At 44.3% G+C, this 42143-nt stretch carries 42 protein-coding genes, 2 pseudogenes and 1 other annotated feature; of the genes and pseudogenes, 8 read left to right on the plus strand and 36 right to left on the minus strand.

Annotation, left to right across the window (positions count from 1 at the left end):
• Window positions 1-75 precede the first annotated feature (75 nt).
• The 5 genes from ROSEINA2194_RS12485 to ROSEINA2194_RS12500 form a co-directional block, all read right to left on the minus strand.
• Entirely contained in the window at window positions 76-2505 is a 2430-nt protein-coding gene (locus ROSEINA2194_RS12485; RefSeq protein ID WP_007887603.1) for a histidine kinase N-terminal 7TM domain-containing diguanylate cyclase/phosphohydrolase, read from the minus strand.
• Between the two features lie 163 nt (window positions 2506-2668).
• Window positions 2669-2845, minus strand: a complete 177-nt coding sequence (locus ROSEINA2194_RS20465) for a DUF3783 domain-containing protein (protein ID WP_081453913.1) — start codon at window positions 2843-2845, stop codon at window positions 2669-2671.
• Window positions 2827-3030: a hypothetical protein gene (locus tag ROSEINA2194_RS19805; RefSeq protein ID WP_172727118.1), complete on the minus strand. Its 204-nt coding sequence runs from the start codon at window positions 3028-3030 to the stop codon at window positions 2827-2829. Before ROSEINA2194_RS19805 ends, ROSEINA2194_RS20465 begins: the two co-directional genes overlap by 19 nt.
• Before the next feature lie 71 nt (window positions 3031-3101).
• Complete coding sequence (locus ROSEINA2194_RS12495; protein WP_021923771.1) at window positions 3102-4055, minus strand: L-lactate dehydrogenase; 954 nt, start codon at window positions 4053-4055, stop codon at window positions 3102-3104.
• Between the two features lie 67 nt (window positions 4056-4122).
• On the minus strand, window positions 4123-4833 hold the full coding sequence (locus tag ROSEINA2194_RS12500; protein ID WP_007887608.1) for a 4Fe-4S binding protein: 711 nt from the start codon (window positions 4831-4833) through the stop codon (window positions 4123-4125).
• 392 nt (window positions 4834-5225) lie between these two features.
• Here ROSEINA2194_RS12500 and ROSEINA2194_RS12505 point away from each other — a divergent pair, with 392 nt between their 5' ends.
• Both ROSEINA2194_RS12505 and ROSEINA2194_RS23590 read left to right on the plus strand, forming a co-directional pair.
• On the plus strand, window positions 5226-5822 hold the full coding sequence (locus ROSEINA2194_RS12505) for a Crp/Fnr family transcriptional regulator (RefSeq protein ID WP_007887609.1): 597 nt from the start codon (window positions 5226-5228) through the stop codon (window positions 5820-5822).
• On the plus strand, window positions 5758-5898 hold the full coding sequence (locus ROSEINA2194_RS23590) for a helix-turn-helix domain-containing protein (RefSeq protein ID WP_334292516.1): 141 nt from the start codon (window positions 5758-5760) through the stop codon (window positions 5896-5898). Before ROSEINA2194_RS12505 ends, ROSEINA2194_RS23590 begins: the two co-directional genes overlap by 65 nt.
• Window positions 5899-5939: 41 nt before the next feature.
• Here ROSEINA2194_RS23590 and ROSEINA2194_RS12510 read toward each other — a convergent pair whose 3' ends face one another.
• The 6 genes from ROSEINA2194_RS12510 to ROSEINA2194_RS12535 form a co-directional block, all read right to left on the minus strand.
• Window positions 5940-6866 carry a GDSL-type esterase/lipase family protein gene (locus tag ROSEINA2194_RS12510; protein ID WP_007887610.1) on the minus strand — a complete coding sequence of 309 codons (927 nt, stop codon included), beginning with the start codon at window positions 6864-6866 and terminating at the stop codon, window positions 5940-5942.
• Between the two features lie 12 nt (window positions 6867-6878).
• Window positions 6879-8231, minus strand: coding sequence for an MBOAT family O-acyltransferase (locus ROSEINA2194_RS12515; protein ID WP_007887611.1), 1353 nt, complete (start codon window positions 8229-8231; stop codon window positions 6879-6881).
• A 191-nt stretch (window positions 8232-8422) separates the two neighbouring features.
• Entirely contained in the window at window positions 8423-9790 is a 1368-nt protein-coding gene (locus ROSEINA2194_RS12520; RefSeq protein WP_007887613.1) for a bifunctional folylpolyglutamate synthase/dihydrofolate synthase, read from the minus strand.
• 4 nt (window positions 9791-9794) lie between these two features.
• The gene (locus ROSEINA2194_RS12525) at window positions 9795-10634 is read right to left on the minus strand and encodes a DegV family protein (RefSeq protein ID WP_007887614.1); all 840 of its coding nucleotides are present in this window, start codon (window positions 10632-10634) and stop codon (window positions 9795-9797) included.
• A gap of 232 nt (window positions 10635-10866) precedes the next feature.
• Window positions 10867-12105, minus strand: a complete 1239-nt coding sequence (locus ROSEINA2194_RS19810; RefSeq protein ID WP_172727119.1) for a transglutaminase domain-containing protein — start codon at window positions 12103-12105, stop codon at window positions 10867-10869.
• Window positions 12106-12141: 36 nt separating this feature from the next.
• Window positions 12142-13413 carry a M18 family aminopeptidase gene (locus ROSEINA2194_RS12535; RefSeq protein ID WP_044927952.1) on the minus strand — a complete coding sequence of 424 codons (1272 nt, stop codon included), beginning with the start codon at window positions 13411-13413 and terminating at the stop codon, window positions 12142-12144.
• A 194-nt stretch (window positions 13414-13607) separates the two neighbouring features.
• Between ROSEINA2194_RS12535 and ROSEINA2194_RS12540 the strand changes: the two genes are divergently transcribed.
• Window positions 13608-14111, plus strand: coding sequence for a DUF5721 family protein (locus ROSEINA2194_RS12540; protein ID WP_007887618.1), 504 nt, complete (start codon window positions 13608-13610; stop codon window positions 14109-14111).
• A 336-nt stretch (window positions 14112-14447) separates the two neighbouring features.
• Here the strand turns inward: ROSEINA2194_RS12540 and ROSEINA2194_RS19815 are convergent, their stop codons facing one another.
• From ROSEINA2194_RS19815 to ROSEINA2194_RS22135, 16 genes are all read right to left on the minus strand, one after another.
• Window positions 14448-14726 (minus strand): ATP-binding protein, encoded by a 279-nt coding sequence (locus ROSEINA2194_RS19815; protein ID WP_172727120.1) that lies wholly within the window; start codon window positions 14724-14726, stop codon window positions 14448-14450.
• A gap of 23 nt (window positions 14727-14749) precedes the next feature.
• On the minus strand, window positions 14750-15526 hold the full coding sequence (locus ROSEINA2194_RS19820) for a sensor histidine kinase (protein ID WP_007887622.1): 777 nt from the start codon (window positions 15524-15526) through the stop codon (window positions 14750-14752).
• Window positions 15504-15710: a hypothetical protein gene (locus ROSEINA2194_RS19825; RefSeq protein WP_007887623.1), complete on the minus strand. Its 207-nt coding sequence runs from the start codon at window positions 15708-15710 to the stop codon at window positions 15504-15506. Before ROSEINA2194_RS19825 ends, ROSEINA2194_RS19820 begins: the two co-directional genes overlap by 23 nt.
• Window positions 15703-16389, minus strand: a complete 687-nt coding sequence (locus ROSEINA2194_RS12550; RefSeq protein ID WP_044927955.1) for a response regulator transcription factor — start codon at window positions 16387-16389, stop codon at window positions 15703-15705. Before ROSEINA2194_RS12550 ends, ROSEINA2194_RS19825 begins: the two co-directional genes overlap by 8 nt.
• A 60-nt stretch (window positions 16390-16449) precedes the next feature.
• Window positions 16450-18366: a carbohydrate-binding domain-containing protein gene (locus tag ROSEINA2194_RS12555; RefSeq protein ID WP_007887628.1), complete on the minus strand. Its 1917-nt coding sequence runs from the start codon at window positions 18364-18366 to the stop codon at window positions 16450-16452.
• A complete protein-coding gene (locus ROSEINA2194_RS12560; RefSeq protein WP_007887629.1) occupies window positions 18356-19051 on the minus strand; it encodes a DUF4956 domain-containing protein in 696 nt (231 codons plus the stop codon). Before ROSEINA2194_RS12560 ends, ROSEINA2194_RS12555 begins: the two co-directional genes overlap by 11 nt.
• A gap of 21 nt (window positions 19052-19072) precedes the next feature.
• Window positions 19073-19837: a polyphosphate polymerase domain-containing protein gene (locus ROSEINA2194_RS12565; protein ID WP_081453915.1), complete on the minus strand. Its 765-nt coding sequence runs from the start codon at window positions 19835-19837 to the stop codon at window positions 19073-19075.
• 113 nt (window positions 19838-19950) lie between these two features.
• Window positions 19951-20079 (minus strand): hypothetical protein, encoded by a 129-nt coding sequence (locus tag ROSEINA2194_RS22540; RefSeq protein WP_265336034.1) that lies wholly within the window; start codon window positions 20077-20079, stop codon window positions 19951-19953.
• A 294-nt stretch (window positions 20080-20373) separates the two neighbouring features.
• Window positions 20374-20577 carry a cold-shock protein gene (locus ROSEINA2194_RS12575; RefSeq protein ID WP_007887632.1) on the minus strand — a complete coding sequence of 68 codons (204 nt, stop codon included), beginning with the start codon at window positions 20575-20577 and terminating at the stop codon, window positions 20374-20376.
• A gap of 94 nt (window positions 20578-20671) precedes the next feature.
• On the minus strand, window positions 20672-21949 hold the full coding sequence (locus tag ROSEINA2194_RS12580; RefSeq protein WP_007887633.1) for a glycoside hydrolase family 3 protein: 1278 nt from the start codon (window positions 21947-21949) through the stop codon (window positions 20672-20674).
• A 166-nt stretch (window positions 21950-22115) separates the two neighbouring features.
• Window positions 22116-22862, minus strand: a complete 747-nt coding sequence (manA, locus tag ROSEINA2194_RS22125; RefSeq protein WP_252832627.1) for a mannose-6-phosphate isomerase, class I — start codon at window positions 22860-22862, stop codon at window positions 22116-22118.
• Window positions 22805-24418, minus strand: coding sequence for a GH1 family beta-glucosidase (locus ROSEINA2194_RS12585; RefSeq protein WP_007887638.1), 1614 nt, complete (start codon window positions 24416-24418; stop codon window positions 22805-22807). Before ROSEINA2194_RS12585 ends, manA begins: the two co-directional genes overlap by 58 nt.
• Before the next feature lie 112 nt (window positions 24419-24530).
• Complete coding sequence (locus tag ROSEINA2194_RS12590) at window positions 24531-26252, minus strand: phospho-sugar mutase (RefSeq protein ID WP_044927942.1); 1722 nt, start codon at window positions 26250-26252, stop codon at window positions 24531-24533.
• A gap of 122 nt (window positions 26253-26374) precedes the next feature.
• Window positions 26375-27490: a CPBP family intramembrane glutamic endopeptidase gene (locus ROSEINA2194_RS12595; RefSeq protein ID WP_044927945.1), complete on the minus strand. Its 1116-nt coding sequence runs from the start codon at window positions 27488-27490 to the stop codon at window positions 26375-26377.
• A 13-nt stretch (window positions 27491-27503) separates the two neighbouring features.
• Window positions 27504-27977, minus strand: coding sequence for a CapA family protein (locus tag ROSEINA2194_RS22130; RefSeq protein ID WP_252832631.1), 474 nt, complete (start codon window positions 27975-27977; stop codon window positions 27504-27506).
• Window positions 27950-28729, minus strand: a complete 780-nt coding sequence (locus ROSEINA2194_RS22135) for a CapA family protein (RefSeq protein ID WP_007887663.1) — start codon at window positions 28727-28729, stop codon at window positions 27950-27952. Before ROSEINA2194_RS22135 ends, ROSEINA2194_RS22130 begins: the two co-directional genes overlap by 28 nt.
• 130 nt (window positions 28730-28859) lie before the next feature.
• Between ROSEINA2194_RS22135 and ROSEINA2194_RS21200 the strand changes: the two genes are divergently transcribed.
• The gene (locus ROSEINA2194_RS21200) at window positions 28860-29009 is read left to right on the plus strand and encodes a hypothetical protein (RefSeq protein WP_172727121.1); all 150 of its coding nucleotides are present in this window, start codon (window positions 28860-28862) and stop codon (window positions 29007-29009) included.
• 84 nt (window positions 29010-29093) lie between these two features.
• On the opposite strand, the gene ROSEINA2194_RS12605 is transcribed toward ROSEINA2194_RS21200, so the two are convergent.
• From ROSEINA2194_RS12605 to ROSEINA2194_RS12615, 3 genes are read right to left on the minus strand one after another with little or no spacing between them, the layout of a single operon-like run.
• Entirely contained in the window at window positions 29094-30179 is a 1086-nt protein-coding gene (locus ROSEINA2194_RS12605) for a DUF4097 family beta strand repeat-containing protein (RefSeq protein ID WP_007887668.1), read from the minus strand.
• A gap of 6 nt (window positions 30180-30185) precedes the next feature.
• Window positions 30186-31019 carry a DUF1700 domain-containing protein gene (locus ROSEINA2194_RS12610; protein WP_007887670.1) on the minus strand — a complete coding sequence of 278 codons (834 nt, stop codon included), beginning with the start codon at window positions 31017-31019 and terminating at the stop codon, window positions 30186-30188.
• Window positions 31016-31342 carry a PadR family transcriptional regulator gene (locus ROSEINA2194_RS12615; protein ID WP_007887672.1) on the minus strand — a complete coding sequence of 109 codons (327 nt, stop codon included), beginning with the start codon at window positions 31340-31342 and terminating at the stop codon, window positions 31016-31018. Before ROSEINA2194_RS12615 ends, ROSEINA2194_RS12610 begins: the two co-directional genes overlap by 4 nt.
• 218 nt (window positions 31343-31560) lie before the next feature.
• On the opposite strand from ROSEINA2194_RS12615, the gene ROSEINA2194_RS12620 reads away from it, so the two are divergent.
• Both ROSEINA2194_RS12620 and ROSEINA2194_RS12625 read left to right on the plus strand, forming a co-directional pair.
• Window positions 31561-32109, plus strand: a complete 549-nt coding sequence (locus ROSEINA2194_RS12620; RefSeq protein WP_007887674.1) for an ECF transporter S component — start codon at window positions 31561-31563, stop codon at window positions 32107-32109.
• Window positions 32110-32165: 56 nt separating this feature from the next.
• Window positions 32166-33296, plus strand: coding sequence for a pyridoxal-phosphate-dependent aminotransferase family protein (locus ROSEINA2194_RS12625; protein ID WP_044927947.1), 1131 nt, complete (start codon window positions 32166-32168; stop codon window positions 33294-33296).
• A 131-nt stretch (window positions 33297-33427) separates the two neighbouring features.
• Here ROSEINA2194_RS12625 and ROSEINA2194_RS12630 read toward each other — a convergent pair whose 3' ends face one another.
• The 6 genes and pseudogenes from ROSEINA2194_RS12630 to thyA all read right to left on the minus strand — a co-directional run bounded on the left by ROSEINA2194_RS12630 (window position 33428) and on the right by thyA (window position 39366).
• Entirely contained in the window at window positions 33428-34330 is a 903-nt protein-coding gene (locus tag ROSEINA2194_RS12630; RefSeq protein WP_118126427.1) for a DegV family protein, read from the minus strand.
• 173 nt (window positions 34331-34503) lie between these two features.
• Window positions 34504-35002 (minus strand): annotated as a pseudogene (gene ilvN, locus ROSEINA2194_RS12635) (acetolactate synthase small subunit).
• 33 nt (window positions 35003-35035) lie between these two features.
• Entirely contained in the window at window positions 35036-36757 is a 1722-nt protein-coding gene (ilvB, locus tag ROSEINA2194_RS12640; RefSeq protein ID WP_007887686.1) for a biosynthetic-type acetolactate synthase large subunit, read from the minus strand.
• A 93-nt stretch (window positions 36758-36850) separates the two neighbouring features.
• Window positions 36851-37804, minus strand: a complete 954-nt coding sequence (locus ROSEINA2194_RS12645; protein ID WP_007887689.1) for an AEC family transporter — start codon at window positions 37802-37804, stop codon at window positions 36851-36853.
• Between the two features lie 133 nt (window positions 37805-37937).
• On the minus strand, window positions 37938-38429 hold the full coding sequence (locus ROSEINA2194_RS12650) for a dihydrofolate reductase (protein ID WP_007887695.1): 492 nt from the start codon (window positions 38427-38429) through the stop codon (window positions 37938-37940).
• A 90-nt stretch (window positions 38430-38519) separates the two neighbouring features.
• A pseudogene (thyA, locus tag ROSEINA2194_RS12655) lies at window positions 38520-39366 on the minus strand (thymidylate synthase).
• Between the two features lie 274 nt (window positions 39367-39640).
• Between thyA and ROSEINA2194_RS12660 the strand changes: the two are divergent.
• Window positions 39641-39880, plus strand: a complete 240-nt coding sequence (locus ROSEINA2194_RS12660) for a hypothetical protein (RefSeq protein ID WP_007887700.1) — start codon at window positions 39641-39643, stop codon at window positions 39878-39880.
• Between the two features lie 119 nt (window positions 39881-39999).
• Window positions 40000-40256, plus strand: a binding site (T-box leader).
• A gap of 149 nt (window positions 40257-40405) precedes the next feature.
• Complete coding sequence (locus ROSEINA2194_RS12665; RefSeq protein ID WP_044927963.1) at window positions 40406-42091, plus strand: carbon starvation CstA family protein; 1686 nt, start codon at window positions 40406-40408, stop codon at window positions 42089-42091.
• Window positions 42092-42143: the final 52 nt, after the last annotated feature.

The following is a 42143-nucleotide window of genomic DNA, read 5'->3' on the forward strand; positions in this document are numbered from 1 at the left end:
ATTTTTATCCATATTTTGCTCTTTGTTTTTCTTCTTTTCTCCCTTGCCATCAATGCATATCGTATGGAAAAGATATTACGAAGCCTTCACCTGAAACGAAGGATCTTCCTCGATCAATTCAATAAATGCTTCTGCGACATCCGGATCAAACTGCGTGCCTTTTCCTTTTTCTAATTCCCCGATCGCATACTCCACGCTTAAGGCATCCTTATAAGCCCTCCGGGACACCATTGCATCAAAGCTGTCACACACTGCAAGGATCCTGCCTAAAAGCGGGATGTCCGTTCCCTTGACACCGCCCGGATAGCCTTTTCCATCATAGCGTTCATGATGGGATAAAACCGCCGGAATGACATAGTTCATATTCGGGAGGAAATGGATCATCTCAATGGAATTCTCCACATGAGTTTTCATTACCTCGTATTCCTCATCTGTCAGTTTGCCCTTCTTCTTTAAGATGCTTTCCGGGATACCGATTTTTCCGATATCATGGAGCAGACCTGCCACTTTTGCAGTCTGGATATCATCCTTTGGAAGCCCCATTTTTGCTGCAAGCTTCATCGCATACCCGGAAACATTCTCAGAGTGTTCAAAGGTGAACGAATCCTTGGCATCAACTGCTGCCATCAGCGCAAAAATCGTCGGCGTTACCTGCTCATAACCTTTCTCCCTGCTCTGTTCCTGTCCCTCAAAACTCTTCTCGTAAATCTCGATACGGTTTTTACCATTTCCTTTTGCATAGAAGGCTGCCCGTCTTGCCTGGCGGAATAATTTTCTTGCACTTTCTGCCATGTTTTTGTCCCATGCGATTCCAACGCTGAACGTAATCGGCTGGATGACTTTTGGCTTATCTTCTTTCTGTTCTAATATCGTATTCTGTATCAGCCGCGCAAACGACAATAGTATTTCTTTTCTGCTTTCTTCCGCAATAATAAGAAATTCATTGGAACCGACACGGAATACCGACATTTTGTCACTGCAGAGGTTCTGCACCTGGGATGCGCTCCACCTCAGGATCTGGTCTCCGGTCTCCTCGCCGTACAGGTCATTGTATAACTTGAAGTTATCCATATCCAGATATATCATTCCTGTCGGATGTTCCTTTATGTCCAGATTTTTTATAAATTCACTGCAATAGCTGCGGTTATACAGACCTGTCAGTTCATCATGAATGGACACCTGATATACTTTTTCATAGGCACTGATATTTTTTAATGCGCCGGATACGCTGTTTGCGATCTGCCGGATACAGTCCGCCTCATCATAGATCAGCCTGTTTTTTCTGTGAAGCTCCACATATAAAAATCCATAAATTTTATCGTCATACTTAAAAACTGCGATCTCCGGTTTTTTATGAATGCCGCCGGTGCCGCAGAATGACCTCAGCCTTGCCTCCTCCTCTGTGTCCAGCACCCGGTCTCCGTCTGCCGTACACTCCACAAAATGGTCATCTCTTTTTTCAAAAATACGTGCATACGAGTCCGGTACTGCCGAACTGACGGTGCTTCGGATTTTCTGGTACAGTTCTTTTTTATTCAGGATCGAGGCCGCCATATCCTGAAATTCCACAAGGCTCTCCACAATGTGTTTTTTCTTCTGGTACAGGATACGCTCCAGCCATTTTCTGGCATAGCTCATGACCAACACCATCCAGAGGCACTGCAGAACGACAAACACTGTGATAAACTGTTTGGTAAAGCTGTCCGTCTGGCCGATCACATGGTCAATGTTTGGCTCCAAAATAATCATTGGAAGAAACGCTACAACTACTGCGATCAAATATACGGCACCTGTTGTCGCACGCATGGAGAATGAGAACAGATACTGTTTATAAATAATGTATACAAAACAGACCGCCATTCCCACTCCGCCAAGGGTATCGAATGGGAAATCACCGCTCCATGGCATCACGCACAGAATATTTCCACCCATGATGAGCAGTGTTCCTATTAATAATGGGACGAGTTTTTTCCGGTACTCTAATTGTTCCCCGATTTTTTTGTGGGCAAGCAGCGTTACATACACTAACAGAAATATCTCTGCTGCTGCCAGCAACCAGATGCCTGTTTTTGCATGATAATGGTAGGATATACCGCCATTCGCCATGATCTGCACTTCCGGCGGTGGGAGAATACAACCGGTAAAAACATTCAACAGGACAGCTGATACTGTCACAGCCATACAGCCATCCAGAAATCTGTCCTTTCCCCGGATGTCAAGATAATGGAACAAAAATCCATATATCAGTATCGGGATCGTAAAAAGTCCCATCAGTGATACATGATACCAGAACTGTATCCCCGGGCTGATCTGCAGTCTCATGAGCACAGCGCCGCCTGTCCAGGACAATAATGCCGACAGTATTGCCTTGAGATCTCTTACTTCTGATGATTTCTCTGCAACATTCAGAAAACAGAATAGTAAAAACAGATAGCATATGAGTGCAGCCATTGGAATACCAATATATATATTTTTGATCAACACCAGATTCATGAAATGTTCCATTTTTCATTCTCCTTCGTGTGAAATATCATATTTCCATACGCGGTCTGCCGTCAGATACTGTCTCTGTACGCAGACATATATCATTATGTTACCATATTTTTACATTTCATACAAGAATCTGCACGCTTGTCCATTTCCGGTTCGGATCTGTCCCTGTTCCGTTTCAGTTTCCCTGCCGGAAGCTGTTTTTCTCCTTCGTAAGTTCCAGCATAAGCATAAGCACACTCCATTTCCGGTTCGATGGTGTAAGGACTGCTTTATAGTCAACCGGGATCTGTTTCCGGCGCAGTTCAAACAGTATTTTGTCAAAATGTTTTTCATTCACACCGCAGAATACCATAAGGCTCTCCTGTGGTGCGCTGCCGGTAAATGGTGCTGTGAGTACGTTCTTTTTTCCTCTGCGAGATCTCCGATACTCTGCCGTAAATCTGTGGCTTCGATCTCCTCCAGACGGATTTTCATTGGCGCAAGCAGCTGTTTTACCGCTTCTTTTTCTTTTACCTGATAGATTAATATTTTTTCCATGTTTTTCTCTCCAGACTTAAGAAAAGCCAAACACAAAATATGTCTGGCTTTTTCTTTCATTCTATCATTTTTTATAACACTTCTTCAATAATTTTCTTTAAAGTGCCGGCAGAACTTTGCAGTTTTTCTGTTTCCTCCTCATCGAGAGTGATCGGGATCCGGTTTTCCACACCGTGCGCTCCCACGATTGCCGGCATGCTTAAGGAAATATCGGAAATCCCGAATTCTCCGTGCATCAGATTCGATACCGGTAAAATGGATTTTTCGTCGCGGATGATCGCCTCGCAGATTCTGCGCACTGCCATTGCAACTCCAAAATACGTCGCCTTTTTCTTTGCAATGATCTCGTAAGCACTGTTTTTTACATTCTCTGCAATACGCTCGGTCGCTTCGTCATGGTTGAAGTGTCCGCGCATCTCGCAGAATGTATTGATCGGCACACCCGAAACAGTGGCGCTGCTCCATGCTGCAAGCTCGCTGTCGCCGTGTTCGCCGATAATGAATGCGTGCACACTCCGGCTGTCCACATTCAGATGCTCTCCAAGATTGTATTTTAATCTTGCAGTATCTAACACCGTTCCAGAGCCAAGCACCCGGTTTTCCGGGAAACCGGACAATTTCAATGCCGTGTAGGTCAGGATATCCACCGGATTGGAAACGATCAACAGGATTCCTCCGCAGTTTCTTTTTGCAATTTCCGGAATGATGGATTTGAAAATACCAACATTTTTCTGGACAAGGTCTAATCTTGTCTCATCCGGTTTCTGATTGGCGCCTGCTGTCACGATGATGATCGCTGCATCCACAATATCATCATAATCTCCGGCATAGATTTTCATTGGTCTTGCAAAAGGAAGTCCATGGCTGATGTCCAGCGCCTCTCCCTCTGCCCTGTTTTTATCAGCATCGATCAGAACCATCTCAGAAAACAGACCGCTTTCCATTAATGCAAATGCTGTTGCAGATCCTACAAAACCGCATCCGATCATTGCCACTTTTCTCTGATTTACGCTTGTTTCACTCATATTTTCGTCCTCTCTTTCTTTTTTCCGAATATCTCCTGTAAGTGGAGACAACCGCAGAATTTTACTGTTATTCCAGGATTCTTCCGTCCGTAGAAATGGTCACTACCTGCCATGGAATGAATTTTCCACTGTTCTGCAATGCTTTTTTCGCAGCCATCTCAATTCCGCCACAGCAAGGCACTTCCATACGTGTTATTGTAACAGATTTGATGTCATTGTTTTTGATAATTTCTGTCAACTTCTCAGAATAGTCCACATCATCTAACTTTGGACACCCGATCAGTGTCACATGACCGCGGATGAATTTACGGTGGAAATCTCCGTAGGCGTATGCGCTGCAGTCCGCTGCGATCAGCAGTTTTGCGCCGTCAAAGTATGGCGCACGGACCGGTGCAAGCTTGATCTGTACCGGCCACTGTGTCAGTTCAGAACGGATTTCTCCTGCCGTCTGCAGCTCTGCGCTTCTGTCTGCATCTGCCTCTCTCCGGATGGCTCTCGCCTGACTTCCCGGACATCCGCATGGTGTCTTTGCCGCCTCTTTGCTCTTTTTATGTTCTTCCACTGCCTTCTCATCATAAGCTGCTGCCTCACGCTCCACAAAATGGATTGCATCTACCGGACAGGCCGGCAGACAGTCGCCGAGACCGTCACAATAATCATCGCGCATAAGCTTCGCTTTTCCATTCACCATTGCGATCGCTCCCTCATGACATGCCTCTGCGCAAAGACCACATCCTACACATGCTTCCTCGTCGATCTCTATAATTCTTCTTACCATCTTCCATTCCTCCTGTTGTCTGCATATCTATTATTTGTTTCATTTGACTTTCTATGTGCATACTAATATAATAAAGAAAATTTTTCCGTTGTTTTTACAACGTAATTATGTTTTATTCTACGAACATTGGGTAGGTAATTGTGAAACTCCTTCATAACATAAATCAAATTGTGAAAAATTAACAAAAGCTTGAGAAAACACTGGGGAGCGGTCGGCACTTAGAAGGCAGGCGTAACGTCAGTTGCGACTGGCTTCTTAGTACCGTTACCAGCGACACGTAGCGAAAGCGTGTTTTCGAAAATTTTGTTAATTTTGAACAATGTTGTACAGCTTACGAGGAGTTTCACAATTACCGAGCCAATGTTCTATACATACATTCGAAAGGAGTTTCTATGACAAACGACGATCTGCTTTTATTACAGACCTCTGTATTCACAGGGATCACAACCGATGAGATCAGGGACATGCTCTCCTGCCTCTCTGCACGGGAGACGACATTTACCAAAGACGAGATCATTTTTTCCTATGGGGAAAACATCACAGGCATCGGCATTGTGCTGGAGGGGAGTGTACACATTGTAAAAGAGGACTTCTGGGGCAATGCCAATCTGATGGCAGAATGTGCCCCGGGCGATATTTTCGGGGAAGCCTATGCGATCAATTCCACTGAACCGCTGGAAATGAATATTTTTGCTGCTTCCACCTGCCGCATTTTGTTTCTGGAGGTCTCTAAGATTCTGACGGTCTGCCCATCTGCCTGTGCGTTTCACAACCGGCTGATCCGCAATCTTCTAACGTTAGTGTCCCGGAAAAAATTTCCAGTTAAACCGCAAGTTAGAACATATGTCCAAGCGCACCACCAGAGAAAAACTGCTCTCCTACCTGTCCATGGAGTCAAAAAAAGCCAATGCTTCAACCTTTACCATTCCATTCAACCGCCAGCAGCTTGCCGACTATCTCTCTGTCGACCGCTCTGCCATGTCCAATGAATTGTGCAAATTGAGAGATGCCGGCATTTTGGAATTCAACAAAAATACCTTCACGATTTTTGAGAAAAACGATTAAAAGAAACGCTATGATGCTATTTCCTGCACCATAGCGTTTTTTCAGATTCCATTCTCCTTCAGGTAATCCACCCAGATTCCATATTTTGAACCATACAGATGAATGTCGTCGAACGTCAGACTGCTCTTTAAGTTGCCTTCCTCATCGCATACGACCTCATTCATGTCAAGGTAAAAGATATTTTTTCCGTCTGCGAGTGCAGCGATCCGCTCATTCCGCTGCTCGATCCCCACATTGTTAAAGATCGGATCTTTATCACTTTTTTCTTTTGCAACCTTCATGATCCCCTGAACGAAGATCACAGCGTCCGGCTGCAGTTCCCGGAATTTTTCCACAGAATCCTCATAGGCTGTCATGAAACCATCCAGCGTTCCCCTTCCCATCTCATTGATCCCGATCTGGAAATAGATTTTCCCGTATTTTTTTGCCTTAAGCGCTTCCTCTAATGTCACTTTTTCCCCGTCCACTTCACAGAACTTTTCTGTCCAGAGGTTGTATACGTTCATGCCGACGGTCGCATAAAAAGTGCTGTCATCGAGTCCGCCGTAATCATGAAGTCCCACGGTTCTCGAATCACCGATAAACACTGCGTCTGAGAAGTACCCTGCGTCCACCGGGTGAAAGCTTCTTACTTCCTCCTGCTCTGTCTCCGCCACTGCCTCCGTTTCTGCCATACTCTCCGTTCCCGCTACGGCAGGTTCTGTGCTCTCGGTCGCAGAGATCTGCTCCTCATCTCTTCTCAGTTCTGCCAGATGTTCCCATTTATCCCAGAGTGACTCATGGTCGCTGCTCCATGGGTAAATCCCATCGTGTATGCCCTGCATGACCAGAACAAAGTACGGTGTTTTTACCGGATCGACCGTATAACGGCTGTAAATCGTATCTTTTCCCAGAAATCCTATCGCTGACAGGATTGCCCAGCCAGCTAAAATCAGAATGGTGATTTTGCAATATCTGATTTTTTTCATTTCTGCTCCTTCCTAAAAATTAAAGTATAAAAATGGATTGTTTGCAGATACCGCAAGGTAGTACATGCTGAGTGCAAAGATCACCGCAATTGCCAGCGTACCGAGCAGCCCCCGCTTTATTCTTCCATAAATCACCGCCGGAACCGGAGTTGCAAAAAGAACTCCCATCGCCAGCAGGCTGTCATAATCTTTCAGATATTTGATGTAATCCATGGAATTGACCATGCCGGTATGTGCATTCACAAACGGAAACATACGTGTCAGATAAATTCCAAGCTGATGAACATCTGTGATCGTAAATGCCATCCAGGTCACAGGCACAAACAGTAACAGATAGACATGTCCGATCACTTTGCTTTTCTGTAAAAATGGAAGCAAAAACAATTTTTCCAGAAATAAAGCCCCGAGCAGCATGCCGCCCCAGATCAGGAAATTATACCCTGCCCCGTGCCACAGCGCGGTCAGTATCCACACAGCAAAAAGGTTGAACATCGTCCGCAGTCTGCCTTTCCGGCTTCCTCCGAGCGGAATGTATACATAATCGCGGAACCACCGTCCCAGTGTAATGTGCCAGCGGCGCCAGAACTCCGTCACCGATTTTGAGATATATGGAAAACGGAAGTTTACCGGAATCTGAAATCCTAACATTTTTCCGAGTCCGATCGCCATCATCGAATATCCTGCGAAATCAAAATACAGCTCCATGGAATATGCGACCGCACCCAGCCACGCCAACGGCGTTGAGATACTGTTAAACCCGATCGTCTGCACGTTGTTCCACAACATTCCCACCCGGTCAGCGATAATGACTTTGGATCCGAGTCCGATCACAAGGATACGGATGCCACTCTCAAAATCCCGTGCTGTCACCGTCCTTCTTTTCAGGCAGCTGCTCACCTCGGTATAGTTTACGATCGGTCCGGCGATCAGCTGTGGAAACATCGTCAGATAGGTTCCAAGGTTGACATAAGATTTTTCTGCCGGGACAATGCCACGGTACACATCGATCACATACGCTGCGATCTGGAAAGTATAAAAACTGATCCCAAGCGGCAGCTTCGTGGTCAGACCGCTGTATTTAAAGAAAAAGAGCATTCCGAAATCGTAGCAAAGCGCCAGAACAAGCAGTACTGCCTGTCTTCTGCCTCTTCCATCCTCCGGTGTCTTATACATGCTGCGTGCGATCACATAGTTCACCGTGACTGACGCTAACAGCAGCAGGACATACTGCGCCTCACCATAGGTGTAGAAGGCAATGCTCCCCAAAAAGAGTACTGCGTTGCGGAACTTCTTCGGTGTGATAAAATATATGATTAAAAAAGCCGGCAGAAACCGGAACAAAAATTCAAAACTGCTGAATACCATACGTAATTCTTTCTCTCATTCTCCTGCTTGTGCTGCACGGTCAACGTGCTTTTCTGCAGAAACTCTACCTGTTTTTCACAAAAAATACCTGCCTGTTTCCTTTTCTTATTATATGCACAGACTGTTGTTATTATAGATGAAAAAAATAAATATTACCATATGATTAATTTTAAAAATATATTAAATCCATGCTATTTTGTAACTTTTCTGTAATGATTGGGCACGGACGCTGCTTTTCTCAGATTTTCCGGAAACCATGTTACTGTTTTCCCTGCAGAAATGCTTCGATCTCCCCGATAAAATACAGTGAGCCGAATGCCACTGTCTTTTCTGCGGATGATTTTGAGAAATCTGGCAGCACATCCGCAAGGTTCTGATACGCCTCCGCCGGGATCCCTTTTTGCCCGGATGCAGTCTGCGAGCGCCTCTCCCTGCAATGCCCTCTCACTCTCCACAGTCACTGTCTTAAAATCCAGTGCCAGCGGAAGAAGTTCCCGGATCATCTCCCCATAATCTTTATCCGCCATGACACCCATGATAAAATGGAATTTTTCATCCGGATACATTGTCTCCAGACTTTTTTTCAGCGCCTCCACACCGTTACTGTTATGCGCACCGTCCATCAGGAAAAACGGATCATTGCTCACAAGCTCCATGCGTCCCATCCACTGCGTCCGGTCGATTCCTTCCCGGATCGCATGCTGCAAAGCTTTCCGTTCCGGCACATTCTTTTTTCCTGCAAAATATTTTTCAAAAAATAATTCTGCTGCAAGCATTGCCGCCACGGCATTTTCATACTGGTGCACACCGAGCATTTTCATTGTGACTGCATCGTGTCCAGCGTATGAAAAACACTGTTTTCCGTCCTTTTGTGGCAGGATCCTGATCTCATTTAAATTTACGACTTTTGTAGTTTTGATATCTGCACGCTCTGCGGCTTTGTTTAACACGTCCATTGCTTCTTTTTCCTGGCTCTCTAACACAAGCGCTGTGCCGTGCTTGATAATTCCTGCTTTCTCTGCTGCAATTTTGGCGAGTGTGTCACCAAGGATCGCCATATGGTCAAAACCGATTTTTGCAATGACGGTCACATCCGGCACTCCGCAGGCATTCGTGGAATCATACGTTCCGCCAAGTCCTGTCTCCAAAATCACAACATCACACTTTTGTTCCTTAAAATAAAGCAATGCCATTGCAAGACAGTAATCAAACATTGTCGGATAAACGCCAAAATCCATAGAGAGAAGCCTGTTTCCAAGGCGCATGGTATCCGCTTTTGAGATCATATCTCCCTGCACCTGGATGCGCTCCCTGAAATCCACCAGATGTGGAGAAGTAAACATCCCGGTTTTCAATCCTGCACATTCGAAAACAGAGCGCAAAAAAGCAGAGACGGAGCCTTTGCCGTTCGTCCCTGCTATGTGTATGATGCGTAAATCTTTCTCCGGGTGTCCTAACTGCTCTAACATTATCTTTGAGATCTCGACACCCTTTAAGTTTCCAAATCTTCTTTTATTTTCAATCGCTGTTACTGTTTCTTCGTATGTTAATGTCTGCATCTGACTATACTGCCATGATCACGCCGCCGTCGTTGGCATACATGCTGCTGACACCTGCGGTATTGATGATGATGATCTTTTTGAACTTCGCAATCTTCTCGATTTTTTCCTTCACTGCTTTTGCCCTCTCCGGACAGTTACAGTGTGAGATCGCAAGAATACGGTTCTCACAGTCTTTTGTCTTTGAGATCATATCCTTCACCATGCGCTCAAGCGCCTTGTTCATGCCGCGCGCCTGACCTAACTGGCAGATTAATCCCTCCTTCGTTGAGCCCATAACAGGCTTGATATTTAATGAATTGGCAATAAATGCTTTCAGGTTGGAAAGTCTGCCATTCTTTCTCAATGTCTCTAATGTCTCCAATACAAAATAGGTGTTCATGGACTTGATGTACTCTTCCACCTTCTCCACAACCTCTTCAAAACCGCATCCGGCTTCCTCAAATTCCTGTATCTTCATGCCGATGAGAGTTTCACCGATGGACGCTGATTTCGAATTGAACACATAAATTTTCTTTGTATCTCCGTGCTCTTCCTCATATAGATTCTTTCCGAGCACTGCACTGTTGTAAGAGCCGCTTAAACCACCGGACAGTGTCACGGCATAAACATGGTCTGCCTCACCCTCATATGCATCCATATACTGCTCCGGTGACGGGCAGGAGGACTTTGGTCCTTTCAGGCTCTCTCTGACTCTTCTCAAAAAGTCTGACTGATCAAATGTGCTGTCATCCCTGATACGGCATCCGTCTACTTCCAGCTCCAATGAAACGGTCTCATAATGTCCGTCCTGTTTTAATTCTTCCGGTAATTCCCCACAACTGTCGATTACAATCTTATACATAGTATCCTCCTTGTTTTGCGAAGCAAAATGCGACTGTCCTTACAGGAGCAGAGGATTTAGCCTCCTTGTTTTCCGTAGGAAAATGCGAACCCTCTGGTGAGCAGAGGATTTAGCCTCCTTGTGATATTCATTATTATATCAAAAGTTTCTTTTTTCTATTACATGTAGTATTGATTACTACGTAACATTAACATAAAAACTTTACTTTGTATAGAGGATATTATGATTTTTATTAAAATTTTATAGTCAGCACGTTCTGGTCGGAATCTTCCAGATAATATAAAGATGTCAGTCCTTTGCAGTAATGCACGATCTTCTGATCCGTGATAAAGTAGGAGAATGCCTGTTCATACAGCTCCCTGTCTGCAAACCTGACAGAGCAGAAACCATCTCCCCGCTCATAGGCAGCCCGATATACATTTCCGATGCTGTCTGCATCCCATGTGTCAAAATAAAGATTTTCATGGACATAATAATTGTCTTTTACCGCCTGACACACCGGAACGATAATATCGTCATTCGGCTGATGCGTTTTCTGTAATTCCTCGGTCGTAACTGCAAAATAATTATAATTGATAAAGGAATCCAGCCCCATTCCATCACCGCTGTAAGTGGCATTTCCCCAGGTCGTATCAATATAGTAATACTCTCCATCCAGCTTTACCAGATTCCATGCATGAGACTGTCCGTCTGCCGTTCCAGCCACCACTGCACAGGGAATGTCCAGTTTTTCCAGAAGATACTGCGTTGCTGCAGCGTATCCCTGACAAACCGTTTCCCCATTGACAAACACACTGATGATGTTCTGATTGTCCGGCGCACCTGTGCTATACGCAACATTCGAAGCCAGATAATCAAACACATATTTTGCTTTGTCATAATCCTGCGCTTGCGCATCGATCCCTGCCAAAATCTGACTGACTGTCTCATCGATCTGTGCCTGCATGTCCATCCGCTCGGCATCCGTCATGGTAAACTTTGGTGTAAAATGGAGATCTACCAGCTTTTCCCCTCTGGTATACTGCGTGTAAGTGTAGCCCGATACCCAGAACAGTCCGCCGTGGTCCGCCATCACCGAAACATACGCCTGATGCAGGACTTCGTTGTCTAACGTGCTCAGCGCCACATCTTCTTTTTCATAGAGAATCGCATCATAAACCTCGTCGTACACAGTGCGTACTTCCTCCGGAAGCGTCTGATATACATAACAGTCCACAGACTGCTTTTCAACGGATGGCTCTGCCTGCTTCTCTGTTTCCCCGCAAACTGCTGCCTGCTCAGTGTCCGTTTCCTGTTCTTTACTTTTTACTTCCGTGCCTTTTCCTTCTGCAATTTTCTCTTCCACATAGCGGGTAATATCGGATAATTGATTGGTTGTCTGCTGACACCCCGAAAGCAGAATGAGTGCTGCACACGCCGCACTCCCTGCCACATAGGAAAAAATTTTTTTCTCACCTGATTCTCCTGTCAAATGCATACTTCATGCTGTATGTATCTTTTTTGCCTTTCAGCCAAAATAAGCGCTCACCAAATCCTTCAATGCCTGCTGGTCTGCTGCTGCCATCAGTTCTCTTGCAGAATGCATTGCAAGCAATGGGATTCCGATATCCACTGTTTTTACCGGAAGTAACGCTGATGCGATCGAGCCTAATGTGCCGCCTCCTGCAAGATCCGAACGGTTCACAAATTTCTGATATGGGATCTGATCCTTCTCACAGATCTGCTGGATCACTGCGACCGCACCACAGTCTGTTGCATAGGACTGGGAGCATGCTTCCTTGATGCAGAATCCTTTTCCAAGCACCGGCTTGTTGGTCAGATCCATCTTTCCGGCATAGTTTGGATGAAGTCCATGTGCCACATCCACGGATAAAATGATGCTGTTGTACAGTCTGTTCCACACTTCTTTTTCCAGTCCGCACTCGGTCAGAATGCGCACCAGCATATCATGGAGCAGAATGGAACCGGCACCCTGTTTGGAACGGCTTCCGATCTCCTCGTGATCGAACAGTGCAATGAGATTCATGCCGTCCGCCCTGTCGCTGTCGATGATCGCAGACACCAGTGCAGAACAGGAATTTAAGTTATCGAGTCTGGATGCAGAGATAAACTCATCGTTTAATCCCACAAACTCCGGCTTTTCTTTATTGTAAATGGTCAGTTCAAAATCAAGAATATCCTCTTTTTTCACAGCAAGCTCTTTTGCAAGAAAATCAAGAAAATAGTCTGCATCATCGGAAAGTCCGCAGATTGGGAGCAGTTCCGTCTGCTTATTTAATTCCACGCCCTTGTTCACCTCACGGTTCATGTGGATCGCAAGATTCGGGATGGTCATAAGATTTTTTTCAGACTGGAACGTGACCACTTTCGGTGTAAACACATCCCCACTGCGCACTGCAACTCTTCCGGCTACACCGAGTGGACGGTCGAGCCATGTATTTAAGATTGCGCCGCCGTAAACTTCCACATTCACCTGTGCGTATCCGTTTGTCTGAATATCGCAGGACGGTTTGATCCTTAAGCATGGGAAATCTGTATGTGCTGCTGCAATGCGGATCGCAGGCTCTCTGTCACTCCAATTCTGCGGTAATGTGAATGCAAACAATGTCGTTTCATGATGATTTATCACATATTTTCCGCCCGCTTTTAAGTTCCATGCCGTACCGTAATCAACCACTTCAAAACCGGCATCCGTCAGTCTTTTTTCGCATGCGCTCACTGCGTGCGCCGGTGAGATTCCTTTTTCCAGTAAATCAAATAAAATTTCTGTCTCTGTCATATCTGTTACCAACCTTTCCATCAAACCTCAGACTTTTTATCTGCGGCTGCAAATCTGTATAATCATTCTGTATTTTGCATTCGCAAATCCTCTGTATTCTAGCATATTTTCTCTAATTTGTCATTTCAGTTATTTACAAGAAAACAAACCAATGATAAATTTATGTTGATACCATTTTCTTTTGGGAGGATTTTATGATCGCTTTAAAAATTGCCGAAGTCAAAGACTTTATGAATAAATTACTGTGCCAGGATGTGTTTGACCACTTTCTCATTCAGGAGGCTGTCATCACAACGAATGTATCCTGCCATATCGACGGCACGCTGCAAAAAGACTTCTACACCTTAGAAGAACTCGAAGAACAGAATCTCACCGGGCTTTCCTTTGTTCCGTATGGTCTTTTGCGCAGTTCCTGTTTCAACCTGATCAAAGGAAAGAAAACTCCTTCTTATTTCAAGTTTTCCCTCCTTTTATCGCCGGAAAATCTCAAACGCACTCTCTCCCAGACCGGAAGCTCTTTCACGGAAAATGATATTTCCGCAGTGTTCTTAAATATCCGCTTCCAGAATGGAGAACTGACCGTGACCACGGGTATCTCCTACCGGATCTTCTCGACCGACAAAACGCTTGAGCACGAGTGGGACACACTCCTCAAACGCTTTCTGACGAAAAATCAGATTTCATTTGACGAATTGTAGCGTCTGGCTTCCCCCTCTCTCCCGGCTTTTACTTGGTTTTCATTATGGAATAGATAAAAGGGTTTCTTATAAAACTTGCTCGAATTGCGGCTTTATCAGTGTTCACATTTTGACTTTTTTGATTGTTTATATTCATTCAGAAATGGACAGTCCGCACAATGTGTTCGTCTGCGGCCACATTGCGTGGACTGTCCATTGATGAATGTACATAAACTTAAAGTCAAAATGTGAACACTGATAAAGCACTCAATTCTCACAAAAGTTTTATAAGGAACCCTTTTATCTATTCCATAATGAAAACCAAGTAAAAGCCGGGAGAGAGGGGGAAGCCAGACACTACAATACCACGGTAAATAAGATTGATTTTCCGTCCTCGCTTTTGGCTGAGATTTTGCCCTTGTGTGCCTTCACGATCGCATACACGACGGAAAGTCCGATTCCAAAGCCCCCGGTCTTAGAATTGTGGGAAGCGTCCATACGGTAAAAACGCTCGAAAAGCATATCCAGCTTTCCTTTTTCGATCTGGTCTGTGGTATTCCACACGGTGATGATTTTGTTTTTTCCGGAAGTTTTTAGTGCGATGCGGATGATGCCCTGCTCTGAGGAATATTTCATTGCATTGTCCAAAAGCAGGGAGATCATCTGCCGGATATTTTTTCATCGCCGACATATCCCACATGCTCTGCCACATTGATCTCAAATTGTTTTCCTTTTGTTTTTGCGACAGAGCGGAATCCCTCTGCGGTATCAAGCACTGCATCCGAAAGTGAAAATGACACTTTTTCCAGCTTTGTTCCTTCCTCGTCCATGCGGGAGAGAAACACCAGTTTTTCCGTGAGGGAAGTCAGTCTTGCAACCTGTTTTCTCGTACTCTGCGTCCACTCGTTTTCCCCCTCCATCATCTCTATGACTTCGGTGTTGGCATCGATGATCGTGAGCGGCGTTTTGATCTCATGGCTTGCGTCCGTGATAAAGCGTTTCTGTTTCTCATAGCTTTCTGACACCGGTTTTAACACTTTTCCGGAGAAAAAGTATATCATGACAAACACAATGACAAGTCCGAGTGCTCCTGTTCCCACGCTGGCAAGAACATATGTTCTTATGGTAGAGATTTCCCGCTGACAGTTTAAAAATACATACATCGTCGAGCCGTCACTGTCCGTTGCAAGGTATTTATAATCAGCGAAAAAGCCTTTTTTCTTTCCTTTTTTCCACAGCTCCGCTGCGTATTCCTCCGCTGTCCCGGCTGAGATGGAAGCAATTTTTCCGGTATCCACAGATTCCACTGTACCGTCCGGTGCGATCGTCACTGTAAAATACCGGGTGTCAAACGGACTTTCCTGCGAAATTCCATGCTTTTGCAGGTCATTCATTGCCGGTGGCTGATCTGACTTAGGTTCCAATTTTTTTTCCAAAATCTCCGGGTGTCATATCCGGGAAAGTACCTCCGTTGTCAGCGATCAGGGAGAGTCTTGCATCCAGCGCCTGATTGGTACTGATGTAGTTTGCAATATTGATCGTACCGACAATTGCGATCAGCACGATAGAAACAGACAGCATTGCAATTGCAATAAATTTTCTTCTTAATTTTTTAAGCATTGTCTTTCTCCAATGAATATCCAAGTCCTCTGGCCGCCCTGATCTTCACCTGACTTCCAATGGAGGTTAATTTTTTTCTCAAATAGGAAATATATACCCATACGACATTTTGTTCCGCTTCTGAATCGTAGCCCCAGATTTTATCCATAAAAAGATCCGGGCAAATGACCTGTCCTGGATTAGACATGAGCATTTCAAGCATCTGGTATTCCTTGCCAGCAAGACGGATACCTTCTGGATTCTCCGGTCCTGTGAGCTGATAGGTAGAACGGTTCAGTGCAATATCGCCAAATGTCAGCACATTATCGGTCGTGTCCGTCTGTCTCCTTGTCATTGCCCGGATCCTCGCCAGAAGCTCTTTCATGGAAAATGGTTTCGGCAGATAATCGTCTGCGCCACTGTCTAAACCCTCCACACGGTCATCAATCTCTGCCTTTGCTGTGAGCAGCAGGACCGGAACGGAATTTCCATGTCTGCGGATTGTTTTTAATACGGTGATACCATCCATTTTGGGCATCATGATATCTAAGATCACACCGTCATAATTGCCACCGTTTTCCAGATAGTCCAAGGCTTCTGCACCATCGTACACAGCGTCTACCGAGTAATTGTTATGTTTTAACACCATGACAAGCGCACGGCTCAAATCCTCTTCATCTTCTGCAAGCAATAACCTCATACAAAATCCCATGCCTTTCGTTTATTTCACAGTGATACCGATTCCTGCCCTCAGCTGTTTTTATTCTGCGGTCACTTCTGTCGTCGTTCCCGATGTTGTGAGCGTGTACGTTGCTCCGCTCTCCACCTCTGCGGTGCTGATGATCACACAGTCATAGGTTTTTAATGCCGTGTAACTTACGATCACATTTCCCTCACTGTCTGTCAGCACAACGTTGCCGGCTTCCATTTGTTCTCCTAATTTTATCATAAGAACCTTCTGTTTGGAAGAATCACTCATCACCTCTGCCATGCCGCTGCTGCCGATTGCCACAAGCGTTCCGCCGTTCACATACGCAGACGACCGGTCGCCGTAATCGATCGCATTGTTTCCGTTATCAGACGGACCGTCAATGTAGATCTCACCGCCGTTGATCGTCAGATCGCCGTTGGAATCCACGCCGTCGCCGCCTGCCAGAATGTGGATATATCCACCATTTAATTCCATTTTCTCGCCTGCTGTATTGATACCGTCATCACTTGCAGTGATATCAATCGTTCCATCGTTGATTGTCACCGTCAGGCCTTCCAGACCTTCATAACTCTCTGTCACAGTGATCGTACCACCATTTACTATCAGTGCATCATCTGCATGCACACCATCATCGCCTGTCGCAAGCGTGTATGTTCCATCTGCGATCGTAATATTTGCGTTGCTGTGGATGGAATCATCTGCGGAATCAATCTGGTAAGTGCCTCCATTTAAGTACATGCCGCCACCTGCCTTGATTCCTTTTGTGCTGGTGCCGCTCTCGTCAGTTGTGGTATCTTCTGTTGTTTCTGCACTGCTGCTCTGATGATCTGTTGCGTTATCTGGCGCAGCTGTTTCATCTGCTGTATCACTCTGATCAGTTTGGGATGGTTTCTCCGGTGGAGTTGTTCCATCTGGTCTCTTGCCCATTTCCGTCATATTTTCTCCATCCGGCTTTTCCCCCATCTGTGGCATGCTTTCTCCGTCCGGTCTCTCGCCGTTTTGTGGCATTCCGCCACCCGGTCCACCCGGCACATCTGACTCATGCGTTTTCAGACTGTTTGCAGCGCCGCCCCCAGCTGTGATGTCAAGTGTTCCATCCTCGATCTGCACGATATTGGAAGCGTCCATGCCATCGCCATCACTTGTGATCGTAAAATCACCATCTGCAATATAAATATAGCCCTTTTCTTCATCATCTGCATTTTCCGCATGAATGCCATCTTTTTCTGCGGTTAAAATAAAGGTTCCATCTGCGATACGCACACTGTCTTTTCCCGATAATGCGTGCCCTGCTGCTGTGATATCGTATGTACCGCCTATGATTTTCAGATCATCTTTGGATACAATTCCATGTCCTTCTGCTGATATGATCGTCAGACTTCCAGTGCCGTTTAACGTAAGGTCTGATTTTGCAAAAATCACGGCATCAATGTTGTTGTCGTCAATCGCAACATACTCATCCGTATTGCGAAGTGTATTCTGCGATCCTTCTGCAAGCGTTACAAATACTTTCTCTGCGCTTTTTACATACACTGCTGCACTTGAAGCACAGGTAATGTCCACATTATCAAATACGATCTGCACTTTCGCATTATCTGCGTCCACCACAATCTGTCCTTCCGACAGTGTTCCGGAAAAAATATAAGTCCCTTCTGCCGTGATTGTCACCGTCTGTCCTTTGATTACAACGCCATCCGTTTCCCCTGTGATACCATCATCGGAAAGTGTGACATAAACTGCCCCACTCTCCTCATAGGTTCCTGCCAGATCCCGTTCAGTAAACATATCTGCATTTGAAAAAGTTCCTGCTTCACTCTGTGCTGATGTTTCTTCTGCATTTGTTTCTGTTTCCGAGGAAACAACATTGCCAGTACTGCTCTTTGTCCCTGTACAGCCTGCCACTGCCGTCATGGATAATGCCGTAGCACAAAACAATGCCAGCAGTTTTTTTCTTCTATAACTCATTGACATTTGCCTCCTGTCTCATCATACTGATTTCCAGATTTCCGTTTCTGCATCTCAATTCATCGAGAAATGTTTTCTCTTCCGCATTATCTTTTAACGTCACATGATAGGTAAGTTTGTAAAGACTTCCCATATTGGAGGTTTTCACAGCGACTACTTCACAGGATGATAAATATTTTTCAAAAAGATCATCAAATACTGCTCCGTAATTTAAATCCTCCGGGATTGTGATACGAAGTGTTTTCTCTCTTACTTCTGCTTTTTTTACACCGAATCCGGTCACATTTAACACAAACATCACGGCTCCCATAATGAGTGAAAACAGTACTGCAAACCCAAGATACCCCATCCCTGCGATTAGTCCTGCCGCCATTGCAAGAAAAATGGTTCCGATCTCTTTTGCAGTTCCCGGCACAGAACGGAAACGTACAAGCGAAAATGCTCCTGCCACAGCCACTCCGGCACCTACATTTCCATTTACCATCATGATGACAATGCAAACGATTGCCGGGAGCATTGCGAGTGTCACTGCAAAGCTCGTCGTATAGCGGCTTTTATAAGTGTAAACCCATGTGATGAATGCCCCGATCAACAGTGACACCACAATACAGAGCAAAAAATCCGGCACGGAAATCACCGCCGCACCTGCTGTATCAAAAATTCCTGTAAATAAATTGTTTAACATATTAATTTCTCCATTTCTTTTTTAACATTTTATTGCCTGCTGCACAACCTCATCTCCGGTAAACACAAAGAATTTTTCCGGCGGACAGCTTCTCTGCTCTCTCGCATAAATCGTGCGGTAGGCGGTCGCATATTTGGAAAATGACGTTTTATAAATCTGGTTTTCTGTCAGAAAATGAACCATCCAGAGCGGTATTGCGCCCGCCGTTTTCACTTCCATAAGCACTTTATTTTTATCTAAAATTGCTTCCCCGTAAATTCCTTTACAGAGAGAAAGGTCGTAATTTCTCCAGAGAATGTTCTGATCAAACGTGATCCGGAACTCGTGATCGTCCTTCGCATAAAAAGCTTCTCTCTTATAGGAAAGCATCACTGCCGGAGCCAGCTTTTTATAATTTTTCAGACAGTAATCGATTTCTCTGGTGATCTGTGTATCTTTTACTTTTTCATGAAAAAGCAGGTAACGTTCTGCCTCGTCCTCCGTCATTGCAATTCTTCTTTTGTATACAACGGACTCATACTTCTTCTTCAGTTCCACAAAAACGGTCGTGTCCTTGTCTGCCGTGCCGTAACTTCTCAATCTCAGTTTTTCTTTATAAACCGGGTGTTCCATTGATCTTTGGATCAGCAGATAGTCCGGTGTATCAAAGTAGAGACTGCATATTGTACTCACTCCATGCTCGTCTGCGGTCATGTACTGTTTCATTTGATTTTTTAACAGTTCCGCCTGCGTGATATCCAACATATATTTGATCTCACACCTTTTAAATATCATCTGATCTGCCATAAGTGTCTCCTTTCCTTTGCGCATATCTTATCAGGCGAACCTTAAATGAACTTAAAAAAAGAAACCATCCTTTAAAAAATGGTTTCTTTGTCATGCTTCATTATATTTTTCTGTTATCTGGATTCGGACTGGAGTTCGGCGATGGCGGCCTGTCGTTGACCGATTTCTTTGCCGGCTTCCTCGCCCTGCTGATATGCTTTTTCTGCGACTTCTTCTGAATATTTTCTCATTATTTCACACACTGCGTTTACGCCTCCCTCTTCATGTTTCAGATAGTGCACACGGTTGGTTAATTTCGGAAATTTGGCATTATCTATCTCTTTTTTTATTATATAGAACCCCTCAAGATTCTTCAAGACTGTTTGCATGGATTTTTTAGTTATGTATGCAAAAAAGAGTGCCGGAAAAACCGACACTCTTTTTCAAATCCATTGTTTGCAATATCTTAATCTAGAAAAATAAAACAAGTTCTATTTAATAAAGAAAAAGGTACATGAAACTACTGATTTAGACTGTAGTAACAAGCGATAATGAAATTATCTTACTACTGTTACGTTTGTTGCCTGTGGTCCTTTTGCGCCTTCAACAACTTCAAATTCTACTGCAGCGCCCTCTTCTAAGGATTTGAAACCTTCCATATTAAGACCTGAGTAGTGAACGAATACATCATTTCCCTGTTCGTCGGAGATGAATCCGTATCCTTTTTGGTTGTTAAACCACTTTACTGTACCTTTGTTCATTGAAAAGTACCTCCAAAAAATATTTCTATGGTACACTTATCGCACCATAGTCACAGAATAACATAACAGTTTCAAAAAGTAAAGTGTTATTATGCTACATTGTAAGTTTCACTTTGATGATTCTTGCAACAGATTCATTGATACGATCCTCTGTGATTGTTCCGCCAGTCACTGCATCCATCACACCCTGATAAGCACTCTGGAAATCCTCCGGCATTAAGATCATATCTACACCTGCCTGAATCGCTGCTACTGCTGCGTCAGCAGAGCTGTATGTTCCTGTAATTGCGCCCATATTCATCGCATCTGTGATCACAACACCGTGGAACCCAAGCTGGTTGCGAAGCACATCTGTCACCATGACAGAAGAAAGCGAAGCCGGTGTATCATCTCCGGTAACAGCAGGTGCCGAAATATGTCCTACCATCACAAAAGATGCTCCGCTATTCACTGCCTGCTGGAATGGAACAAGCTCATTTGCCAGCAGATCATCTAACGATTTATCTGTAGAAACTGCTCCGTCGTGGGAATCTCCTGCGGTAGCTCCCTGTCCCGGAAAATGTTTTACCACGCTTAATATCTGGTGTTCGTTCAGTCCCTGCATCTCAGCACAAACCATGTCTGCCACAAGCTGACTGTCTGAACCAAATGACCGGTCTTTGATCACGGTGTTATCCGGATTCGTCAGCACATCCGCAACCGGAGCAAAATCCATATTAAAACCAAGTGTATTCAGATACGTTCCGATCGTACTTCCTGCATTGTATGCATTCTGGGAATCCCCGGTCGCTCCTACATCACTCATATTTCCAACATCTGTCACTCCAAAAGCACTGTTGGATGCAATCCTTGCTACAGTTCCACCTTCCTCATCCACACCGAGGAACACTGGAATTCCTACTATTTCCTGACTGTAGCTCTTCATATTGGTAAGCATCTGTGTCGTCTGGTCGGTTCCGGTCAAGTTCTTTGCCATATAAATCAGACCACCTACCGGATACTGCGTGTAGGCTGCCTTTGTGGAATCTCCTGCCATCGTTGCTCCGTCCACTCCGGTCAGTGCGTCCGGTGTGATCATGAACATCTGCGCTACTTTCTGCTCTAAGGTCATGCCGGCAGCAATCTGCATTGCCTGATCCATCAACGGATCGCTGACTTCAGTTACCGGAGTTGTCTCCGGTTCCTCGGTCGCTTCTGTTGTCACGCTCTCGGTATTCTTTTCCGGTTTATTCACTCCCGGTTTTACAAATTTATGGACTGCAAACACAATTCCTCCGATCAAAACGGCAAGTACTACAAAAAATACTGCCACAACTATGATCGCACTCTGTGTATCTTTTTTTCGTTTCTCTCGTCTTTCTTCCTGATTCATCTGTGTATTTCCTCTCTGGGGAATTTTGATCTACATGCTTCTACCCCGCAATAAACAGCATCCTGCCTGTAAACAGCCAGATGCTGTTTCTTACGTGTCTGGCACTGCTCATTGCTTATGCACATTATAGCAGTTTCTTCCTCTGAAAGCAAATAACGGTTTTGTTTTATATCGTGGAGGCAATGATCTGCATGCTGCCCTGCAATTCCACGTTTCCGAAGCCATTTGGAAGTATGAAATGATCTCCTTTTTTCACCGGCTGACCGTTGACGATTCCATTGCCATCCGTAACTGTCATATTCATAAAAGGTGCATTCTGCTCAAAAGTCATTTTACCTGAAACATCTATTTTATAGATATGAAAGTATTTGCAGGCATACAGTTCATTTAACGTATTGACCGGAAGATCTGCCACCGATTTCACACTGTCTGCAGCCGATTTTGCAGGCACAGTGATCACGTCAATACTCTTGTCGATATGTAGCTCTCTCGGCTTTCCATTGGAGAGACAGCCATAATCATAAACGCGGTAGGTAATATCACTGTTCTGCTGTGTTTCCAGAATGAGTGTTCCGCCTTTGATCGCATGAACTGTTCCCGGATCGATCTGAAGAAAATCGCCTTTTTTGATCGGGATCTCACGGATAAATTCACTCCACTTTCCCTCATGGATCATCCGGCTTAATTCCTCTTTTGTCCCTGCATTGTGTCCGATAACGATCGTTGCATTTTCCTTGCAGTCGAGAATGTACCAGCACTCTGTTTTTCCAAGTGAACCATTTTCATGGACTTTTGCATAATCATCGTCTGGATGTACCTGAATGCTCAGGTCATCTTTCGCATCGATAATTTTGATCAGGAGTGGGAAACGGTCACTGTCCACATTTCCGAAAACTTCCGGATGTTTTTCCACAATTCGGACAGCTTCATTCCACGGAATCCACAGTCTCTTAAAGTTACGTCTCCATTTGGATGTGCAGAAATTCCCCAGCACTCCCATAAATCATCACCTTCGACCGGATAATGAAAATCCTCTCTCAATCGCGTACCGCCCCAGATGTTGTGTGTACATACCGGATCTAAAAATAAAATTTCTTTCGTGGTCTGATTTGTTGATAAATTGCCTCCATTTGTCCCAATCACATTCTGATACCAAAACGCAGAATCTTTTACAATTCTCCGCTGTGTCATAAAATCCACATAAATCATGCCAAAACGTTCCCTGTATCCCTCGGACCATTCAAAATTATCCAGAAATGTCCACAGGAAATACCCCCGGATATCGGCTCCCTCATCATATGCCCTCTGCATGGCTCCGATGTAGGAATCCAGAAATGTGATGCGATCATTGTCATGTACTCTGCCGTCAAAGCTCACATTATCATGACAGGACATACCATTTTCTGTGATATACAAAGGAAGCGGATACCGCTCCGTCAAAAATTTGATTCCATAATAAAATGCTTTTGGTGTTACCGGCCAGTTGCACGCCGTCTTTGGAAATCCCGGTTCCCGGTCCACAAACTCCGGTTCGCCGTCTGCGCCCTGACGCACGTAATAGCCATTATATATGTTCTGTCCCATAAAATCCAGTGGCTGATGGATCAGCTGCATATCTGTCTCTGTGATCTCCGGCAGATACTCTTTGAATTTTTCCAGTCCCTCTTTCGGATAATGACCTAAAAAGACCGGGTCTGAAAACCATGAGATATTCCAGGTCCAGTTATCCATCGGATTGTAAAAACCAAAATAAACTTTTCTGGCAGCTTCGATATCTTCAGCACTGTCCGTGTATGGATAAGCCACTCCTCCAGTCGGTGCAAAGCCGATCCGGATTTTTTGTTTTGCGTATTTTCTTAAATTGATCACTGCCTGTCCGTGCGCTTTCAACAGATTATGCGCGATCTGAAAAGTCTCCGGAATCGACAATTTCAATCCCGGTGCATGGACACCGCTTAAATGCCCAAGTCCTACCACACACTGTGGCTCATTGATCGTGATAAAATACTCGCAGAGATCCGAAAAATTCTCTGCCACCACTTTTGCATATTCCCCGAACCAGTCTACCACTTCCTCATTCAGCCAGCCGCCCTTTTCCTGCAACGCCTGTGGAAACTCCCAATGAAACAGGGTAATATATGGTGTAATGCCATTTTCCTTCATTGTAAGAATCATGTCGCGGTACATCGCAATCGCTTTTTCATTGACACGCCCGGTGCCCTCCGGCAGAATCCGCGCCCAGTTTAAGGAAAAACGATATGCTTTGATTCCGAGATTTTTCATTAATGCATAGTCATCTTTATAATGGTGCATGTGATCACAGCTTGTGTACGCATTCTGATTTTGAAAAATGCGTCCCTGCTCCGTAAAAGTGTCCCAGACCGTCTTTCCTCTTCCGTCATCCGGGTCAGTTCCCTCTACCTGATATGCGCTGCTTGCCACGCCCCAGACAAATTTGTCATCAAACATGTGATTCTCCTTCTCTGTCTCTGATTCTTGTTTTTTATTTGGTATAAATATTAAATCTAAATTATATATTTACTTCTTCTCAGAGGCAATCACAACTTCTGCAAATATTCATTTATCTATTCTTCCACAAGATCCTTTTTAATGCTTCCAGTTTTTCCTCTGCATCCTGCAAAGAGGTGCCTTTGACTCCATAGTAGAATTTGATCTTAGGCTCTGTTCCGGACGGGCGCACACAGCACCATGCATTGTCAGAAAGTTCATAATATAAAACATTGGAAGCCGGAAGTCCTGTTTTTGTCACTTCCCCGGTCTTTAAATCTTTTCTTGTATCCTCTTTGTAATCGCGGACTGCAAGCACTTCAAATCCACCGAGTGTTTTCTTTGGATTGTTCCGCATATCACTCATCATCTGCTGGATCTGGGCGGCTCCGTCTATTCCTTTTAAGGTCATCGTGGAAAGTCCCTCTCTGTAGTAACCGTATTTCTCATACAGGTCGATCATGGCATCCCACAATGTTTTTCCATGTTTTTTGCACCAGGAAGCCACCTCGCACAACATCATGACTGCCACGCAGGCATCTTTATCTCTTGCATATGTTCCGGCAAGGCATCCATAACTCTCCTCCAGACCGAATACATAGTTGTGGGAGTGGTTCTGTTCAAACCATTTGATCTGCTCTCCGATATACTTAAATCCGGTCAGTACCTCGATCAGTGCCACGCCGTAGGAAGCTGCCATCGCTTTTGCCATGTCCGTTGTAACGATAGTCTCTACAAGCGCAGGATTCTCAGGCATCGTTCCGGTTGCTGTTTTCTCTCTTAAAATATATTCTGCGATGAGCATTCCGGACATATTTCCGGTGAAAGTCACATACTCTCCGGTCTTAGTATCTTTGCAGTATACGCCAAGACGGTCTGCGTCCGGATCTGTCGCAAGTACGATGTCTGCATCCACTTCTTTTGCAAGTTTTAAGGCAAGCTCAAATGCCTTTGGAGATTCCGGGTTTGGATATGCTACGGTCGGGAAATTTCCGTCCGGAAGTTCCTGCTCTTTTACAACATAGACATTTTCAAATCCAAGTTCTTTTAACACACGGCGCACCGGGAGATTTCCGGTTCCATGTAGCGGTGTGTATACAATCTTGATGTCCTTTGCCATCTCTTTGATGATCTCTGGATGAATGGACTGTTTTTTCAGTTCTTCCATATAACGGTCATCGATTTCTTTTCCGATTGTCACAAAAAGTCCGGCTTTCACGGCATCCTCTTTTGTCATGGTCTTAACCTGTGTAAAAGAAGTTACTTTTGCAACTTCTGCAAGGATATTTTTATCATGAGGCGGTGTGATCTGTGCACCATCCTCCCAGTAAACTTTGTATCCATTATATTCTCTTGGGTTATGGCTTGCTGTGATCACAATTCCTGAAACACAGCCAAGTTCACGGACTGCAAATGAAAGCTCCGGTGTCGGGCGAAGGCTGTCAAATACATAAGCCCTGATTCCGTTTGCATTCAGGCAGAGCGCTGCCTCCTCGGCAAATTCCGGTGACATGATTCTGGAATCGTGTGCGATGGCAACTCCTTTTTCCTGTCCGTTCTGAGAAATGATATAGTTTGCAAGCCCCTGAGTCGCCTGTCTTACAGTGTAAATGTTCATACGGTTCGTTCCTGCCCCGATCACTCCGCGGAGTCCCCCGGTTCCAAACTCAAGCTGACGGTAGAAACGGTCCTCGATCTCTGCCTCATTATCCCTGATTTCTTCTAATTCTGCTCTTGTTTCCTCTGAAAAATATGGGTTTGTACACCATTCTCTGTAGGTTTCCATGTAACTCATCGCAATTCTCCTATCTTCTTCCTGCTATTTTTGAAAGATTTTACCATTCTCTCAAAAGGTTATTGAAATAATAACCTTATTTTTAGTAAATGTAAACTTGTTTTAGCTTATTTGCCTTAAAATCATTTCACACCATTCGTCATCATAACGGCAGAGAGACCATTCAGATTTGAATAGACAAAACACAGCACGATCATTCCAATGATCGATACCGCCATACCGATTCCGGATAAAATCATACCCGCCAGTGCCATTCCGTTTTTCTCCGGCTGCACCTTTCTCGAAAGTCTGCCACCGATCAGTCCAGCGATTCCAATGCCAAGACCATATCCCATAAATCCTGTCAGAATGGATATCATTCCAAGTGCAAGCGACAAAGCAGCATTCCGGTCTGCCTCCTCGAATGTTTCAAACACCACGATATGATTTGCCTCCTTCTCCATCTCCAGAAGTTTTTTCGGGCGAAGCAGCACAATACACGGAATCAGCAAAACAGGAACGGCAATCAAATTAGCGGCAGACATCTGGTTGATCTGTTCCACAGTTGTTCCAGCTCCAAAAATTCCGCTGCCCATCAAACTTGCGAAATCGACCAGTGCATGAAAAGTCATTACAAGCCAGATATTTTCTGACCGGGCATAAACTGCGCCAAAGATCACACCCAAAAACGCTCCGTTGATTGCCTGAATCATCGCACTTGTCACCGTCACTCCCTGTGAAATATTTGTCAAATGTACCGCCCCGAACAATACACCACTGAGAATGACCGCCCAGAGAATCCCTCTTTTCGTTTTGGAAAAACGTTCCAGAAACAGATTCAGGATCACACCGCGGAAAATAAGTTCCTCCGTCCATCCGATCAGAAACATGGTTGCAGCAAAAAACAGGATTTCCAATGCAGATACGACTTTTGCATCCGGTGTCATCATCTGTACATAAAGCTGTGCCGCCAGTTCCAGACAACAGTATCCTGTCAGGAATCCGCCGATATAAAGGCCATGGATAAATCCCTTTCCTTTTTCTCCCAGCACTCCAAGATAACCAAACAGGCACAAAAGCAGAAATGCAACCACTCCTGCCATAAACTCTGCGATCATACTGCTTCCATAACCCGGAAGCGAAACTGTATCTGCAAGAAAAAACGCTGCCACATCCATACTTCCAAGAAAAATCGCTACAATCAGTACCGCAACGAGTATCGTAACCACCTTCGGCATTCTCATAAGTTTCTTTTTCATGTTCTTCTCCCCTTTAATTGATTTTTCCATCCGCACCGATCGTAACGCCATCTGAAATCTGTGTCATATACTGATACAGCGCAGATGCACAGTTTGTATCCATCAGTTTTGTTGTGCCCCCCGCCGCATAAACCGGAAGTAATCCATAAGATACGGTTCCATCGGACGAAACCTGTACTTTCACTGCAGCCGTCTTATCAATGTTCTGTCCAAACACAAAGTTTCCAAGGCTGTAAAAGACCGGTTTTTCACTGATATAGGAGATCCCCTGTAAACAGTGTGTATGTGCTCCAAGGATCAGATCTGCCCCTGCATTAAAACAATCTGTGGCAATCTTTGTCTGATAGTCCTGCGGATACGCCTCGTATTCCACGCCCCAGTGGATATAGACCGACAGGAAATCACATTCACTCCGCGCTTCTTTGATCAACTGTACCAATTTTGTATCATCATAAGCGGTCAGCATTCCCGGTGTCCGCTCTTCCACTTTCCAGTTTGATTCCGGCACCACGCGGGATGCCGCAAGAAATCCAAATTTTTTCCATTTTTCTCGATAATCTGTAATTCATATGCGCGTTCTTTAGTCTCTCCGGCTCCTGCATACAAAATACCGGCTCCGTCCAGTGTCGTAAATGTATCGGACAACGCATCTCTTCCGTAATCTAAGGTGTGATTGTTGGCGAGTGATACAATATCCACGCCCATCTCATTTAAAGCCTTCACATATTTCGGATCACAGCAAAACGTAAACTGTTTGTCCTCCATCGGCTCTCCACGATTACTGAACGGGAACTCATTATTCACCATGAAAATATCTGCATCCTGCAGCTCCTGCAGCAGCTGCGGCTCAATCACTTTTTCAATTCCGCCCGCATCATAGTTGCTTTTAAAGGCGTTTGCAAACAGTACATCCCCTGCAAAAATCAGTGTTGTGCTGCCGTCTCCTTCGGTATTCCCTGCTTCTGCCTGCTTGTCCGTTTCTCCACCTGCTATGTCCGCTTCTTCCTGTTCTGTGTCGTTTTGGATCCTGTTCTGCCCGTCTGCTGCTTCCGTCTCTTCTGATTCTTCCGCTTCCGGTATCTGAACCGGTTCCTCCGTGCTGCTGATATCCGTCTCGGACAGCACATCTTTCGCCGGCTCACCGCTCTGTCTTCCATGTGAAAAAATAATCAGTGTCACCATTGCAAGCATTGTCACAAGTGACAGTGCATATAAAACAATCCGTGTTCTTTTTCCCATTCCCCTGCTCCTGTTCTTCTTATTAAAATATACGAATTCTTGTATGTTTTTTCTTTCGTGTTCATCATATCATATTGTGATTAAAAAGACAAAGATTAGGAATTTTTTACCTGAAATGGAGGGGATACTAATGATAACAACAAGTGAACTTTTGCAGTTAATGAGTTTGTTAATTAGTGTTGCCGGATTATTTTACCTCATCGGGAAAGATAATCACGGCAGAAAAAATAACCGCCCCGGCCAAGGTTGCGGTTATTTTTACATAACACATATAATCTAGGCTAACCGTCTATCGGCAGCACCTTTTTATTTTTATATTATACCATAAAGACAAAAAATGTAAACCATCTATTTTTTATCTCTTTTACTGCTGTGTCAAAACAGAAATATCTCCCACTCCTGCAGTCAGTTCCACTTCTGCTCCGCCGTTGCTGCCGGTCTCATACTCCGCATCAAAAGCCCCTTTCGACTGCCCGTTCAACCGGATTTCTCCAAGTCCGGCAGACAGATCAAATGCATAGCTTTTCTCTGTTCCGGTAAGAGAGACATTGACATCGCCGGTTCCTGCCTCTACTTCCAGTTTGTTTGAAACGCTTCCGCTGAACACGGCATCTCCAACTCCTGCTTCGATAGACACTTTCGGGAACTGTCCATTCAGAATCGACACATCTCCTGTTCCAACTTCAAACACAGCCTTCTCACTGGCTGAGATCTGATTCACAGAGAGTTCTCCCACTCCTACAGACACATTTACTTTTCTTGCCGTAAACGCTTCGCTTTCCATGGAAATATCCCCGGCTCCCACTACAATGTCCAATGTCAGATTTTCGCACTGCCTTGGCAGAACTACCGTAAAGGTCGGTCCTTTCTCAAAATGGTGGTGTCCGCTGTGATAGGATACCTTCAGAGCGGAATCCTTCTGTTTTGTAGAAAGATAATCCTGATACCCATTTTCCATTTTAATACTGATCTCATCCGCAGAATCCGACACTTCAAAAATAAGTTCATTTACCACATCCAGTTCCAGTTTCAGGGAAGCAGCTTCTGATGCCGGATAAGGTATAATGCAGCTTTCCGTTCCTGCCGGTTCACTCTTCAAATCCGTAAGATTCAGGATCCAGGAACCAAAACTCTCCACCGCCCTATTATCATCCATGAGTTCGTCATCCTCATCATCCCAGTCGTCATTATCCCAATCTTCGTCGTCCCAATCATCATCGTCATCATAATCATCATCCCAAAAATGATCCCAGCTGCCATGTCCCTGATCATAAGCATAATAAACTCCATTGCCAATATGCCAATTACCAAAATCAAGTTCACCGGCAAGTGCTTTCCGATGGATCGTTGACCATCCGGCTCCCATCACTGCAGCGATACCGCTGAAAACAATTCCGAGTGCGGCTAAGCTTCCTGCAATGATCAACATAATCTTTGTAAATTTTTTCATTTCATCTCACACTCCTCTCTTCGTCTTACTAAATGCCTTTTTGCAAAGCCCTGCAATGCCTTTCACTGCCCATGGGACAAACCAGCCAAAGCACCATACCACAAGCCACACTGCAAGTACTCCAAGCGCAAGAACCAAAAGTCCACCGCCTAACAGTCCAAGACCTACTGCCACGCCTTTTGTGAAAAGATATCCGACACCAATGCCTGCCAATACAAATCCGGTGATCACTAACGCCGCCATCACTGCAACAATGCTGACTGCCACTGCAAACACACACGCTAAAATTGCTACAAGAATCGCCGCCAGAACCGCTGCAACCGTGATCCAGACCGGGCTTGTCAAAACTGCGAGGATCACCCATAAAACTGTTTTTTCTGTTTTATTCTTCTGATTTTCCTTTTTCAGATTCTCTATATCGATCTGGCCGGACGTATTCTGACTGCCATAAGTTCCGCCGGTATAAGCAGTATTCTTCTGCTCATAATTACCTGACCCGTAAGTACTGCTTCCATATAAACTGTTCATATATGGATCATCCATTCGTGTTTTGGCATTTTGACCATCCCCAGATGTTCCTTCTGTATGAGTCTCATTTTTTTCGCTGCGCACATCTTCCTCAGGTGTTTCCGCATCAGCCGTTTCACTCACCCCAAGATCTTTCTTGATCACTTCCGCCACCTTCTCCGGCGACTCCAGTTCCTCTAAAATTGATGCCTCATTTCCAATTCCGGCATCCTCAAAATAACTTCTGTAAAAGGCAAGTGCATCCGCTCTCTCTTCCTCTGAAATATCCGAAAGCAGCTGCTCCAGACGTTTTAAAAATTCTTCTTTATTCATTCTTCTGACTCCTCTCCTGAAAATAGTTCTGATATTTTCGAAGAATACGATTCCCACTCGCTGCGGTATTCTGCCAGCTTTTCTTCGCCGGTCTCCGTAATCTGGTAATATCTCCGGTTTCTTCCTCCGCACTCCCTGTCATACACGATCAGGTATCCATCCTTTTGCAGTCTTCGCAAAACCGGATACAGTGTGGATTCTGAAACCTCAATCGCTTTCCGCACATCCTGCGTGATCTTATATCCGTAGGTTCCTTCTTCCTCCTTTGACACGACAGCAAGAACAATCGCATCCAAAAGGGCTGCGCCTGTATTAAATACCATGTACTCACTCCTTGTTATTTTATTTGTAATATTATTTCTTGTTTAATACTATACAGCATATAGTATTGTTTTGTCAATATTATTATATATTTAAAACTGGCATGGTCAATTTGTTTTAAACTGGATTTTTAATTCATGACAGTTTTTGTATATAGTAATCCCAACAACAATCCTGGGAATTGACACAAATACAAACCATAAAAAGGAGAATTTTATTTATGAAAACATCAACTACCTCTACAGCACAGACTGCTGATTCAAAATCTTTATCAAATATCCGTTTTATCACGATCACGGCTCTTTTTATTGCCCTGACCTACGTATTCACTGCATTTATTAATATAAGACTTCCAATCACTGCAAACGGCGGATTGATCCATCTCGGAAACGTACCTCTTTTTATCTGCGCCATTATTTTTGGTAAGAAAAGTGGTGCGATCGCCGGCGGAGTCGGCATGGGACTCTTCGATCTGCTCTCCGGCTGGACTGCATGGGCTCCATTCACACTGATCATTGTCGGTCTGATGGGATATGCCGTAGGTGCCATCACAGAAAAACATCACGGTTTTGGCTGGAACACACTTGCGATCGCAGTTGCATGCGTGATCAAAGTCGCTGGTTACTACATTGCAGAGGGTATCATTTACGGAAACTGGATTGCACCGGTTACTTCCATTCCCGGAAACCTTGTCCAGATCGGTGTTGCTGCTGTCATCGTTCTTTTGATCGTCGGACAGCTTCAGAAAATCGTAAATAAAATGTTATAAGCTGTGTAACACCAATCTCATTTACAAAACAATCTATGATAAAGAAGGAAGTAATTATGTATAAAGTCATGACTCCTGGACCAACCCAGGTAAAAGAAAATGTGCGTATGGCAAGAAGCCTCGTATGTACCAATCCTGATCTGGATGAAGATTTCGTAGAATTTTATAAAGATACCTGCGAACTGATCAGCTCCCTGCTCGGCACGAAAAACGAAACTCTCATTTTGGATGGAGAGGGAATTTTAGGTCTGGAAGCTGCCTGCGCCTCCCTCACTGAGCCGGGAGATAAGGTGCTCATCATTGAGAACGGCGTGTACGGCGAAGGCTTTGCGGACTTTGTATCCATGTACGGTGGTGTGCCGGAATTTTATCATGCCGACCGCCTGAATGCCATCGACCCGGATGCTCTTTCTTCTTATTTAAAGGAGCATCATGATTATAAATATGCGACCGTTGTTCACTGTGACACCCCAAGCGGCATGCTCAATCCGGTAGAAAAAATCTGTCCGCTTTTAAAAGAATACGGCATTCTGACCGTTGTAGATTCCGTTTCCGGAATGTTTGGAAATCACATGGATGTCGACAAGTTCCAGATCGATCTTCTGTGCGGCGGTTCCCAGAAAGCTGTTTCCGCACCTCCGGGACTTACTTTTGTCACAATAAGCGATGCTGTAAAAAATGCCATGCACGTACGCAAGACGCCGATCCGTTCCTTCTATGCAAGCCTTCTGGCTTTTGAGGGATATTATGAGAAAAAATGGTTTCCTTATACCATGCCGATCAGCGATATTTACGGCTTACGCGCTGCTTTTGACAATATCGCTTCCGATCCAGAGTTAGAAGAACGCACACACCGTATCGCCGAAGCAGCCAGACGCGCTTTGACAGAAGCCGGTTTAAAGCTTCACTTGGAAAGCGGTTTCTCCGATACCGTCACTGTGTTTGACATTCCGGCAGAGACCACTTGCGATGCAATTCTTTCCCGCATGAAAAAAGAGCACAATATCATGCTTGCCGGATCTTTTGATGATCTTTCCGGCAAAGTGATCCGCATTGGACACATGGGAAATAACGCAAACTTTGAAGATATGGCCGCAACCATGTACGCTCTTTCCGAAACGCTTACTTTCCTCGGTGTGAACTTAAAAGGAGATCTTACGGGATTATTCTTAAAATATTATCATTAGTTCCTGCTTCCGGAACTAAAAATCGCCCTGATAATTGATATGTACCCCTTTTACCGGACATCCAGTGAAAAGGGGTACATATCATATCAGGGCGATTTATTGTCATTCTTTTATTTTCATATCCTACATCGTTACTCTGTCAATGCATGCTTTATAATTCCGATCCCGATCGGATATGGTCCTGTGTGCACTCCAATGGTTGCACCGATCTGGTAAATACCGATCTCATCAATTCCAAGACGTTCTTTGATCAGGTCCTTTAACATCTCCCGAAATTCCAGAGCTTCATTATGATCATATCCATAACCGATGCAGAAACTGTACTCTCCCGGTTTCGCATTGACTTCGTCTAAATATTCCCTTGTCATATCCACGACTTTTTTCATGGATTTGAGACGATTTCTTGTAATGCCGGAATTAAAGATCTCACCTTCTTTTAACGTGATCAGAGGTTTGATTTTTAATGCGCTGGCTGCAATCCCGGCTAATTTTCCAATCCTTCCGCCATGTTTTAAATAGTCAATACTTCCGATCGTGAAAAAAATTCTTCCTGTCTCACGGATCGGCAGTAACGCATCTACAATCTGCTGATACTCTAAGCCCATATCGCGCAGTCTGCATGCCTCTAATACATATAATCCCTGCAGCACAGTATTGACTGTAGAATCAATGACCGTGATCTGTGCATCCGGGTATTCCTCTAATATCATATCTTTTGCTGTTGTCGCAGACTGCAGGGAACCACTGAATTTTCTGGTGATACAGATACAGATGACCGGCAGTTGCTCCTTCGCATGTTTTTCAAACACCTCATAATAATCATGCACGGATGGCATGGATGTCTTTGGGAAAACAGTCGGGTGATCCACCATTTCCTGATAGAATTCCCTGACACCGACTTCTACCATTTCCTTCTGATACGTTTCACTGTCAAAGGACACGTAAAATGGAACAACCTCAATATCTTTTTCCTTTGTGAGTTCCTGTGAGAGATCCAAGGAACCATCACTGATGATCTGTACTTTTTTCTGCATCATAAATACCTCGTTTATTTACTACTGTCATCTGCAAAATAGCTTTATGACTTCTTATTCTTAAATATACGTTTTCCAACGTAGTTTTTAATACTACATTTCAAAACATTTTTATTATATCACAGGGTATTTAAGTTGTACATTACTTTTGCTATAATTTTCGAAAAATTTTATTATCTACAGCTTGTACTGATGGATTCAATTGCTACTGCTCCGCCGCGCACTACCTCAATCATCTTAAATTTCGATTTTTAACAGTGCGATCAGCTCGTTATTTCTATGAGCAGTCAGTTTGCATTCCAGCAGGACACTGTCATTTCCGATATCTGCCACCTGCACATTAAACACCTGTGCGATCTGGAATACTTCTTCTTTTTCCGCAGCATTCACACGGAGAACCTTTGCGAACAGAATCTCTTTCATATGAATCGGTACATCTGTCAGATCAATGACTTTGATTACTTCAACCATACGGTTCAGCTGCTTTTTGATCTGTTCAAATGTTATGTCATCACTGGTAACGCAGATGGTCATACGGGAAACCGTCTCGTCCTCTGTCGTGCCAACTGTCAGACTCTGCAAATTGTATGATTTCCCGGAAAAAAGACCGGAAACCTTTGCCAGAACACCAACCTGATTTTCTACATATAGTGCAATCCATCTGTCTTTCATGATATTTTCCTCTCTCACCATATCTGTATCCGCCTATTTCAAAATCATCTCGCTCATCGGATTTCCGCCCTTTACCATCGGAAGCACGATCTCATCCGAAGAGATCAGAAATTCAATGACTGTCGGTGCATCTTTGTAAGTTCTCGCTTTATCCAAAGCTGCCTGAATGTCTTCTTCCCGCTCTACACGGATGCCATGCGCACCATAGCTTTCTGCAAGTGCAACAAAATCCGGTGTATATGGAGGGCATGCTTCATTTGGTCCCTTGCAGTTTGCCGGACAGCTTCTTCTCTTTCTTAAGCATACTGCGGAATAGCGTTTGCCATAAAAAAGCTGCTGCATCTGGCGGACCATGCCAAGATACTGGTTATTGAGCAGGCAGATGATAACCGGTGTCCCCTGCACGATCGCTGTTGCCATCTCCTGAATATTCATCTGGAAACCGCCATCACCGGTGACACAGACTACTTCCGTATTCCTGTTTCCAATCTTTGCACCGATCGCCGCTGGAAAACCGAATCCCATTGTTCCAAGCCCGCCGGAAGTGATCATCTGGCGTTTTTCGTCAATATCCAGATACTGCGTTGCCCACATCTGGTTCTGTCCTACATCCGTGACAAAAACCGCCTCGTCAAACGTATGATTGATGTGTTCCATGATCATCTGTGGTGTCATGCCGCGGTCTCTGCGCATCTCAAGTGGATTCTTTTCATCCCATGCCTTAATTCTCTCCTGCCATGCAGCCGTATCCTTTGGTTCTGCCCATTCCAGCAATTTTTCCAGGGCAAGTTTTGCATCCGATACGATTGGAACGTCTACCACAACATTTCTGGAAATGGAAGCAGTGTCCACGTCAATATGTACAATTTTTGCTTTTGGTGCAAATTCATTCAGATCTCCGGTAATACGGTCGTTAAATCTTGTTCCGATGGAAAATAAAACATCACACTCACTGACTGCTTTATTGCTTGCATATTTTCCATGCATCCCCGTATTTCCGATATAAAGCGGATGCGTTGTGGCAATCGCGCCCTTTCCCATAATGGTCGTCACGACTGGAACGTTCATTTTATCTGCAAATTCTTTCAACAGCTCATTTGCTTTTGCAATATTGACACCGCCGCCAGCCAGGATCAATGGTTTCTTTGCTGACTTTAACAGTTTGTATGCTTTTTTCAACTGCCCGATATGCACGCTCTCATTCGGTTTGTATCCACGGATCTGCACGCTGTCCGGATATTCTGCCGGTCCGCTCGCCGTCTGGATATCCTTTGGAAGATCAATTAAGACCGGTCCCGGTTTTCCTGTGCTTGCAATGTGAAAGGCCATCTTAATGATCTTTCCTAAATCCTTGCGGTCTCTGACCGTCACGCCATACTTTGTGATACTTCTTGTCATTCCGACAATGTCAACTTCCTGAAAAGCATCGTTTCCGATCAGGCTTAACGGCACCTGTCCGGTAAAACAGACAAGCGGAATGTTGTCATAATGTGCATCTGCAAGTCCTGTCATGATGTTCGTTGCACCGGGACCGCTGGTCACCAGACAGACACCCACTTTTCCTGTCGATTTTGCATATCCCTCTGCCTCATGTAAAAGTCCCTGCTCATGTCTTGGTAAGACAATTTCAATCTCATCCTGTTTATATAATTCATCAAAAAGATCCGTCACCGTTCCACCCGGATAACCGAAAATCGTATCGACACCCTCTTCCTGTAATGCCTTGACAAATAATTTTCTACCTGTAATATCCATCTTTCTGTCTTACCCTTTCCATTTATACTTCAAAATAATCTGTACTTTCATAAAATGATACTTTCTGCTGAATATGTATCTTTTTTCCTCTGACTAACCGATATACCCTAATGTTTTGAGTAAAAAAATCCATCCGGTCAACGTAAACGCCGCCATCAATGTCGTTGTTACAATAACGCTCGCCGTCAGCACTTCATCATTGTTCATGCTCTTTGCCATGATATAACAGCTCGGCGTGGTCGGGGATGCCAGCATAATCAGAATTGCGATCATCTTTTCCCCGGAAAATCCCATCCAGGCAGCAACCGGCAGAAAAACAAGTGGCTGAAGCACCAGTTTGATCGTAGAAGCCGCCATGGTCGGTGCGATCTTTGCCAGCGCTTTTCTTCCCTCAAATCCTGCTCCGATGGTGATCAGTGCCAAAGGGGTTGCCATCTGCGCCACGTTGCTGACCGTCTTATTTACCAGCGTCGGGAACTGGATCCCAAGCAGTCCCACGATCAGTCCTGCCAGGATACTTAAAATGATCGGATTCTTACATATATTGATTCCCGCCTGCCGGATCTTTGCTTTCTTGTCAATCCCTGTGCTGTCATTTGCCTCAAATGTCAGCACGATCACAGAAAAAATATTATAGAGCGGCACTGCACTGACGATCATCAGCGGTCCCATTGCAGAGGAACCGTAGATATTCTGGATAAAAGCCAGCCCCATAACCGCCGCACTTCCGCGGAAAGACGACTGTACAAATGCCCCGCGGATCGTTTTGTCCCGCACCAGAAGCTTTGCTGTACCCCATACCACCCAGAAACAGATGGTACTCACGATTGCACAGAAAAGTACATATTTAATATCAAATACTGCTTTAATATCAACGCCCGCAATGTCCTTAAATAGCATAAACGGAAGTGTGACCTTGAAATTGAACTTATTTGCCACTGTGACAAAGTTATCATTCAGCATTCCGATCTGCTTTAAAATGTATCCGATCACCATGACCAGAAAAATCGGCATTGTCACGTTGATACTGTATATAAAATTTTCCATTTTTTCTTTTTCCTATCCGGAAACTCCTCGTTCAAGTAAAGGTAAAACCCAGCAGTCTCTCTGTCTGGGTTTTAGCAATTATAAATCAATTTTCATCTTTTTGGTATGATATATTTTAACAACTTTATTGATATTATTTAATTCTCTCGTATTTATAAAAATAATATTCCAGATCAAAATACGTCTGTTCCTCACTGTCCTGCGTGATTTTCCACTCCGGCATCTCATCGAGATTCGGGAAATAGGCATCTGCCTCAAATGCATAGTCGATCTTTGTGATATGCGCCACATCACAGTCATCGAGAAGCTGTTTATAAATGGTCTCTCCACCGATCACATAAATATCCTCACTTGGATATTTCTTTAACTCTTCCCGCAATTCTTCCATCGAATGAACGATAATGGCATCTCCCGCCTTAAAATTTTTATCATGCGTCAGCACGATGTTCACTCTTTTTTTGAGAGGCTGTCCGTTTGGAAAACTCTCCAACGTTTTTCTTCCCATGACGACCACTTTCCCGGTTGTCGTCTCACGGAAAAACTTCATGTCTGCCGGAATACTCACCAGCAGTTTATTCTTACATCCGATTGCCCAGTTTTTATCTACAGCTGCGATTAAATTCATATTTCCTCCAACTTTTCACTCTGTATCACTTGTCAGTGCCGTGTTATTTTATCCTGTCTTTTATCCTCTCATAAAATATTCCAGTCAGGCTTATACTGCGATCGGAATATTTTTGATCTGCGGTCCCGTCACATAATCCTCAATGGTAATATCTTTTGTCGTAAACTGATAAAAATCTTTGATTTCCGGGTTTAATGTGAATTTTGGCGCCGGATGCTTCTCTCCCGATCAGTTCCTTAATGATCGGGATATGACGGTCATAAATATGAGCATCCGCAATCACATGTACCAGCTCGCCGACCTGCATATCACACACCTGTGCAAGCATATGCATTAATACCGCATACTGACACACATTCCAGTTATTTGCCGCTAACACATCCTGGGAACGCTGATTCAGGATAGCATTCAGAGTCAGCTTTTCGTCTCCTTCCTTGTGTGTCACGTTAAATGTCATACTGTAGGCACACGGATATAAATTCATTTCATGAAGATCCTGGTGCACGTAAATATTTGTCATAATGCGGCGGCTGAACGGATTATGTTTCAGATCATAAATCACGCGGTCAACCTGATCCATCATGCCTTCTTTATACTGATGTTTTACTCCTAACTGGTATCCATATGCTTTTCCGATGGAACCATCTTCGTCTGCCCATTCATCCCATACGGTACTGTTCAAATCATGGATGTTATTTGATTTTCTCTGCCAGATCCAAAGCATCTCTTCCGTACATGTTTTGATGGCAGTTTTTCTTAATGTAATTGCCGGAAACTCTTTTGAGAGATCGTAACGGTTGACCACACCGAATTTTTTGATCGTGTAGGCACTCGTTCCATCTTCCCAGTGTGGGCGGACTTTCTCGCCCTCCGTGCTTGTCCCGTTCTCTAAAATATCCTTACACATATCTACAAAAATCTTGTCTGCAAGACTCATCTTTTTCTATCCCCATCTTTCTATCATTTTGCACATTTGAAAATCTCATTCTTTCGTACCTTTGCAGTAAAATGCCCATGTACGATCCGAACAGTACTATTCTATCCAATTTTCGTATAAAGTGCAAGAAATAACATCCCGACTGTTATTCGAATATTTTATGACTGCGATATATTTTTGTCATAAAGTTCATTTCTGTTTCTACCAAATTTCATTGATTTTTCCAGTAAAATGCAGTATAGTGAAGAAAGTTTAAGAAGTTAGGAGATTGATTATGAGTCAGGCAAAAGTAGACCGTTATAAAGAAGAAAAAAAGAATCGTAAGAAAATTATGGCAAAGGAAAAGAGAATGCGTATCGCCGGTTATGTTGCTGGCTGCCTTGTCGCTGCCGGTATCATCGGCTGGGCCGGTTACTCCGGATACAGTGCTTATGAAGCAAGCAAACCTATGGAAACCATTTATGCAAACCTTGATTCCGTTACAGACTATATGAGTTCTTTAAATGCGGAATAAAAATTACTGGAACGAGGTACGAGTGAACAGTAACGATTAAAATAAATCAATAAAACAGATTAAAAATCGACCATTGACTTTACCAGATCAAAGTGCTATTTTGTTATTCAAACAGAGAACAAAATGCAACGAACAGAACAAGGTTATCTGAGCAACCTGTATCACAGAGAGCTGCCGGCTGGTGTAAGGCAGTATACAGCTTCAGGAACTATCCTCTGCGAGCAGTGCACTGAATTTTCATAGTAAGTGTCACCGGTATTCTACCGTTATTTAGGAGCTTATTGTTGTAGGCATCTGCCCACAAAGATAAGACAGAGAGGTCGTATTTTACGGCAAACAAAGTGGTAACGCGGAAGCTTAAGCCTTCGTCTTTGAGATATGAATATATCCGGAGATGAAGGCTTTTTTTATGCCAGCAGACTGTGCGCAGGATGTGAATCCCATTGTTTCCACTTTGCACAATGTATTTTGTTCCCAGAAAAAATACATTTTCAGAAAGGAGCCGCCTTAAGGCGGAAAAAAGTTATGAATGGTTTAGTTATTGTTTTAATCGGTATCGTTGCACTTGGTGCAGGCTACCTCTTCTACGGACGCTGGCTTGCAAAGAAATGGGGAATCGACCCAAATGCCAAAACCCCTGCTTACACACATGAGGATGGCGAAGATTATGTTCCCTCCTCCAAATTTACCGTATTCTCACATCAGTTTTCTTCCATCGCAGGTGCAGGTCCTGTCACAGGTCCGATCCTTGCATCTGTTTTTGGATGGGTTCCGGTATTGCTCTGGCTCATCATCGGCGGACTTTTCTTCGGTGCTGTACAGGACTTCGGTGCTTTATATGCATCCGTAAAAAATGAAGGTAAATCCATGGGTATGATTATTGAGAAGTACATCGGTAAAACAGGCCGGAAACTTTTCATGTTATTCTGCTGGCTTTTTACTTTATTAGTGATCGCAGCATTTACAGATATGGTTGCCGGAACATTTGTTGGAACCGGAGTTGAAGGTATGACAGATGCAACCTCTTACGCCAATTCTGCTGCCGCTTCGATTTCCATGTTATTTATCGTTGTCGCTGTTATCTTCGGTGTAATCCAGAAGCACCTTGGAAGCAGGATGAACGAAGTGATAAAAGCAATCGTTGCAATTGTACTTTTAGTCGTTATGTTCATCATCGGTATGAAATTCCCAATCTGCACGACCAAAACTGCATGGATCTACATCGTAATGGCTTACCTGTTCTTAGCATCTGTTATGCCAATGTGGCTTTTAATGCAGCCTAGAGATTACATGACAACATTCATGTTACTCGGTATGATCATTGGTGCGGTTGTCGGTGTCATTGTTGCACATCCTTCCATGCAGTTAAATGCATTCAGCGGATTCAATGTAGGTGGAAGCAGTTTATTCCCTACTTTATTCGTAACGATCGCCTGCGGTGCTGTTTCCGGTTTCCACAGTCTGGTATCTTCCGGAACATCCTCTAAGACGATCAGCAGCGAAAAAGATATGCCTATGGTCGGTTATGGTGCCATGGTCGTAGAATCCTTACTCGGTATCGTTTCCTTAGTTGTTGTCGGCGCAGTCGCCGTAAACGGAACAAAACCGGATGGAACTCCATTCTCCATCTTCTCCTCCGGTGTCGCAGGATTCCTTGAAAAACTTGGTGTCCCTGTTACCGTTGCAACTGTATTTATGACCATGTGTGTATCTGCACTTGCACTGACATCCCTTGACTCTGTTGCAAGAATCGGACGTATGTCTTTCCAGGAATTGTTCTACGGAGATTCCACCGATCCTGCAGATATGACACCGGTACAGCGTGTACTGACAAATAAATATTTTGCAACTGTGATCACACTGTTTTTCGGATATTTGCTGACACTCGGCGGATACAGCAACGTTTGGCCGCTGTTTGGCTCTGCAAACCAGCTGCTTGCAGCACTTGTATTGATCGCCTTAGCGGTTTTCTTAAAAACAACCGGTCGTACCGGATGGACACTTTACATTCCAATGTTTGTTATGCTGGCAGTTACGTTCACTGCTCTGATTCAGAAAACAATTGCCCTTGTCAGCAACTTCATGAGCGGTAATGCAACACTTCTTGTAGACGGACTTCAATTTGTTGTTGCCGTACTTCTTATGGTACTTGGTGTTATGGTTGCATTCAGTTGTCTGAAAAAGCTCTTCGGCAGGAAAGCTGCGGCTTAACCGGAGTTTCACTAGCGTAGTGTCGCAGATTTTGTGGTGCTTTCTCAGGATG

This window comes from Roseburia inulinivorans DSM 16841 (assembly GCF_000174195.1).
Lineage (GTDB): Bacteria > Bacillota > Clostridia > Lachnospirales > Lachnospiraceae > Roseburia > Roseburia inulinivorans.

Bases quoted from the DNA above. Each gene is read 5' to 3' on its own strand.
- ROSEINA2194_RS12560 (WP_007887629.1), bottom strand. From the start codon at position 19,051: ATGTTAAACAATTTATTTACAGGAATTTTTGATACAGCAGGTGCGGCG.
- ROSEINA2194_RS12615 (WP_007887672.1), bottom strand. From the start codon at position 31,342: ATGGTATTTAATACAGGCGCAGCCCTTTTGGATGCGATTGTTCTTGCT.
- ROSEINA2194_RS12580 (WP_007887633.1), bottom strand. From the start codon at position 21,949: ATGAATCAGGAAGAAAGACGAGAGAAACGAAAAAAAGATACACAGAGT.
- ROSEINA2194_RS12595 (WP_044927945.1), bottom strand. From the start codon at position 27,490: ATGAAAAAGAAACTTATGAGAATGCCGAAGGTGGTTACGATACTCGTT.
- ROSEINA2194_RS22135 (WP_007887663.1), bottom strand. From the start codon at position 28,729: ATGGGAAAAAGAACACGGATTGTTTTATATGCACTGTCACTTGTGACA.
- ROSEINA2194_RS12520 (WP_007887613.1), bottom strand. From the start codon at position 9,790: ATGCAGACATTAACATACGAAGAAACAGTAACAGCGATTGAAAATAAA.
- ROSEINA2194_RS12645 (WP_007887689.1), bottom strand. From the start codon at position 37,804: ATGGAAAATTTTATATACAGTATCAACGTGACAATGCCGATTTTTCTG.
- ROSEINA2194_RS20465 (WP_081453913.1), bottom strand. From the start codon at position 2,845: ATGGTATTCTGCGGTGTGAATGAAAAACATTTTGACAAAATACTGTTT.
- ROSEINA2194_RS12525 (WP_007887614.1), bottom strand. From the start codon at position 10,634: ATGTATAAGATTGTAATCGACAGTTGTGGGGAATTACCGGAAGAATTA.
- ROSEINA2194_RS12585 (WP_007887638.1), bottom strand. From the start codon at position 24,418: ATGTTTGATGACAAATTTGTCTGGGGCGTGGCAAGCAGCGCATATCAG.
- ROSEINA2194_RS12495 (WP_021923771.1), bottom strand. From the start codon at position 4,055: ATGAGTGAAACAAGCGTAAATCAGAGAAAAGTGGCAATGATCGGATGC.
- ROSEINA2194_RS12555 (WP_007887628.1), bottom strand. From the start codon at position 18,366: ATGAGTTATAGAAGAAAAAAACTGCTGGCATTGTTTTGTGCTACGGCA.
- ROSEINA2194_RS12500 (WP_007887608.1), bottom strand. From the start codon at position 4,833: ATGGTAAGAAGAATTATAGAGATCGACGAGGAAGCATGTGTAGGATGT.
- ROSEINA2194_RS12550 (WP_044927955.1), bottom strand. From the start codon at position 16,389: ATGAGGTTATTGCTTGCAGAAGATGAAGAGGATTTGAGCCGTGCGCTT.
- ROSEINA2194_RS12565 (WP_081453915.1), bottom strand. From the start codon at position 19,837: ATGGCAGATCAGATGATATTTAAAAGGTGTGAGATCAAATATATGTTG.
- ROSEINA2194_RS19815 (WP_172727120.1), bottom strand. From the start codon at position 14,726: ATGAAATATTCCTCAGAGCAGGGCATCATCCGCATCGCACTAAAAACT.
- ROSEINA2194_RS12515 (WP_007887611.1), bottom strand. From the start codon at position 8,231: ATGGTATTCAGCAGTTTTGAATTTTTGTTCCGGTTTCTGCCGGCTTTT.
- ROSEINA2194_RS12575 (WP_007887632.1), bottom strand. From the start codon at position 20,577: ATGAACAAAGGTACAGTAAAGTGGTTTAACAACCAAAAAGGATACGGA.
- ROSEINA2194_RS12620 (WP_007887674.1), top strand. From the start codon at position 31,561: ATGAAAACATCAACTACCTCTACAGCACAGACTGCTGATTCAAAATCT.
- ROSEINA2194_RS12650 (WP_007887695.1), bottom strand. From the start codon at position 38,429: ATGAATTTAATCGCAGCTGTAGATAAAAACTGGGCAATCGGATGTAAG.
- ROSEINA2194_RS12625 (WP_044927947.1), top strand. From the start codon at position 32,166: ATGTATAAAGTCATGACTCCTGGACCAACCCAGGTAAAAGAAAATGTG.
- ROSEINA2194_RS12665 (WP_044927963.1), top strand. From the start codon at position 40,406: ATGAATGGTTTAGTTATTGTTTTAATCGGTATCGTTGCACTTGGTGCA.
- ROSEINA2194_RS12540 (WP_007887618.1), top strand. From the start codon at position 13,608: ATGATCGCTTTAAAAATTGCCGAAGTCAAAGACTTTATGAATAAATTA.
- ROSEINA2194_RS19825 (WP_007887623.1), bottom strand. From the start codon at position 15,710: ATGCTTAAAAAATTAAGAAGAAAATTTATTGCAATTGCAATGCTGTCT.
- ROSEINA2194_RS21200 (WP_172727121.1), top strand. From the start codon at position 28,860: ATGATAACAACAAGTGAACTTTTGCAGTTAATGAGTTTGTTAATTAGT.
- ROSEINA2194_RS12485 (WP_007887603.1), bottom strand. From the start codon at position 2,505: ATGGAACATTTCATGAATCTGGTGTTGATCAAAAATATATATATTGGT.
- ROSEINA2194_RS12590 (WP_044927942.1), bottom strand. From the start codon at position 26,252: ATGAGTTACATGGAAACCTACAGAGAATGGTGTACAAACCCATATTTT.
- ROSEINA2194_RS12630 (WP_118126427.1), bottom strand. From the start codon at position 34,330: ATGCAGAAAAAAGTACAGATCATCAGTGATGGTTCCTTGGATCTCTCA.
- ROSEINA2194_RS19805 (WP_172727118.1), bottom strand. From the start codon at position 3,030: ATGGAAAAAATATTAATCTATCAGGTAAAAGAAAAAGAAGCGGTAAAA.
- ROSEINA2194_RS12605 (WP_007887668.1), bottom strand. From the start codon at position 30,179: ATGAAAAAATTTACAAAGATTATGTTGATCATTGCAGGAAGCTTAGCC.
- ilvB (WP_007887686.1), bottom strand. From the start codon at position 36,757: ATGGATATTACAGGTAGAAAATTATTTGTCAAGGCATTACAGGAAGAG.
- ROSEINA2194_RS12660 (WP_007887700.1), top strand. From the start codon at position 39,641: ATGAGTCAGGCAAAAGTAGACCGTTATAAAGAAGAAAAAAAGAATCGT.
- ROSEINA2194_RS12535 (WP_044927952.1), bottom strand. From the start codon at position 13,413: ATGACAGAGACAGAAATTTTATTTGATTTACTGGAAAAAGGAATCTCA.
- ROSEINA2194_RS12505 (WP_007887609.1), top strand. From the start codon at position 5,226: ATGACAAACGACGATCTGCTTTTATTACAGACCTCTGTATTCACAGGG.
- ROSEINA2194_RS12610 (WP_007887670.1), bottom strand. From the start codon at position 31,019: ATGAATAAAGAAGAATTTTTAAAACGTCTGGAGCAGCTGCTTTCGGAT.
- ROSEINA2194_RS12510 (WP_007887610.1), bottom strand. From the start codon at position 6,866: ATGAAAAAAATCAGATATTGCAAAATCACCATTCTGATTTTAGCTGGC.